The organism is Cognatiyoonia sp. IB215446, assembly GCF_033963825.1.
In the GTDB taxonomy this organism is placed as follows: domain Bacteria; phylum Pseudomonadota; class Alphaproteobacteria; order Rhodobacterales; family Rhodobacteraceae; genus Yoonia.
In genome coordinates this window covers 226,011-283,681 of record NZ_JAXBMD010000003.1, presented here as the reverse complement: position 1 = coordinate 283,681, position 57,671 = coordinate 226,011, and the positions used below count along the sequence as shown (strand labels likewise).

At 58.0% G+C, this 57,671-nt stretch carries 48 protein-coding genes, 1 tRNA gene and 1 pseudogene (1 of these 50 only partly in view); 26 read left to right on the top strand and 24 right to left on the bottom strand.

The window, feature by feature from the left end:
* The 3 genes in view from SLH49_RS15520 to mdoH are tightly spaced (each overlapping or abutting the next) and all read left to right on the top strand, a layout consistent with a single transcriptional unit that may run on beyond the window.
* Positions 1-228, top strand: partial view of an OpgC domain-containing protein gene (locus SLH49_RS15520; protein ID WP_320270072.1) — the final stretch only. The gene continues 993 nt to the left of window position 1, outside the view; only the last 228 of its 1,221 coding nucleotides appear in the window; its start codon lies beyond the left edge, outside the window; it ends in the stop codon at positions 226-228.
* Positions 215-1,747 (top strand): glucan biosynthesis protein G, encoded by a 1,533-nt coding sequence (locus SLH49_RS15515; protein ID WP_320270071.1) that lies wholly within the window; start codon positions 215-217, stop codon positions 1,745-1,747. The genes SLH49_RS15520 and SLH49_RS15515 overlap by 14 nt, the downstream gene beginning before the upstream one ends.
* On the top strand, positions 1,744-3,624 hold the full coding sequence (mdoH, locus tag SLH49_RS15510) for a glucans biosynthesis glucosyltransferase MdoH (protein WP_320270070.1): 1,881 nt from the start codon (positions 1,744-1,746) through the stop codon (positions 3,622-3,624). The genes SLH49_RS15515 and mdoH overlap by 4 nt, the downstream gene beginning before the upstream one ends.
* Here mdoH and SLH49_RS15505 read toward each other — a convergent pair.
* The 9 genes from SLH49_RS15505 to iolD form a co-directional block, all read right to left on the bottom strand.
* Positions 3,586-3,900 carry a hypothetical protein gene (locus SLH49_RS15505; RefSeq protein WP_320270069.1) on the bottom strand — a complete coding sequence of 105 codons (315 nt, stop codon included), beginning with the start codon at positions 3,898-3,900 and terminating at the stop codon, positions 3,586-3,588. The genes mdoH and SLH49_RS15505 overlap by 39 nt on opposite strands.
* A 15-nt stretch (positions 3,901-3,915) precedes the next feature.
* Positions 3,916-4,761: an alpha/beta hydrolase family esterase gene (locus SLH49_RS15500; RefSeq protein ID WP_320270068.1), complete on the bottom strand. Its 846-nt coding sequence runs from the start codon at positions 4,759-4,761 to the stop codon at positions 3,916-3,918.
* A 19-nt stretch (positions 4,762-4,780) separates the two neighbouring features.
* Positions 4,781-5,233: a rhodanese-like domain-containing protein gene (locus SLH49_RS15495; RefSeq protein WP_320270067.1), complete on the bottom strand. Its 453-nt coding sequence runs from the start codon at positions 5,231-5,233 to the stop codon at positions 4,781-4,783.
* A gap of 23 nt (positions 5,234-5,256) precedes the next feature.
* Positions 5,257-5,769: a YHS domain-containing (seleno)protein gene (locus SLH49_RS15490; RefSeq protein ID WP_320270066.1), complete on the bottom strand. Its 513-nt coding sequence runs from the start codon at positions 5,767-5,769 to the stop codon at positions 5,257-5,259.
* A gap of 253 nt (positions 5,770-6,022) precedes the next feature.
* Positions 6,023-7,009, bottom strand: a complete 987-nt coding sequence (iolG, locus tag SLH49_RS15485) for an inositol 2-dehydrogenase (RefSeq protein ID WP_320270065.1) — start codon at positions 7,007-7,009, stop codon at positions 6,023-6,025.
* Position 7,010: 1 nt separating this feature from the next.
* Complete coding sequence (locus SLH49_RS15480; RefSeq protein WP_320270064.1) at positions 7,011-7,841, bottom strand: class II fructose-bisphosphate aldolase; 831 nt, start codon at positions 7,839-7,841, stop codon at positions 7,011-7,013.
* A 43-nt stretch (positions 7,842-7,884) separates the two neighbouring features.
* Entirely contained in the window at positions 7,885-8,727 is an 843-nt protein-coding gene (locus tag SLH49_RS15475; RefSeq protein WP_320270063.1) for a 5-deoxy-glucuronate isomerase, read from the bottom strand.
* Positions 8,708-9,724, bottom strand: a complete 1,017-nt coding sequence (gene iolC / locus SLH49_RS15470) for a 5-dehydro-2-deoxygluconokinase (protein WP_320270062.1) — start codon at positions 9,722-9,724, stop codon at positions 8,708-8,710. The genes SLH49_RS15475 and iolC overlap by 20 nt, the downstream gene beginning before the upstream one ends.
* Positions 9,724-11,583 (bottom strand): 3D-(3,5/4)-trihydroxycyclohexane-1,2-dione acylhydrolase (decyclizing), encoded by a 1,860-nt coding sequence (iolD, locus tag SLH49_RS15465; RefSeq protein ID WP_320270061.1) that lies wholly within the window; start codon positions 11,581-11,583, stop codon positions 9,724-9,726. The genes iolC and iolD overlap by 1 nt, the downstream gene beginning before the upstream one ends.
* A gap of 112 nt (positions 11,584-11,695) precedes the next feature.
* Between iolD and SLH49_RS15460 the strand changes: the two genes are divergently transcribed.
* Genes SLH49_RS15460 through SLH49_RS15450 form a run of 3 tightly spaced genes read left to right on the top strand, consistent with a single transcriptional unit; the run spans position 11,696 to position 14,866 of the window.
* Positions 11,696-12,793 (top strand): Gfo/Idh/MocA family oxidoreductase, encoded by a 1,098-nt coding sequence (locus SLH49_RS15460; RefSeq protein WP_320270060.1) that lies wholly within the window; start codon positions 11,696-11,698, stop codon positions 12,791-12,793.
* 9 nt (positions 12,794-12,802) lie between these two features.
* Positions 12,803-13,693 carry a sugar phosphate isomerase/epimerase family protein gene (locus SLH49_RS15455; RefSeq protein WP_320270059.1) on the top strand — a complete coding sequence of 297 codons (891 nt, stop codon included), beginning with the start codon at positions 12,803-12,805 and terminating at the stop codon, positions 13,691-13,693.
* Positions 13,694-13,711: 18 nt separating this feature from the next.
* On the top strand, positions 13,712-14,866 hold the full coding sequence (locus SLH49_RS15450) for a Gfo/Idh/MocA family oxidoreductase (RefSeq protein ID WP_320270058.1): 1,155 nt from the start codon (positions 13,712-13,714) through the stop codon (positions 14,864-14,866).
* Here SLH49_RS15450 and SLH49_RS15445 read toward each other — a convergent pair.
* A complete protein-coding gene (locus SLH49_RS15445) occupies positions 14,859-15,863 on the bottom strand; it encodes a LacI family DNA-binding transcriptional regulator (protein WP_320270057.1) in 1,005 nt (334 codons plus the stop codon). The genes SLH49_RS15450 and SLH49_RS15445 overlap by 8 nt on opposite strands.
* Positions 15,864-16,048: 185 nt before the next feature.
* Between SLH49_RS15445 and SLH49_RS15440 the strand changes: the two genes are divergently transcribed.
* From SLH49_RS15440 to SLH49_RS15430, 3 genes are all read left to right on the top strand, one after another.
* Entirely contained in the window at positions 16,049-16,999 is a 951-nt protein-coding gene (locus SLH49_RS15440; protein WP_320239139.1) for a sugar ABC transporter substrate-binding protein, read from the top strand.
* Between the two features lie 70 nt (positions 17,000-17,069).
* On the top strand, positions 17,070-18,182 hold the full coding sequence (locus SLH49_RS15435; protein WP_320270056.1) for an ABC transporter permease: 1,113 nt from the start codon (positions 17,070-17,072) through the stop codon (positions 18,180-18,182).
* 1 nt (position 18,183) lies between these two features.
* Positions 18,184-18,963: an ATP-binding cassette domain-containing protein gene (locus SLH49_RS15430; protein ID WP_320270055.1), complete on the top strand. Its 780-nt coding sequence runs from the start codon at positions 18,184-18,186 to the stop codon at positions 18,961-18,963.
* Between the two features lie 3 nt (positions 18,964-18,966).
* Here SLH49_RS15430 and SLH49_RS15425 read toward each other — a convergent pair whose 3' ends face one another.
* From SLH49_RS15425 to SLH49_RS15390, 8 genes are all read right to left on the bottom strand, one after another.
* Positions 18,967-20,133 carry a PQQ-dependent sugar dehydrogenase gene (locus tag SLH49_RS15425; RefSeq protein WP_320270054.1) on the bottom strand — a complete coding sequence of 389 codons (1,167 nt, stop codon included), beginning with the start codon at positions 20,131-20,133 and terminating at the stop codon, positions 18,967-18,969.
* The gene (gene queG / locus SLH49_RS15420) at positions 20,130-21,179 is read right to left on the bottom strand and encodes a tRNA epoxyqueuosine(34) reductase QueG (RefSeq protein ID WP_320270053.1); all 1,050 of its coding nucleotides are present in this window, start codon (positions 21,177-21,179) and stop codon (positions 20,130-20,132) included. Before queG ends, SLH49_RS15425 begins: the two co-directional genes overlap by 4 nt.
* A gap of 48 nt (positions 21,180-21,227) precedes the next feature.
* On the bottom strand, positions 21,228-21,893 hold the full coding sequence (locus SLH49_RS15415; RefSeq protein ID WP_320270052.1) for a glutathione S-transferase family protein: 666 nt from the start codon (positions 21,891-21,893) through the stop codon (positions 21,228-21,230).
* Positions 21,894-22,023: 130 nt separating this feature from the next.
* Entirely contained in the window at positions 22,024-22,785 is a 762-nt protein-coding gene (mtgA, locus tag SLH49_RS15410; RefSeq protein WP_320270051.1) for a monofunctional biosynthetic peptidoglycan transglycosylase, read from the bottom strand.
* An 81-nt stretch (positions 22,786-22,866) separates the two neighbouring features.
* Positions 22,867-27,399: a glutamate synthase large subunit gene (gene gltB / locus SLH49_RS15405; protein WP_320270050.1), complete on the bottom strand. Its 4,533-nt coding sequence runs from the start codon at positions 27,397-27,399 to the stop codon at positions 22,867-22,869.
* Entirely contained in the window at positions 27,386-28,096 is a 711-nt protein-coding gene (locus tag SLH49_RS15400; RefSeq protein ID WP_320270049.1) for a hypothetical protein, read from the bottom strand. Before SLH49_RS15400 ends, gltB begins: the two co-directional genes overlap by 14 nt.
* Positions 28,093-28,764: a hypothetical protein gene (locus tag SLH49_RS15395; RefSeq protein ID WP_320270048.1), complete on the bottom strand. Its 672-nt coding sequence runs from the start codon at positions 28,762-28,764 to the stop codon at positions 28,093-28,095. Before SLH49_RS15395 ends, SLH49_RS15400 begins: the two co-directional genes overlap by 4 nt.
* 47 nt (positions 28,765-28,811) lie before the next feature.
* A complete protein-coding gene (locus SLH49_RS15390; protein ID WP_320270047.1) occupies positions 28,812-30,239 on the bottom strand; it encodes an NAD(P)-dependent oxidoreductase in 1,428 nt (475 codons plus the stop codon).
* Positions 30,240-30,458: 219 nt separating this feature from the next.
* On the opposite strand from SLH49_RS15390, the gene SLH49_RS15385 reads away from it, so the two are divergent.
* Complete coding sequence (locus SLH49_RS15385) at positions 30,459-31,262, top strand: undecaprenyl-diphosphate phosphatase (RefSeq protein WP_320270046.1); 804 nt, start codon at positions 30,459-30,461, stop codon at positions 31,260-31,262.
* Here the strand turns inward: SLH49_RS15385 and SLH49_RS15380 are convergent.
* Entirely contained in the window at positions 31,259-32,239 is a 981-nt protein-coding gene (locus SLH49_RS15380; protein WP_320270045.1) for a complex I NDUFA9 subunit family protein, read from the bottom strand. The two genes, SLH49_RS15385 and SLH49_RS15380, sit on opposite strands and share 4 nt — an antisense overlap.
* A 153-nt stretch (positions 32,240-32,392) precedes the next feature.
* Here SLH49_RS15380 and SLH49_RS15375 point away from each other — a divergent pair.
* The 3 genes and pseudogenes from SLH49_RS15375 (at position 32,393) to SLH49_RS15365 (ending at position 33,690) form a co-directional block, all read left to right on the top strand.
* Positions 32,393-32,479, top strand: a tRNA-Leu gene (locus SLH49_RS15375).
* 228 nt (positions 32,480-32,707) lie between these two features.
* A pseudogene (locus SLH49_RS15370) lies at positions 32,708-33,073 on the top strand (Arm DNA-binding domain-containing protein); the annotation flags it as partial.
* A 110-nt stretch (positions 33,074-33,183) separates the two neighbouring features.
* Positions 33,184-33,690, top strand: a complete 507-nt coding sequence (locus SLH49_RS15365) for a hypothetical protein (protein WP_320270043.1) — start codon at positions 33,184-33,186, stop codon at positions 33,688-33,690.
* 252 nt (positions 33,691-33,942) lie between these two features.
* On the opposite strand, the gene SLH49_RS15360 is transcribed toward SLH49_RS15365, so the two are convergent.
* Positions 33,943-35,049, bottom strand: a complete 1,107-nt coding sequence (locus tag SLH49_RS15360; RefSeq protein WP_320270042.1) for a helix-turn-helix transcriptional regulator — start codon at positions 35,047-35,049, stop codon at positions 33,943-33,945.
* 81 nt (positions 35,050-35,130) lie between these two features.
* Between SLH49_RS15360 and SLH49_RS15355 the strand changes: the two genes are divergently transcribed.
* Complete coding sequence (locus SLH49_RS15355) at positions 35,131-36,453, top strand: hypothetical protein (RefSeq protein WP_320270041.1); 1,323 nt, start codon at positions 35,131-35,133, stop codon at positions 36,451-36,453.
* Between the two features lie 637 nt (positions 36,454-37,090).
* On the opposite strand, the gene ubiG is transcribed toward SLH49_RS15355, so the two are convergent.
* Entirely contained in the window at positions 37,091-37,831 is a 741-nt protein-coding gene (gene ubiG / locus SLH49_RS15350; protein WP_320270040.1) for a bifunctional 2-polyprenyl-6-hydroxyphenol methylase/3-demethylubiquinol 3-O-methyltransferase UbiG, read from the bottom strand.
* Positions 37,832-37,894: 63 nt separating this feature from the next.
* Between ubiG and pip the strand changes: the two genes are divergently transcribed.
* The 10 genes from pip to SLH49_RS15300 all read left to right on the top strand — a co-directional run bounded on the left by pip (position 37,895) and on the right by SLH49_RS15300 (position 50,917).
* Positions 37,895-38,890 (top strand): prolyl aminopeptidase, encoded by a 996-nt coding sequence (gene pip, locus SLH49_RS15345; RefSeq protein ID WP_320270039.1) that lies wholly within the window; start codon positions 37,895-37,897, stop codon positions 38,888-38,890.
* A gap of 57 nt (positions 38,891-38,947) precedes the next feature.
* Positions 38,948-39,940 carry an ABC transporter permease gene (locus SLH49_RS15340; RefSeq protein ID WP_320270038.1) on the top strand — a complete coding sequence of 331 codons (993 nt, stop codon included), beginning with the start codon at positions 38,948-38,950 and terminating at the stop codon, positions 39,938-39,940.
* Positions 39,937-41,133: an ABC transporter permease gene (locus tag SLH49_RS15335; protein ID WP_320270037.1), complete on the top strand. Its 1,197-nt coding sequence runs from the start codon at positions 39,937-39,939 to the stop codon at positions 41,131-41,133. Before SLH49_RS15340 ends, SLH49_RS15335 begins: the two co-directional genes overlap by 4 nt.
* Positions 41,130-42,779, top strand: a complete 1,650-nt coding sequence (locus tag SLH49_RS15330; RefSeq protein WP_320270036.1) for an ABC transporter ATP-binding protein — start codon at positions 41,130-41,132, stop codon at positions 42,777-42,779. The genes SLH49_RS15335 and SLH49_RS15330 overlap by 4 nt, the downstream gene beginning before the upstream one ends.
* Before the next feature lie 73 nt (positions 42,780-42,852).
* Positions 42,853-44,403 carry an ABC transporter substrate-binding protein gene (locus SLH49_RS15325; protein ID WP_320270035.1) on the top strand — a complete coding sequence of 517 codons (1,551 nt, stop codon included), beginning with the start codon at positions 42,853-42,855 and terminating at the stop codon, positions 44,401-44,403.
* 510 nt (positions 44,404-44,913) lie between these two features.
* Positions 44,914-45,489 carry a ribosome maturation factor RimP gene (gene rimP / locus SLH49_RS15320; RefSeq protein ID WP_320270122.1) on the top strand — a complete coding sequence of 192 codons (576 nt, stop codon included), beginning with the start codon at positions 44,914-44,916 and terminating at the stop codon, positions 45,487-45,489.
* Positions 45,489-47,111 carry a transcription termination factor NusA gene (gene nusA / locus SLH49_RS15315; protein WP_320270034.1) on the top strand — a complete coding sequence of 541 codons (1,623 nt, stop codon included), beginning with the start codon at positions 45,489-45,491 and terminating at the stop codon, positions 47,109-47,111. The genes rimP and nusA overlap by 1 nt, the downstream gene beginning before the upstream one ends.
* A gap of 25 nt (positions 47,112-47,136) precedes the next feature.
* A complete protein-coding gene (locus SLH49_RS15310; protein WP_320270033.1) occupies positions 47,137-47,769 on the top strand; it encodes an RNA-binding protein in 633 nt (210 codons plus the stop codon).
* Positions 47,766-50,249, top strand: a complete 2,484-nt coding sequence (infB, locus tag SLH49_RS15305) for a translation initiation factor IF-2 (protein WP_320270032.1) — start codon at positions 47,766-47,768, stop codon at positions 50,247-50,249. The genes SLH49_RS15310 and infB overlap by 4 nt, the downstream gene beginning before the upstream one ends.
* A gap of 185 nt (positions 50,250-50,434) precedes the next feature.
* Complete coding sequence (locus tag SLH49_RS15300; protein WP_320270031.1) at positions 50,435-50,917, top strand: hypothetical protein; 483 nt, start codon at positions 50,435-50,437, stop codon at positions 50,915-50,917.
* Between the two features lie 290 nt (positions 50,918-51,207).
* Here the strand turns inward: SLH49_RS15300 and mutT are convergent, their stop codons facing one another.
* From mutT to SLH49_RS15285, 3 genes are read right to left on the bottom strand one after another with little or no spacing between them, the layout of a single operon-like run.
* Positions 51,208-51,606, bottom strand: coding sequence for an 8-oxo-dGTP diphosphatase MutT (mutT, locus tag SLH49_RS15295; protein ID WP_320270030.1), 399 nt, complete (start codon positions 51,604-51,606; stop codon positions 51,208-51,210).
* Complete coding sequence (gene argJ / locus SLH49_RS15290) at positions 51,603-52,817, bottom strand: bifunctional glutamate N-acetyltransferase/amino-acid acetyltransferase ArgJ (RefSeq protein ID WP_320270029.1); 1,215 nt, start codon at positions 52,815-52,817, stop codon at positions 51,603-51,605. Before argJ ends, mutT begins: the two co-directional genes overlap by 4 nt.
* Positions 52,818-52,823: 6 nt before the next feature.
* Positions 52,824-53,666: a peptidylprolyl isomerase gene (locus SLH49_RS15285; protein WP_320270028.1), complete on the bottom strand. Its 843-nt coding sequence runs from the start codon at positions 53,664-53,666 to the stop codon at positions 52,824-52,826.
* A gap of 196 nt (positions 53,667-53,862) precedes the next feature.
* Here SLH49_RS15285 and secA point away from each other — a divergent pair, with 196 nt between their 5' ends.
* Positions 53,863-56,571 carry a preprotein translocase subunit SecA gene (gene secA / locus SLH49_RS15280; RefSeq protein ID WP_320270027.1) on the top strand — a complete coding sequence of 903 codons (2,709 nt, stop codon included), beginning with the start codon at positions 53,863-53,865 and terminating at the stop codon, positions 56,569-56,571.
* A gap of 100 nt (positions 56,572-56,671) precedes the next feature.
* Complete coding sequence (locus SLH49_RS15275; protein ID WP_320270026.1) at positions 56,672-57,664, top strand: hypothetical protein; 993 nt, start codon at positions 56,672-56,674, stop codon at positions 57,662-57,664.
* The last annotated feature ends 7 nt before the right edge of the window (positions 57,665-57,671 follow it).

The following is a 57,671-nucleotide window of genomic DNA, read 5'->3' as shown; positions in this document are numbered from 1 at the left end:
CTGAACACCATTTTGAAGGTCGGTCAGCAGTCGCTTGTTGTGTTTGTCTCGTCGATGTTCCTAGCCCGCCTTTTGGGCGCGCTCTTCGATCAGGTGGGGCGGAGCCATTTCTCAATGGCGTGGGTGAACACCCTTGGCGCTCTGATCATCATCGCGCTGGCCTACGGCGTAGGCTGGATCAAGTCGCAGCCCTGGAAGCAAAGGAAGTCTGCCCATGCTGCGCCGTGAATTTGTCGCAAGTCTTGCGGCACTGGTTGCGTCGGATGCCTTCGCACAAACAGCGCAGGCCCCGGCAGAGCCGGGGCTGCAGGTTGGTGCGGGTACGCCATTTACCCCGGATTTCGTGACCCAACGCGCCCGCGCCTTGAGCCAAAGCGCATATGAGGCACCGCGCCGCATTCCCGAAGCCTGGACCAATATCAGCTACGACGACTATCAGGCGATCTGGTTTGATGGCCGCAATGCGCTTTGGCAGGGCGATGCCGCAACACCGCTGCGGATGGATGTCTTCGCGCCGGGGCTTTACTTCCCGACGCCCATTGCGATTTCTGTCGTCGATGACGGCATGGCAATGCCCCTGCGCTTTGACATGGGCGTGTTCGACAAGACCGATAAATTCCCCGATCTGCCGATTGATGATAGCCTTGGATATTCCGGCCTGCGGCTGCGTGCTGAGTTGGAAAGGGCTGGCATCTATCAGGAATTCACCGTTTTCCAGGGCGCCAGCTATTTCCGCGCCATTGGCACCGGCGATATCTATGGCGCGTCTGCGCGCGGTCTGGCGGTGGATACGGCCTCACCCGCAGGCGAGGAGTTTCCGGAATTTCGCGAATTTTGGCTGGAGAAGCCCGCGCCCGGTGAGGACACATTCGTGCTGCATGCGTTGCTGGACAGCCCCAGCTGCACGGGTGCTTACCGTTTCGCGATCACTCCTGGCGCGCCGCTGATTATGGATGTCGATGCCCATGTCTTCGCCCGGCGGGACATCGACAATATCGGGATCGCGCCGCTGACCTCGATGTTTCAATATGATCAGACCAACCGCCATCGGTTCACCGATTTCCGCCCTGCGGTCCACGATTCCGATGGTCTGCAGATCATCAATGGCGCGGGTGAGACGATCTGGCGTCCGCTGGCCAACCCCAAAGAGCTTCAGATCAGCGCCTTTCTAGACAACAATCCCAAAGGTTTCGGCCTCATGCAGCGGGCGCGGAATTACAGCGATTTTGCCGATCTTGAGGCGCTTTATCACCGCCGCCCCGGTGTGTGGATTGAGCCAAAAGAGGGTTGGGGGCGCGGCTCTGTTGCGCTGATCGAGATACCAACGCCGTCCGAGATATTTGATAATATCGTCTGTTACTGGCGACCGTCGGGCGGCGTCGCGCGCGGGAGTGAGAACCGGTTCTCCTACCGGCTGACCTGGGGGGAGGCGCCCGGCTATGGGCGAGGGTTGACCGTTCTGAACACCATGATCGGAAGCGCCTTTGACAACAACGGCATGATCGTTCTGATCGACTTTGAGGCTGGACCTGACGTGCCCGACGATCTGAACGAGATTGACATCATCACGCAATCGAGCGCTGGCGAAGTGTCTGGCGGCGTGTTGCAACGCAACCCTGAAACGGGCGGGCCGCGACTGGCCTTCAAGTTCTATCCGGGCGACGCAACACTGATCGAGTTTCGGGCGCAATTGCAGTTGGCGGACGCGCCACTCAGCGAAGTCTGGCTCTACCGGTGGACCGCATGACCCGCTACGCCGCTTCCTTCATGCCGGACCGCGCGCCGCTCCACATGCCCGCGCAGACCTTCGCGCAGGTCGTGGGACAGCGCGCGTTGCAAAAATCCACCGGCGTGGTCGGGCTGATCTGGCGGCTTGCGGCCTTTATTCCAACAATCGTACTGACCGTGTTGGTGTGCGTCTCGATCAACAATTACCTGGGCCGCGATGGCGTGATGATGCTGGAAGGTGTCGTGCTCGCCCTCGTGGCGCTGACCTTTGTCTGGCTGACATTTTCGGTCAACACGGCCTGTCTTGGCATCATCCGTGTCGCGCTCAACCGCAGCGGTTACGATATGGCTTCCGCAGACCTACCACCCGCAAATATCGCCCTTTTGGTGCCGATCTATCATGAAGAGCCGTGGGCCGTTTTCGGCAACGCCTCCGCAATGCTCAAGGAACTCACCGAAAACGCGGATGACAATCGCTACACCTTGTACATCCTAAGCGACACCCGCGATCCCCGCATCGCGGCGCTGGAAGAGCGCGCATTTGCCGTGCTGCAGCTTGAAAGGCACCCCCGCGTCGCCGTGCATTATCGTCGCCGTCTTGAGAACACGGACAAGAAGATCGGCAACCTCTACGACTGGATCGAAAACTGGGGAGCCGCGCATGAGGCGATGATCGTGCTGGACGCCGACAGCCTCATGAGCGGTCCGGCTATCCAGCAATTGGCGCGTGCGCTCGCCGGCGATCCCGATGCAGGGCTGATCCAAAGCCGCCCGATGCTGATCGGTGCGCAGACGCTTTTTGGTCGCGTCCAACAATTCTCAAACTCGGTCTATGGATGGCTTCTGGCCGAGGGGCTGGCAAGCTGGTCCCAGCATGAGGGCAATTATTGGGGCCATAACGCGATTATCCGCACGAAAGCCTTTGCCGAAAGTGCGCGGTTGCCAAACCTCAAAGGGTGGCGCGGGCGCGAACAGCTGATCCTCAGCCACGACTTTGTCGAGGCGGGCATGTTGCGGCGGGCAGGCTGGACGGTGCGGCTTTTACCGCAGGTCGACGGCAGTTTTGAAGAAACACCGCAAACCCTGATTGATTACATCCTGCGCGATCAACGTTGGTGTCACGGCAACATGCAGCACCTGCGTCTTCTGGCGACGCGCGGCTTCCACATGATCTCGCGCATTCATCTTCTGCAAGGCGCGATGGCCTTTCTGATGTCACCGGTCTGGCTGGCGGTGGTGATCCTCTGGTCTTTCCTGAGCGTGGGCCGCGAGGCGCCCGCCAGCTATTTCTCGATGGCCAATCCACTTTTGCCGGTCTGGCCAGAACAAGAGCTCAACATCGCTTGGGTCTATCTGTTCTTTGTGTACGGAATGCTCTTGTTTCCAAAGCTTTTCGGCGCGCTGCTTTTCGGGTTCAAACGTGCGACGCGCGCAGCCTATAGCTCAACAGCAATGTATGTCGGGTCCATCCTTGTCGAGCTGGTCCTGTCAGTCCTCTACGCGCCGATCATGATGGTGCAGCACACGATTGCGACATTATCGGCGCTTCTGGGGCGTAACATGTCCTGGTTGCCGCAAAACCGGGGGCAAGGCAGCTATGGCTGGTTAGCGACACTCAAGTTTCATTGGGTTGAAACGGTGCTGGGGCTGACATTGATGGGCGGGATTATCTTTGCAGATGTCTCGGTCCTGATCCTGCCGATTGCGGTCAGCCTCGCATTTGCGGTGCCTTTATCACGGCTGAGCGCGTGGCCTGTGGCAAATGTCGGGCCTCGCGTCCTGCGCCTTGACACACCGCATAGTCTCGACGAGCCCTTGATCGTCCGTTCCGCCCGCAACGAACGGGCATGGATGAAATCAGTCCTGAGTGCCGGTGACGCGATCGCGGCGGAATAGCCGGATGATCACGACAAGCGCCAGGGCAAAGACCGGCACTGCAAAGGCGCGATAGGTGATCTGCATGTTGAAACCGACATAGGCGATGTAGGATCCGTTAAAGAGCAAGAGGCTCTCCTCAATACTCGCCCCGGCAAACCCGCCTGCTGTATTGACCGCGAGCTGAGCCAAGAAAAGAACTGTGGTCGCGGCAACAAAGCCAACAGCGCCAAAGCGCAATGGCAAAATTGCACCAAGGACAAGCGCGGCAATTGTCATTGCGATCACGAGGGTCATGTCAGCGCTCCGCCACTACTCAGGTTGCAGACCGTCAAACCAGTCGACGACCAGTTCCGGCCAGGCGCCCGGGATCGAATGGCCACCGGGATAGAGCGCGAATTCCAGCGCGGAGCCCTCGCTGCAGCGATCCCAGATACGCCGCCAGAACGGGCCATCGGTGACAAAACGGTCTGCCTTGAGATATTGGCACCCATTCGCGGCGCGCCAGATGCTGAGCGCATAAAAGATATCGCCTTGCACGAAGGCTTCCGGGTCGTCAGCGGGCAGCCCATTCACCGCCCGCCCTTCAAGCGGGACCGTGCCATCATTCCAGCCATGGGTGTGCAACATGCGCACGGGACCCGCACATTCAGCCGGATGCGGGCGCCAGAAATTGCCGCCAAGCGGTGCATATGCGGCAAAACTGTCAGGCGACAGACACGCGGTATAGGCCGTCATTGACCCGCCAATGGAAAACCCGGCGAGCATGACACGTTCCGGGTCAAGGTCAAACCGACCCAGTGCATCATCGCGGACAGCCTCAAGAAATGCGACCTCTGACATCTGGCGGCCCGACAATGGGTGAAAGCCCCATGTCCGCCCATTCGCGCCCTGTCGCGGCACGCCGTCTGGCGCGATCACGGCGTAGCCGCGCTCAAGAAATGACGAAACCATGCCGGTATTGCGCAACGCGCCGCTGCCGCTGCCGCCCCAGCCATGGATGTAGACGACGCTGGGCATTGCCTCAGAACGGGTTTCAGGCAGAGCGATGTAATAATCACGCTCTCCAACGGTACATGGGGTGCTTTGCGAACAGGCATGGGCCGCGCCCGATACAAGCATGCCGCAAAGTGAGACGAGCGAAAGCCATAACCGCATGATCTACCTACCTTATGCCTTATGAATACTCTCTAACCGGTAGGTCGCGTTTCAGCCAGCCCGGACCGGCAAATGACCCCAGCATGCCTTCGGGCACGTCGAGAATGGGTCCAAGTTGCGCCTCTTCCAAACGGCGGGAAAGCCGGGCGGACCGGACCCCGCGCGCACAGATGACAGCCACCGGTTGGCTACGCGATTGCCGCAATTGCTGCAACTGCGCGGTAAAATCCGGAGCGCGCATATCGATGGTAACGGCAGGTTCGGCCACGCCGGTCAGCCGCCATTCGTCTGGGCGTCTGATGTCCACCAAAAGGATTTCGCCGGATCGAGCTGCGACCAGCGCCTCGGGCGGTGTCAGGGTCATCGCGGTCTGCGCCCGCAAGGCAGGTCGCGTGACTGTGAAAGCGCCCACGCCGATCACGATGGCCCCTGTTCCCAGTGCCAAAAAGGATCGGCGTGAACGCAATTTCATGTCTTAGTTCTTGCCGGGCCGGATCAGTTGACTGGCGCCGGTGATGAGAAGTTGGGGATCGTATTGGTAGACGCTGGCGACGCTTCAATGCCGCCCCAGTTTCCTTCGGCCAACGTGATGTTGCCGGGGATATCCTCTTCCCAGAAGCCAACGACGTTTTCCGTGATGTTCAGATAAAGGCGGTCATCGACGATGCGCCACAGGTTGGGGTTGCCTGGCACCTTGCCACCACGCGATACACCATAGGCGCAATGACCGTCATATTGCGGCACATAACGCTCCGGATCGCTCAGAAACGTCTCAAGGTTGGCTTCGGTCGCAAAGGCAAAGGTCGCGCCGTTATACTCGGTCGTGATGCTCCGGTCGCCGGGGACGGCAGCAGGTTGCGCGCTGCCAACTGGGGATTGTTCGAGGTCAAAATAGGCGACAACGTCATAGCCCGAAACGGCAAAGCCGGTCTCGTCGAGATATTGGTCGCCCGCAAAAGCTGTCGTTGCGGCAGCTGACAAAAGTGCGGAGGTGATGAGCCATTTCATGAGGAGAATCCTTTGTTGTGGTGAGCGCACCCTAAACCTTTCTTTTTTGCCGCGTCTCGCACCGAAACCTCGCCTCGCGCGGGAGTGAAGCGAGTTGATATTTGTTTCTGGTTGGTCGCTTTCTTAGCATAGGCAAAGACCGATGCAGTTCAATTTGGGAGGTTGCCGCTGAACGTGCATTGAATGCGCGATAAGGCAAGCCATCCTGTCATCAAGGCTTCGGAATACTGCATTGCTTGCCATCTTTTGACATTCAAAGCCGGACAGGCAGTCCAGTTTGATGCGACGCCGAAGCTGCATCGGCCAGAAGTTGAGCGCGTAGGCCATCCTCAATCCCTGGCGACGGCGGCGCTTGCTCAAGAAGTGCGGTGACGAAATGTGCGATCTCTTGCAGATACGCCGCCTCATAGCGTTCGAGAAAGAAATGCTTGGCCGGTGCACGGTTGAAACCTGCCGCATTGGCCACCTCAACGCTGTTATCCAAGACATTCTCTGCCCGCAGGAGGCCCTTTGAGCCGTGGACCTCAATGCGCTGGTCATACCCGTATGTCGCTCGGCGGGAGTTTGAGATCTGGCAGATTTTCCCGCTTTGGGTTGTCAGTGTAACAGCAGCGGTGTCCACATCCCCTGCCGCCCCGATTGCCTGATCAACGAGTGCCGCGCCAACTGCGTAAACCTGTACAGGTTCTTCGCCCAAGAGATACCGTGCCATATCGAAATCATGGATCATCATGTCGCGAAAAATCCCGCCAGAGCCCTTGATGTAGCTAATCGGCGGCGGCGCAGGATCGCGCGACAGGATCGTCACAATTTCCACATTGCCAATCTCGCCGGCCCGGATATGTGCCTCGAGAGTGGCAAAGTTCGGGTCAAAGCGCCGGTTGAAGGCGGTCAAGAAAGGGACGCCTGCCGTCTCGACCGCTTTCATGCAATCACGGATGCGATCCGCTGACATATCCACGGGCTTTTCGCAGAAAATCGCCTTGCCGGCCTTTGCCGCCGTGTGGATCAGATCAGAGTGGGTCTCGGTCGGGGTGGCGATGATGACAGCATCGATATCGTCGCTTGCGATAATGGCATCGCTCTCCCGCATTTCTGCGCCAGTGGCGCTTGCCAGAGCCTCGGCGGCTTCGGCAAAGGCATCCGCCACGGCAACCAGGCTCGCGTTGTCCAGGCGCAGGATTGAACGGGCATGGACCTGCCCGATCCGTCCACATCCCAACAGACCAAAACGGATCATGTCATTCCCCCTTGAACGCGCGCAGCACCTTCCGCGTTGCTGCAACAAGCGGATCATGCGTGTCTTTTAGGATTTGGACCCTGTCAAACCGATCGGGATCTGCATTGACCGCTGTACGGAGCGCGGCACCGAATGCCATCCGCAGCTCCGTCCCGATGTTGAACTTGCAAATGGCAGATCCACGGGCAAGCGCCGTCCGCTGCGTGACCGGCACGCCCGAGCCGCCGTGAATGACGAGCGGGATGTCTGTCACCGCTTCGATAGCGCGAATGCGCGGCTCGTCCAACCCACCCTCTTTATCCTGTTGCAGATGCACATTCCCGACCGAGATCGCCATGGCATCTACCCGCGTCTCGCGGGCGAATTTCGCGACCTCCTCGGGGTCTGTTCCCGCGGATTTTTCGCCATCAGCGTAACCGACGAATCCAATCTCGCCCTCGCAGGATATGCCCGCATCATGCGCCATTTCGGCGATGGCGGCGGTTTCATCGATGTTCTGCGACAGTGGTTTGCGTGAGCCATCGAACATCAACGAGGTGAATCCGCTCTCCAGCGCCTCTCTGCATTCGTCCAATGTGTAACCGTGGTCCAGATGGGCGACAACAGGCACGGATGCGTTGTCCGCCAGATTCCGGAACATCTTGCCAAGGATCGGCAGCGGTGTATGCGCCCGGCAGGAGGGCCCAGCCTGCAGAATGACAGGGCTGTCTTCTGCCTCAGCCGCTGCCACATAGGCGCGCATATCTTCCCAACCGAGCGTGACAAGTCCCGCAACAGCATAGCCGTTTTTCAGCGCGGGCTGCAGAACATCAGCGAGCGAGACAAGCGGCATGATCAGAACCGCCGATCAAAGCGTGTTGGACCTACAGGACGCGTCATTTGAATTTCGCAATCATGTCCTTGATGCCCGGGATCGTCTCAAGCTGATCGGCATGGCTGGGCTGGAAATACTGGATCAGCGACCGCTGTGACAGCCCGCCAAGGATCGTGAAGTAATACATCTGATAACCCGGCAGCACCGCGCAGGGGTGATAGCCGCGATCCAGGCAAATCGTAGAGCCATCGACGATATGATAGGCGTCCCCCGGTTTACCATCCTCACGTTGGAGCATCTGCACGCCCGAACCATGGTTGGGCTTGAACCGGAAATTGTAGGTCTCATCATGCCGGGTCTCATCCGGCAGCCGGTCGGTGTCGTGCTTGTGACTGGGAAAGCCCGACCAGCCGCCTTCACCGACGGTAAAGAGTTCCGAGACCAGCAGGCGGCCCACCTTGTCGTGATACTTCGTGCCCAGGATATGCTTGATCTTACGGTGCGTCTTGGTGTCGTCCGACCCGTATTGGACCAGATCCAGTTCATCCGACCGCACAGCGAATGCCTCCAGCACCTTGTCATAGCGCGCACCACAGACGAATACCTCGGCCTCGTCCGACTGGCACACCATCTCGGCCTTGGCTGCTGTTGGTACATAGGCGCCTTCCGGTTCCCCGTCCCAAACATCTTCGACCCGGTCGCCCAGTGCGTCTGCCTTGAACCCTTCAACATCGACATCCACTGTGCCGGTCGCGGGCACGATGCAGGTCTCATAGCCAGGCACGCTGTATGAGAACGCCTCGCCCTTTTTCAGCTTCACGATGTTGAAGTAGTTCAGCGGCACTGTGGGATCGTCCACATCCACGATGGGTTTGTTCTGGTTGTCAAAAGGGGGGATATGCATCGGAAAGCTCCTTTATGACGGGGGTGGTCGGGCCGGGGTGGCGGGCCAGAAAATCGGCGAGGTCGTTTGGGTAAGGCATCGCTGGCGCACAGCCCGGTTTGCCCACGACAATCGCCGCACAGGCCGACCCGCGCATCACTGCGTCTGGCACACTCAACCCATCGGCGATGCCGGTCAGAAGACCGGCCATAAAGCTGTCACCCGCCCCGGTGGGTTTCAGCGCATCGACTTGATAAACCCCGGTGCGCGTCTCGCCCGTTGGGGCGATGGTGATCGCACCTTCGGGACCCATCTTGTAGATCACCAAGCTTGCGGTTGTGGCAGCCAGTTCGCGCGCCTTCTCAAGCCCCTTGTCGATCCCGCCAGCCATAAAGCCGAACTCTTCATCATTGCCCACAATGACATCCGACAGCACACCCGCGCGCGACAGGACGTCCGCGGCGACCTCTACGGAGGGCCAGGAATAGGGGCGGTAATCAATGTCGAAGATCACGGGCAGACCAGCGGCGCGCGCCAATGCAAAGGCCCTGAAGGCGGCACTACGCGAGGGTTCAGCGGCAAAAACCGTACCGGCCGTCACAAGGGCGCCGAATTGACTGTAATCAACTGCCGCCACATCATCCTCTGCCATCTCGAAATCCGCCGCGCCGTTGCGGTAGATGACAGATTGATGGTCCACGACACGGCTTTCATATATCGCAAGCGAGGTCCGCGCCTCGCCGCCCACAACCCGCACATGGGTCCCATTCACGCCATAACGTTCAAGCATTTTCTGACAGGCGCGCCCGACCGCATCATCCGAGACGCAGGTGACTAGGGCCGCCTGACCGCCGAGTTTGACGATCCCCGCAGCAATATTGGCAGAGGATCCACCCATATCCGCATGCATCACCGACATCTCCTCAATCCCCGTGCCGGGCGGGTCAGGAAACAAGTCAAGGCCGACGCGCCCGACCACCAGAAAACTGTTCTTTTTGATGCCTGTGGAGATGTCCATCAGACACCTTTGCGCTGTTTGTCGCGGGTGGCTTCCCAGTCCTTGTGGGCGGCAGTCACCTTGGCATTCTCGGACACATGTGGCGTACCGACTTCCCACCAAGTGTGACCTTGGTCCGTCCATCCCTCGTAAGGATCAACCTGCATGACAATCACATAAGTCTTGTCGTTGGCCTTCGCGCGCTTGAACGCATCGCCAAGCTCGGCTGGATTGGCCACCGTCTCTGCAGTAGCCCCCATCGCCGCTGCATGGGCTTCGAAATCTACCGCGAATTGCGAGGTTGCGGTCGGCGTATCAGCGATCAGGTTGTTGTAGCTTTCGTTGCCCGTGTTGTTCTGCAGCTTGTTGATGACTGCAAAACCGCCATTGTCGAGCACCAGAATGATCAGCTTTTTGCCCGTCAGCACGGACGAATAGATGTCCGAATTCATCAGAAGGTAGGAGCCATCCCCTGTGAACACGATCGTGTCCTTATCCGCCTCCTGCTCAGCCTGCGCGATCCGCGCACCCCATCCGCCCGCGATCTCATAGCCCATGCAGGAGAAGCCGAACTCCACGTCCACAGTCCCGATATCGAGCGTCCGCCAGTTCGCCGTCACTTCCGCCGGTAGTCCGCCCGCCGCGGCGACGATCCGGTCGCGCGGGTCACAGAGGTCATTCACCACCCCAATCGCCTGCGCGTAGGAGTTCGGACGATTGCCATGCGCCACATTCTGAGCGACATAAGCGTCCCACTTGGCCCGTTCCGCCTTGGCGAAATCGACCCAATCCTGTGGCGCGCTGAAGCTGTCTCTTTGCAGCAACTCCAATCCCCGCTTGGCGTCGCCGACGACGGGCAGAGACATATGCTTGATTGCATCGTGCCGTGCAGCATTCAGCCCGATGAATTGCGCGTCCTTGGCAAAGGCGGTCCAAGAGCCGGTTGTGAAATCCTGCAGTCGTGTGCCAACCGCCAAGACAACATCCGCCCGTTCCGCCAGTGCGTTGGCGCTGTCTGATCCCGTGACGCCAATCGGGCCGATATTCAGCGGATGATCCACCGTCATGTTTGCCCGCCCGGCAATGGTTTCGACGACAGGGATCTGGTGATCTTCGGCAAAAGCAGTCAACTCGGCGACTGCGCGGCTATATTGGACGCCGCCACCGGCGATGATCAGCGGGCGTTGGGCGCCATGCAATGCGTCCAAAGCGGCAGCGACCTCGTTCTGATCAGGCGTTATCCGGCGGATGTGGTGAACTTTCTTAGCAAAGAACGCCTCCGGATAATCATAAGCCCAACCCTGCACGTCCTGCGGCAACCCGATAAAGGCCGGGCCGCAATCGGCGGGGTCGAGCATCGTTGACAGCGCCGCAGGCAGCGACTGAATGATCTGAGCGGGATGCGTGATCCGATCCCAATAGCGGCTGACGGCCTTGAATGCATCGTTCAGCCCATACGTGGGGCTCCCGAAATGCTCCAATTGCTGCAGCACCGGGTCGGGCAGCCGGGTCAGGAACGTATCCCCACATAGCATCAAAACCGGAAGGCGATTGGCATGGGCGAGCGCGGCGCTCGTCAGCAGGTTCGCCGTGCCCGGCCCCGCGCTCGCGGTGCAGAACATGAACCGCTGTCGCAGCCACGCCTTGGCGTAGCCCGCCGCCGCAAACCCCATGCCCTGTTCGTTCTGTCCACGATAGAGCGGCAGCGTGTTACGATGGGCATAAAGCGCCTCACCTAGGCAGGTCACATTGCCATGGCCGAAGATGCCGAAACCGCCGCCGCAAACACGCATTTCCTGTCCATCAATGCTGATAAACTGGTTGTCCAGATAGCGGATGATCGCCTGCGCCGTAGTCAGGCGAATGGTCGTATCGCTCATCTGATGGCTCCCCCCAAAGCGCCGGTCAGCGCTTTTGCCGCTTGCGTGTTTTCGAATCCAAGGATACAAATTTTGCAACCGGTTGCAAACGGTTTTCGGGGGAGGAGTTTGAATGGCCGAGATCGGCATCGGAATCGTGGGCGGCGGCTACATGGGCAAGGCCCATGCTGTCGCCATGTCCGCTGTCGGTGCCGTCTTCAATACCACACTGCGCCCTCGGTTGGAGATGGTCTGCGCGACCAGCGCCGCCTCCGCAGAGAAGTACCGCGCCGCCTATGGTTTCGCCCGCGCCACTGATGACTGGCAGGCGCTGGTGAATGATCCGCATGTCGAGGCCATCGTGATCGCCAGTCCCCAGCACACGCACCGCCGCGTGGCCGAAGAAGCCTTCGCCCTGGGTAAACCGGTCTTCTGTGAAAAGCCTCTCGGCCAGGATGTGGCCGACGGCCGCGCCATGGTTGCCGCCGCCGAGGGCCATATCAACATGGTCGGCTTCAACTATATACGCACGCCCGCCAGCCAATACGCCTATCAGCTGATACAGTCCGGTGAGATCGGCGAGATCACCGGCTTTCGCGGCGAACATACCGAGGATTTCCTTGCCGATCCGCAGACCCCGACAAGCTGGCGTACTGCGGGTGCGGCGAACGGCACGATGGGCGATCTTGCCCCGCATCCCATCAACTGCGCCTTGCGCCTGATGGGCCCAATCCACTGCCTTCTGGCCGAAATCGAAACTGTCCATCCAGAGCGACCCGGCGGCCAGGTCACCAATGACGATCACGCGCATATGCTCGTCCGGTTTGAAAGCGGCGTGCTGGGGTCGATCTATGCCAGTCGCGTCGCGACCGGGCGCAAGATGGGCTATGCCTATGAAATCACAGGCACGAAGGGTGCGATCCGCTTTGACGGGGAAGACCAGAATGCACTGCATCTTTACAAAGCTACGGGGCCAGAGGCGCAGCGCGGCTTTACCAAGGTCCTGACCGGTCCTGCCCATCCCGACTATCAGCCCTTCTGTCAGGGCCCCGGTCACGGCACCGGCTATCAAGACCAGATCATCATCGAAGCGCGGGATTTCCTGCGCGCGATTGAGACCGGAGAGAACGTCTGGCCCACCTTCCGTGACGGGCTGGTAGTCAATCAGATCATCGCCGCCGCGGATGCCTCATCCGCCGCAAAAGCCTGGCGCAATGTCAGCGATTTCTAAAGGACACATATGACCATCCAAATCGGTAACGCGCCCTGTTCCTGGGGTATCGAATTCGCCTCTGACCCGGCTTATCCCGCCTGGCAATCGGTGCTGCAGCAATGTGCTGAGGCGGGCTATAAGGGCATCGAACTGGGCCCCATCGGCTATATGCCCGAGGACCCCGCCGTGCTGCGTGCCGAACTGGACAAACATGACCTGTCCATCATCGGCGGTGTCATTTTCCGCGCCCTCCACGATCCAGCCATGTGGGACGATGTCATGGATGCCTCAGTGCGGACTTGTAAGGCACTGGTGGCCCATGGCGCGAAGCATCTGGTGCTGATCGACAGTATTTCACCCCGCCGGGCACCTACCGCCGGTCGCGCTGATGAGGCCGAGCAGATGGACGCGGCTGAATGGTCCGCTTTCCGCGATCGGATCGCGACAATTGCGAAAATGGGGGCGGAAGAATACGGGCTGACCGTCGGCGTGCATGCCCATGCGGCGGGCTTCCTCGATTTCGAGCCGGAACTCGAACGGCTGCTGGATGAAGTGGATGAAAGCATCCTGAAAATCTGCTTTGACACCGGCCATCATTCCTATGCGGGCTATGATCCGGTTGCTTTCATGAAGCGGCATGTCGACCGGATCAGCTACATGCATTTCAAGGATATCGACCCAATCATTAAGGCCGACGCCGTCGCTAGCCGCACGGATTTCTACACCGCCTGCGGACAGGGGATTTTCTGCAATCTGGGGCAAGGGGATGTGGATTTCCCCGCTGTGAGGCAGGTGCTGCTGGATGCGGGTTTTGAAGGCTGGTGCACGGTCGAACAGGATTGTGACCCATCCCTGCCCGGCACCCCGCTGGAAGACGCGCGGGCGAACCGGCAGTATCTGGAAAGCATCGGGTTCTAAGGCACAAGGGAGGATGCGATGATACAGCTCAAATGGGGCATGATTGGCGGTGGTGAAGGCAGCCAGATAGGACCGGCGCATCGCTTGGGTGCGCGGCTTGATGGGCTCTTTGAATTTAGCGCCGGGGCGCTCGACCACCGCCCTGAATACGGCATCGATTATGGGCAAAGGCTTGGCCTTGGCGACCGCGCCTATGGCGGCTGGGAAGAGATGCTGGAGGCCGAGAAAAAGCGCGATAACAGGGTCGATCTGGTCACGGTAGCCACCCCTAATGCGACCCACTTCGAGATCACCAAGGCCTTTCTGGAAAACGGGTTTCACGTGCTTTGTGAAAAGCCGATGACCATGACCGTTGAGGAAGGTGAAGAGATCGTCGAAATCGCCAAGAAGACCGGCAATATCTGTGCGGTGAACTATGGCTACACGGGCTATTCGCTGGTGCGCCACATGAAGGCGATGATCGCGCGCGGCGATATCGGCAGGGTCCGTCTGGTGAAGGCGGAGTTTGCCCATGGGCATCACGCTGACGCAACAGATGCCGACAACCCGCGCGTCCGTTGGCGCTACGACCCCGCGCAGGCCGGGATCTCGGCTCAGTTCGCCGATTGCGGCATCCATGCGCTGCATATGGCGAGCTTTGTCACCGGGCAGGAGGTTGAGAAATTATCAGCAGATACAGTATCTTGCATCGATGTGCGGACGCTTGAAGACGACGCGATGGTCAACTTCCGCATGGATGGCGGCGCGGTCGGACGGCTCTGGACCTCTTCCATCGCCATCGGGCGGCAGCACGGGCTGACGATCCAGGTTTTTGGCGAAACCGGCGGGTTGCGCTGGAGCCAGGAACACCCCAATCAGCTTTACTATATGCCGCTGAACGCGCGGTTGCAGATCATCGAACGGGGTGAGGCGAACCTCTCACCAGAGGCGGATCGGACCACCCGCGTAACCATCGGCCATGCCGAGGGCATGCCGCTGGCCTTTGCCAATATCTACACCGACCTGGCCGAGGCCATCAGCGCCCGGAAAGAGGGTCGGGTGATGGATCCGGCCGCCAACCTTTACCCGCGCGCCGAGGATGGGTTGCGGTCGATGGCTGCGGTTTATGCAGTCGCGGAATCGGGCAAGGCGGATGGCGCATGGTTTGATGCCCGCCCGCCGATGTTCAGATAGGCAAAGGGCGCAACGTCCCGCGCTCAACCACCTCGCAGGGAAACAACCGCGCTTCGGGATAGCGATCAGGCTCGTCCAGCATGGCGACCATTAACTCGACAGAGGAGTTGATGATCTGAGCAATGGGCTGGCGGATGGTCGTCAGGTTGATGTTCTGCCACCCGGCCATTTCCATATCGTTCAGGCCGATCAGCCCCACATCATCGGGTACATGTAGTCCTGCATCCTGAACCGCGCTCAGCACGCCGATGGACAAGACGTCATCACCACAAAAATACGCCTCGGTCCGCGGGTCGCTTGCCAAAAGACGCTGCATCTCGGCCCGGCCCGCGTCAAAGGAATAGGCCGTGGCAAAAGAGTGTGAGACGACAATATCGGGACGTTTTGCCAATTCATCCTGAAACCCGGCAAACCGGTCCTGCGTGGACGTGGCCGATTCGGGGCCGCCCAGAAACGCCACGTTCTTATAGCCGCGCTCAACCAGCGCGCGGGCGGCCATGCGGCCACATTCGCGGTTGTCGATGCCAACGACATGGACTTGCGGCGCGGATGAGTACCGGCCAAAACTGTTCACGACCGGCATACCCGCATCCCGAAAAGCCTTTGAGAAGCCCGGCGGCAGGGTTGAAGAGGCGACGACCACACCATCAACCGAATATTGCCTGAGCATCCGCACGGAGTTTTCGGGATCCGTTTCATCAGAAAGGTTGACTAGCAGCGGACGTAAGCCGCTTTCCTGTAGCTTTCGGGTAAAGAGATCGAACACTTCCAGAAAGATCGGGTTATGAAAGTTGTTTGAAATCAGGCCGATCAGCTTGGTGCGCCGCGTTGTCAGGCTCCGGGCAAGGACGTTTGGACTGTACCCAAGCTCTGCCGCCGCCTTTTCCACCTTGCGCCGCATCTTGCCCGAAACGGACGCGCCGTCGGTAAATGTCCGCGAGACGGCAGACCGTGAAACGCCTGCGCGTGCGGCAACATCTTTAAGCGTAGCGGCCATGGGTTTGGGGCAGTTCCTATTCTGAACCTTATCTAGATATCGCACCTTGCGGTTCTTTGCAGTATCCGATTGATCAGATTCTTTTGCAACCGGTTGCAAAATGATGAGGTTCATGCTTTGCTGCTCAACGGAAGGCGCAACGACCGCCTTTGCCAATACGAACGGAATTCTTTGGGAGGAAGACCATGTCATCATTGATGAAAAGCCTGATGGTTGCGGCAACAGTTGTTGCGGCACCTGCGCTGACCGCAACAAGCGCCGCTGCCGAGGGTGAAACCTATATTCTTGTCAGCCATGCGCCGGACAGCGATAGCTGGTGGAACACGATCAAGAACGGGATCGCTCTGGCGGGTGAGCAAGTGGGGGCAGAGGTGGAGTATCGCAATCCACCAACTGGTGACATTGCCGATATGGCCCGCATTATCGAACAGGCGACCGCATCAAATCCTGACGGGATCATCACGACCCTCGCCGACTTTGACGTGCTCAAAGGGCCAATCACCGCAGCCGTGGACCAGGGCATTGATGTGATCATCATGAACACCGGCACACCAGAGCAGGCCCGCGAAGTGGGTGCCCTGATGTATGTGGGTCAACCTGAATATGATGCCGGCTATGCCGCCGGTTTGCGCGCAAAGTCTGAAGGTGTGACGAGCTTCCTTTGCGTGAACCACGCTATTCAACAGCCAACCGTGGGTGAACGCTGCCGTGGATACGCCGATGCGCTTGGTGTCGAGTTGGGCAATGCCATGATGGATAGCGGCACCGACCCGGCAGAAATCAAGAACAAGGTGCTGGCCTACCTGTCAGCGAACCCCGAAACCGACGGTATCCTGACGCTCGGCCCCGTCTCGGCAGACCCGACGATTGCCGCGCTTGAAGAAAACGGGATGGCCGGTGACATTCATTTTGGTACCTTTGACCTTGGCGAAGAAATCGTGCGCGGCATCAAAGCTGACATCATCAACTGGGGCATCGACCAGCAGCCATTCCTGCAGGCTTACATGCCCGTTGTGATCCTTGCCAATTGGGACCGCTACGGTGTGCTGCCCGGCAACAACATCAACTCTGGCCCCGGCTTTGTCACCAAGGACGCCTTGGCCAAGGTTGAGGAATTCGCCGGCGAGTACCGCTAAGCGCTTGAAAGCAAAGGGCGGCCCTTGAACTTCAGGGGCCGGCTTGCGCGACTAAATCAGGAGTCCCAAGATGGCTGAGACCTCGCAAATTGACGAGCGGATCAAGGACATCTCGCCCCTGCGCCGCGCCCTGATCAGGCCCGAACTGGGCGGTATTGTCGGGACCGTTGCAGTCTTTACGCTTTTCCTGCTCTTTGCGCTCGACAGCGGGATGTTCAATGCGCAGGGCATCATGAACTGGTCGACCGTGTCGGCGCAATTCATGATCATCGCCGTGGGCGCCTGCCTTTTGATGATCGCGGGCGAGTTTGACCTGTCGGTCGGTTCGATGATCGGCTTTGCGGGCATGATGATTGCTGTTTTCGGTGTGGTTCTGGCCTGGCCGATGTGGATGGCGATCATAGTCACTTTTGCGATCTGCGTGACCCTTGGCGCGCTGAACGGCTGGATCGTCGTGCGCACGGGCTTGCCCAGCTTTATCGTCACGCTGGCATTTCTGTTCATCCTACGTGGCTTCACCATCTACATCCCGCAAACGGTCGAGAACAAAACCATCATAGGCGGCATTCGCGACGCGGCTGAGGGCGATTGGCTCGCCTGGATCTTTGGAGGCAAGATCGGTCAGCCCATCTTCCAGTGGTTGGGCGATGCCGGTGTGATCGCGGTTTTTGAACGCGGCTCCCGCGCGGGCCAGCCGGTGGTGGATGGCGTGCCAATGCTGATCGTCTGGGCCATCGTCCTGATCATCTTTGGCCATGTGCTGCTCACGCGCACACGCTTTGGCAACTGGATCTTTGCCGCTGGCGGCGACGCGGATGCCGCGCGCAACTCCGGTGTTCCGGTCAATCGCGTCAAGATCCTGATGTTCATGTTCACCGCGTTCTGCGCGACCGTTCTCGCGGTCTGTCAGGTGATGGAGTTCGGCTCTGCCGGGGCGGATCGCGGTCTTTTGAAGGAATTCGAGGCGATCATTGCCGTTGTCATCGGCGGTGCGCTTCTAACTGGAGGTTATGGCTCCGTCATCGGGGCCGCACTTGGCGCGTTGATCTTTGGCGTGGTGCAGCAGGGCCTGTTCTTTGCCGGCGTGGAAAGCTCACTGTTTCGGGTGTTTCTGGGGGTCATCCTGCTCTTCGCGGTAATTCTGAACACTTATATCCGCCGCATCATCACGGGGGAGCGCTGAGATGGCCGACCCTATTATCCAGATGAAGAACATCGAAAAGCATTTCGGCTCCGTTATTGCTCTGGCCGGCGTGTCGGTCGACATCTTCCCCGGCGAATGCCATTGCCTGCTTGGGGATAACGGTGCTGGAAAGTCGACCTTCATCAAAACAATGTCCGGGGTGCACAAACCCACGAGGGGCGAGATCATTTTTGAAGGCGCGCCACTGGATTTTGCCGATCCGCGCGATGCAATCTCAGCCGGGATTGCCACTGTGCACCAGCACCTAGCTATGATCCCGCTGATGTCGGTCAGCCGGAACTTCTTTATGGGCAATGAGCCGGTCAGGAAACGCTTTGGCATCCCGTTCTTCGACCACGACTATGCCAATGAGATCACGATGGCCGAGATGCGGCAGATGGGTATCAACCTGCGCGGCCCCGATCAGGCGGTCGGCACGCTCTCTGGCGGAGAGCGTCAGACGGTCGCCATTGCCCGTGCCGTGCATTTTGGAGCAAAGGTGCTGATCCTCGATGAGCCAACTTCGGCGCTGGGTGTTCGCCAGACCGCGAATGTTTTGGCGACTGTGGACAAGGTGCGCAAGCAGGGTATCGCCGTGGTCTTTATAACCCATAATGTGCGGCACGCGATGGCCGTAGGTGACCGGTTCACGGTGCTCAATCGCGGCAAAACGTTTGGCACCGCCCAAAAAGGTGAGATTGCCCCGGAAGAGCTGCAGGACATGATGGCCGGCGGGCAGGAGCTTGCAGACCTCGAAGGCTCGCTCGGCGGTACCGTCTAACCTTTATCCGGGCGTGACTCGCAAGACCTGCCCACGCCCGGAATCCGTCAGGATCAGAACGCTACCGTCCTCCAGAACCTCAACATCCCGCACGCGGCCTACATCCGTCAGCAAACGCTCTTCCCCGACCACGCTGCCGTTTTGCATCTTCAGCCGGACAAGCGCGCCTGGGTTCAGCGATGCAATCAACAGATCACCCTGCCAATCGGCGTAAGGGCCGTCGTAGAACATCATCCCACCGGGCGCGATCACGGGGTCCCAATAATAGACAGGTTCTTCAAAGCCTTCCGCCCGTGCGATCCCCTGACCGATATCACTTCCCCGGTAATTGATCCCGTAGCTGACAATCGGCCAGCCATAGTTCAGCCCCGCCTGCGGCTGGTTCAACTCATCCCCGCCGCGTGGCCCATGCTCAATTGTCCATAATCCACCGGGCCCGATAGCAGCCCCCTGAATGTTGCGATGCCCGGATGACCAGACCAGATCATTGCCCGCGCGTCCGACAAAGGGGTTGTCTGACGGCACCGACCCATCGGCATTGACGCGGATCACCTTGCCATGTGTCGTCTCCGGGTCCTGCACCAGCGTGCCACTATCGCCGGCACCGCGGTCACCCGTGGTAATCCATAATGTTCCGTCATCCATTGGAATGATCCGGCTGCCAAAATGCCGCCCATTCCGCGCCGGATTGTCCTGCACAAAGATATCTGTGACATCTGTGATCTGACCGTTCTGGCTCAATGTGCCCCGCGCCGCTGCTGTCACCAGCCCGCCGCGCACGGACTTTGAATAAGTCCAGTAGATCGTCCGATTCTGTGCAAAGCCCGGGGATACCGCGACATCCAAAAGGCCGCCCTGACCCTGCGCCGCGATCTCAGGCAAGCCGGGCAAAGCTGCGCTCAGCGTGCCATCAGCGTTGATCACCCGCATACGGCCCGGTCGCTCAGTGACAAGAAACTGACCGCCGCCCAGCGGGGCGATGCCCCACGGATTTTCCAGATCATCCGCGAAGACGCTGACCGAGACCGGTGTCGCAGGTAAAGCGGGCGCCCGTGTCTGCGCTGCAAAGGCGGGCGAAAACCCGGCATTCGGGCGGCCCTGCTGCACCTGACCATAGGCGAACACGGCCAAAGACACGATGATTGCACCGGCAGTTAGGATTCGGATCATGACGACACCTCCTTGATGCGCAAGATAGCCCAGCGGGCCGCATCGGCCACTGCCGCGTCCGGGTCATCAAGCAATGGTGACAAAGTGGCGAGAGACGACGCATCACCGCTATTCCCCAGCGCGTAGCAGACATTCCTGACGAAGCGGTCCCGACCGATCCGCTTGATCGGTGATCCCGCGAATTTCGCCCGAAAGCCGGTATCATCGAGCGTGGCCAGTTCTACTAAAGGCGGGGCGCGCAGGTCGTCGCGGGCTGAATAACGCAAGTCACGCGCCTGCACGGCAAACTTGTTCCAGGGGCAAACCGCTAGACAATCATCGCAGCCATAAATCCGGTTGCCCATCCTAGCGCGCAAACATTCGTCCACGGGGCCTTTATGCTCAATCGTCAGGTACGAAATGCAACGGCGCGCATCCAACCTGTAAGGCGCGGGAAAGGCATCCGTGGGACAGATATCCAGACAGGCGGTGCAGGTGCCGCAATGCTCCTCTTCAGGCGTATCCGGCGGCAATTCCACCGTCGTAAAAATCGCCCCCAGAAAGAACCAATTGCCCAGATCGCGGCCCAGCAAGTTGGTGTGCTTGCCCTGCCAGCCGAGTCCTGCGGCCTGGGCCAGCGGTTTTTCCATGACCGGGGCGGTGTCGACAAAAACCTTGATCTCCGCCCCCGGCACCTGATCGATCAACCGCCGCCCGACGCGTTTGAGGCGCTTCTTGACGATGTCATGATAGTCCCGGTTCTGCGCATAAACGCTGATCGCGGCACGATCCCCGTGTTCCAAGACCTCCAGCGGATCATGATCGGGGGTATACGGCTCCGCCAGCATGATCACCGACCGCGCTTCGGGCCAAAGTGCCGCCGGATCACCGCGCCATGCCATGCGCTCCGCCATCCAGCCCATCTGCCCGTGAAACCCCGCATCCACAAAAGCCGCAAGGCGCGCCGCAATCTCCGGCACCGCATCGGGTCGGCAGACACCCACTTTGGCAAATCCCGCCTCATGCGCGAACGAGATCAGCTCTGCCTTCACACCCTCACTTCTCATGTTCCCAAATACCTTGGGGGAGTCCCGCAGGGACGGGGGTGAAACCCCCTAAAAATCCAGATCGGCATAATGCGCCGCTGGTTGGAACCCCGGCACCTCATCAGCCAGGATTGACCGGAACGCCGGGCGCGATTTGATCTTCGCATACCAGTCCTTGACCGCCTCATGCCGGTTCCAGTCCACATCGCTGGTGTAATCAAGGCAGGACAATTGAGCAGCGGCAGAAAAGTCCGCGAATGTCATATCATTCCCGGCCAACCAACGGCGCCCCTCCAAAAGATAGGCCATATAATCAAGGTGGTACTTGATCGCCTTTGCCCCCGCCTTGACATTCGTGCTGTCAGGATAGCCCGTGCCCATCACCTTGCGAAACACCCGCTCGCCCGTGAGCTTGGTGGTGACTTCGTGATAAAACTTGTCATCAAACCACCCCACCAGACGCCGCGCTTCGCAGCGGCTTTCGGCATTCTTAGGCAATAGCGGCGGGTTGGGATGCGTCTCTTCAAGGTACTCACAGATCGCCGTGCTATCCGACATCGTGCGGCTGCCCATTTTCAGCACAGGCACTTTCCCCGCCGGGTTCCGCCGCAGAAAATCCGGATCCTGTTCCCAATACCGCTCTTCGACCAGACCAACCTCGATCTTCTTTTCAGCCATGCAGAGGCGCACTTTGCGCGAAAATGGCGAGAGGGGGTAATGGTACAAAGTGTTCATCGACGGCTCACAGCTTTTACTCTCTCATGCCGTATCGGGGCAGGCGGATCAATGGGGCAAGGCCGGATGCGCAATGGCATGCCGTCGCAGAGCCGCCAAATTTTTTCAAAAAATTTGCCGCACCGCAGGCTCAGACCTCAAAACAATCCGCCCGCCCGTCTGCCGCAATGGTCGCAGCCCCGCTCATGATCGCAGCCGCCCGATTGCGGGTGAAATTGCTGGGGTTCGCGGCAGACCGGTTCTTCGGCGACGGCAGGATCGCCGCCAGCCGGGCCGCCTGCGTCGGCGTCAAATCCGCCGCATCTACCCCGAAGTAATGCCGTGAGGCTGCCTGCACGCCAAAAACTCCCTCATCAAACTCCGCGATGTTCAGATACAGCTCCAATATCCGCCGTTTGCTCCACGCCGCCTCGGTCAGCGGTGTCCAGAGCGCCTCAATCGCCTTACGAGTCCAGGACCGGCCATGCCACAGATACACGTTCTTGACGACCTGCTGGGAGATTGTGGAAGCCCCGCCGCGCCCGCGATCCACCGCCTCACGGATCGCTTTCACATCCAGCCCCCAATGCAGGCAAAAGTTCGCGTCCTCCGCAGCCACGGCAGAGCGCGCCATGACCGGTGCGATCTCATCCATCGGCACCCAATCATAGGTCACACCGCCCAGACGGCGGCTTTCGGACACCATATAGGGCGTCGTCGGTGGTGCTATCAGCGCGTAGATCAGCGTGACAAGTAAAACAAACCCCGCCACCGCAAAAATCGCACCCCAAAACAGACGCTTCAGCGAAAGCCACATCCGCGTAATCAATCCGGGACGTTGCTTTTTGCTGCTGCGCTTCTTGGCGGCCGGCTTTCGGGCCGGTTTCTTCTTCGCTGTGCTACGCTCTGCCATCGGCCCCATAAGCCACGGGCAGTGTTAACGGGTCAAGAACGCGCAACGCCCTCGCGCAATTTTTACGCGAGGGCGTTGCCTTTACTCAGCCGGGATCGCCGTATCCTCAACGCTCAACGGATGCGGCAGATGCACCAGCATCTCTTTCGGGCAAATCTGCAGGAAGTTGCCTTTCTCAAGGTCCCAATGCTGCAGAATGTCAGCGGCCTTCCGGCTGCCCGTTTCCTCCAGATGCCGCTCGATCAGGCTTTTGAGCTGATCATGCCAATGATCGACAGTGACCGGGTTAGTCACAAGCGTTTCCATGTTGATCAGCGGGGCGGATGTCCCCTCCGGATCATAAAGATACGCCATACCACCGGTCATGCCCGCGCCAAAGTTGGCACCAACTGAGCCGAGGATCACCGCAACACCGCCGGTCATGTATTCACACCCATTGGTCCCGCAGCCTTCGATCACGACATGCGCGCCAGAGTTGCGCACCGCAAACCGCTCACCCGCGCGACCCGACGCGAAGAGGTACCCGGACGTCGCGCCATATAGGACCGTATTCCCGATGATCGTATTCTCAGCCGCCACCAGCGGGCTGACCATTGGTGGCCGGACGACAATCGTGCCACCTGACAGGCCCTTGCCAACATAGTCATTGGCATCGCCAGAGACTTCCAGCTTCAGCCCCGGCGCGGCAAAGGCACCCAGCGACTGCCCTGCAGAGCCGCGCAGCTTCACCGTCAGATGATCGGGCTGCAACGCGTTGCGCATCCCGAAATTCTTCACGATATAGCTCGACGTCCGCGTCCCGATGGTCCGCAGCGTGTTCTGCACCGCATAATCAAGTTGCATCTTCTCGCCATCGTTGAGGAAGCGCGCGGCATCCTTCACGATCTGCGCATCGAGCGTATCGTCCACCGGATTGCGCGGCTTGTTGCGGTCATAAGTGATGCTTGAGGCACCATCGACCGTGATCAGAAGCGGGTTCAGGTCCAAATCGTCTAGATGAGCCGAGCCACGCGACACCTGCGTTAGCAGATCGGCACGCCCAATCACATCATCCAACGACCGCGCGCCAATCGAGGCGAGGATTTCACGCACCTCAGTTGCATAGAACGTGATCAGGTTCACCACCTTATCGGCATTCCCGGTGAACTTCTCACGCAGCTTTTCATCCTGCGTACAGACACCGACCGGGCAGGTATTCGATTGGCACTGACGCACCATGATACAGCCCATCGCGATCAGCGCGGCGGTGCCGATGCCGTATTCCTCGGCCCCCATCATCGCGGCCATGACGATGTCACGACCGGTACGTAGGCCGCCATCGGTCCGCAAAGTGATGCGTTCGCGCAGATTGTTCATCGCCAGAACCTGATGCGCCTCGGTCAGGCCCATCTCCCACGGCAGGCCCGCATATTTGATCGAGGTCGCGGGCGATGCACCTGTCCCGCCATTATGGCCAGAGATCAAAATAACATCTGCTTTGGCCTTCGCGACCCCCGCTGCGATCGTTCCAACACCTGAACTGGACACCAGCTTCACCGTCACCTTACAGCGCGGGTTGATCTGTTTCAGGTCATAGATCAGCTGCGCCAGATCCTCGATGGAGTAGATATCGTGATGCGGTGGTGGCGAGATCAGCGTCACGCCCTTGGTCGAATGCCGCAGCCGCGCGATGAGGTCGGTGACCTTCATCCCCGGCAGCTGACCACCTTCGCCGGGCTTCGCACCCTGTGCAACCTTGATCTCCAACTCCTCGCAAGCGTTGAGGTATTCCGCCGTCACCCCAAAGCGGCCAGAGGCGACCTGCTTGATCTTCGCCGATGGATTGTCACCGTTCGGTTCAGGGTTGAAATGCGCCGGGTCTTCGCCGCCTTCGCCACTGTCTGACTTTGCACCAATCCGGTTCATCGCAACGTTCAGCGTCTTATGCGCCTCGGGCGACAGCGCCCCAAGCGACATGCCCGGTGTCACGAACCGCTTGCGGATCGCGGTGATGCTCTCCACCTCTTCAATCGGCACCGGCTTGCCCAACGGCTTGATCGCCAAGAGATCGCGCAAATGGATCGGCGGGTTCGATTGCATCGACTTGGAATACTGCTGCCACAAAGCATACGACGCATTGTTGCAGGCCGCCTGCATCATATGCATGGTCTGCGCTTCCCAGGCGTGCTTTTCGCCAGACCGGCGGGCTTTGTAGAAACCGCCGATGGGCAGAATATCCGACCCACCTTTCCAGCCCTTCGCGTGCACTTCTTCCAGCTTCGCCTGAATGCCGCTGACGCCGATGCCGGAAATGCGGGAATGCATGCCGGGGAAGTATTCCGCGACCATGGCGCGGGACAGCCCCACAGCCTCAAAATTCAGACCACCGCGATAGGATGACAGGACGGAAATCCCCATCTTCGACATGATCTTGAGCAGCCCCGCATCAATCGCAGCACGGTAACGGCGCATCGCATCGGTCAGGGAGCCGTCGATCAGGCCACGCCGCACACGATCCGCAATCGAGTCCTGCGCGAGATACGCGTTCACCGTCGTCGCACCACAGCCGATCAGCACGGCAAAGTAATGCGGGTCGATGCATTCTGCGGACCGCACAGCCATCGAACAGAAAGTCCGCAAGCCCTGCTTGGTTAGCCCGGAATGCACCGCAGATGTGGCGAGGATCATTGGCATCCCGATCTTCGTGGCCGACTGGTTCTCATCCGTCAGGACCAGATGGCCAGCACCTGACCGGACGGCATCCTCCGCCTCTTCCCGAATGCGGGCCAAACCAGCGCTCAGCGCGCCCGGTCCGGGGGCAAAGGTACAGTCGATGATCGCAACGCGGTCGCCGAAATGGCGAACCATCTCGTCAAACTCAGCATTGCCGACAAACGGGCTGTCGAGCACGAGGATTTCGGTCTGCGAGGAATCCTCATCAAGCACATTCTTGAGGTTCCCGAACCGCGTTTTCAGCGACATCACCCGGCTTTCCCGCAAGCTATCAATCGGCGGGTTAGTCACCTGGCTGAAGTTCTGACGGAAGAAATGCGACAGCGGGCGATAGGTCTTGGACAGCACCGCGGACGGCGTGTCATCCCCCATCGACGCGATCATCTCTTTGCCATCCTCGGCCATCGGCGCAAGGACCTGTTCCAGCTCTTCAATGCTGTAACCCGCAGCCACCTGTCGCTTGCGCAGCTCTTCGCCCTCATGCATCGCCACTTCGGGAATGTCGCGCAACTGGTCGTTCAGCGCCACGACCTTGCCGACCCATTCGCCGAAGGGCAGCGCCGCTGCCAGCTTGTCCTTGATTTCGGTGTCGTGGAACAGCTTGCCCTTTTTCATATCCACCGCGATCATCTGGCCGGGGCCAAGCGCGCCCTTCTCCACGACAGTTGCTTCATCCACCTGGACCATGCCCACTTCAGACCCTGCGACCAGTAGACCATCCCCGGTCACCACATAGCGCAACGGGCGCAACCCGTTCCGGTCGAGACCGCCGCACACCCAGCGGCCATCGGTCATGGCGAGCGCGGCTGGACCGTCCCACGGCTCCATCACCGCGTTGCAATAGGAGTACATGTCCTGCCAGGCTTGCGGCATCTCCACCGCCTGCTTTGACCACGCCTCTGGCACCATCATCGTTTTGGCCATGGGCGCACTGCGGCCCGCGCGCACCAGTACCTCAAAGACCGAGTCCAAGGCCGACGAATCCGACGCGCCTGACGGAATGATCGGCTTGATATCCTCGGCCTTATCGCCAAAGGCGCTGGAGGCCATGCGGATCTCATGGCTCCGCATCCAGTTCACATTGCCCTTCAGCGTGTTGATCTCACCATTATGGGCCAGCATGCGGAACGGCTGCGCCAGCGACCATTGCGGGAAGGTGTTGGTGGAGTAGCGCTGGTGGTAGATCGCAAAGGCGCTCTCAAACCGCAAGTCCGTCAGGTCGGGATAGAACTCCGCCACCTGTTCGGCCAGCATCATCCCTTTGTAGATGATCGACCGGCAGGACAGTGAGCAGACATACATCCCTCCGATCCCTGCCGCACCCGCTGCTTTCTCAATCCGGCGGCGGATGATGTAAAGCTCACGCTCAAACGCTTCCTCATCCATCTCCTTTTCACAGCGGATCAGGATTTGTTCGATCTCCGGACGGGTCGCGTTGGCCTTTTCACCTAGACAATCGTTGTTCACGGGCACATGCCGCCAGCCATAGATGTAATGACCCATGCGCAGCACTTCGGCCTCAACAATCGTGCGGCAATGCTCTTGCGCGCCGAAATCTGTGCGCGGCAGGAACACCTGACCAACAGCGATCAGCTTGCCCTCATCCGGCTCATGCCCGGTCCGCAGGATTTGGTCGTAAAAGAACGGCACGGGGATTTGCACGTGAATACCGGCACCATCCCCCGTCTTACCATCCGCATCCACTGCACCCCGGTGCCAGACGGCCTTGAGCGCGTCGATGCCTTTTTCCACGACATCCCTCGACGGCGTCCCATCAATCGCCACGACAAGACCAACCCCGCAAGAGGCGTGTTCATCCTCATCGCGGTAAAGACCGTTTTCCGCCATCCACTGACGCTTTGCTTCCTCTGCTGCGACCCAGGATTGATCATAGATGGTCATGATGGTTCTCCTTCAAAAAATCAGCGGACGAAATTGCCACGCCGCAGCCATGTTTGGGGTTCGCGCTCAGAAAGCCGGGTTCGCCGGGGAAGATAAATTCGACTGGGCGGTCTGTGCGGTCAAAGCTGCCCTCGGGGGTTGTGATTGTGCCCGTGCCAGACAGGAACATCCGCCAATCGCGACTGATGAATTCGTTGCCTTGGGCCGACCAGACCTCATTCCCGGCCTCGTCATAGGCGGTGATGTCATAAGTCGTCTCGTCCAGCGTCACACCGTCAATGGTGATCTGCCGACCTGTGAGGGTGTCTTGCCCGACGTATCGTGTTTCTCCGATCTCGGCAGACAGGGTGCGGAAATCGTAGTCATCCACCCCGTATTCAATCAGGTCCGATAGCGAGGCAGGCTCCACCGGGCTGCTTTCCAGCCGTTCGCGGTGCCCGCTGAGCACCTGGAAACTGTTGATCCACTGGGTTTCGGCATCGATCTCGCCTACGTAGGTCAGCCCACGTTCATCCATACTGACGCGGCGCTGATGACCTGCAGGGTCTCCTTCGCAGGTAAAGTGGTGATCAACGCTGCAGCTTTCGCTTTGCACGGTCAGGTAAGCGTTGCAGCCGGTCGGCAGTTCAACCGTACTGCCGCCCGATTGGGCCACGGCGGGACCCGCCAGACAGATGAGGATCGCGGCATATCTCATGGGCGATACCCCGCGTCCAACAGGTTGCATTCATATTTCGGCTGGTCGGAGAAGAAGCCGGTTTCGTCTGGATAAATGAACTCGACCGGCGACATGTCGATCACGTCATTGGGGCTATCTGCGCTCCAGCTTTCGCCGAAAAAGAACAGGCGATGGCGTTCACTGACGAATTGCCGCCCGCTGCCGTCGTCGAGCACATTGCCGTCACCATCAAGGGTCTGGCCGGTATACTCGGTACGCAAGAGCGTCTCGCCATCGATCTCGATCGTTTCACCGGTCAGCATATCGAAGCCGACATTGCGCTCGATCCCTTCTTCCGTCTCAAGCGTGAAATCCCAGGTATCGACCTGTGCCGCGAATAATTCAGTCAGTGATGCCGGATCGTCGGCAGGCATCTGCAGCCGTTCATTACCGCTGATCTTGTAGGCCTCGACCCACTGGAACTCGCGATCCACTTTCTGAACGCTGAACAGGCCACCCTGTCCAAAAACGGCCAGCCATTGATCGCCGGGATCGTCAGCCTCACAGGTCCAGACATTGACCAGAACGCAGCCCTTGTGCTGCACGGTCAGCTTGGCCTCACAGCCCTCGGGTGCGGAAAAACTCTGCTGTGCCGCAACCGGCGTGGCGAGGATAAGCGCGCCGAGGATCGTCAGAGGTTTGATCATATCTTCACCTGTAGGTCAGTTTTATTGACGTAGCTTGAGAGGTCGGTTTACTCGGCGGCGACCGTCACCGCTTGTCCGAGATATTCCAACATTGCCGTCGCGGCATCGCGCCCGTCCCGGATCGCCCAGACGACCAAAGATGCGCCACGTACGATGTCACCGGCAGCATAGACGCCTTCCAGACTTGTGGCACCCGTGTTGAAATCCGCCTTGATCGTGCCCCAACGGGTCACGTCCAGCCCGTCCACGCCCCACAGCTTCGGCAGCTCCTCCGGCTCAAAACCAAGCGCTTTGATCACCAGATCAGCGCCTTCGACATAGTCGGAGCCCTCGATGACCTCTGGCGCTTGCCGGCCCGTGGCGTCAGGCGCACCGAGGCGCATCTTTTGCACTTTCACGCCAGTAACGGCATCACCTTCAAAACCAAGAGGTGCAGAAAGCCAGACGAATTCAACGCCCTCCTCCTCGGCATTCTGCACCTCGCGCTGCGATCCGGGCATGTTGGCCCGGTCGCGGCGGTATAAGCACTTTACGCTGGTCGCACCCTGACGCACGGCGGTACGGACGCAATCCATCGCCGTGTCGCCGCCACCAATGACAACCACGCGCTTGCCCTCGGCGTTCAACTCACCGCTATCAAATTCCGGCACATCGTCGCCAAAGCTCTTGCGATTGCTGGCGGTCAGATAATCAATCGCATTCACAATCCCATCCGCATTCGCGCCGGGCAAATCACGGGTCTTGTAGACCCCCGTGGCTATCAGCACCGCATCATGCTTGCCGCGAATGGCGTCGAACGACAGGTCCTCACCCACATTGCAGTTCAGCACGAACTGCACGCCGCCATCCTCAAGCTGCGCCATGCGCTGCATGACCACATCCTTTTCCAACTTGAAACCGGGGATGCCATAGGTCAGCAGCCCGCCCCCGCGATCATAGCGGTCATAAACGGTCACCTGCACGCCCTGACGGCGCAGCATATCCGCAGCAGCGAGGCCCCCCGGACCAGCGCCGATGATGCCGACGCTTTCGCCGCGTTCCGCATGCGGGCGGATGGGTTTGACCCAGCCTTTCTCAAACGCGGTGTCGGTAATGTACTTCTCGACCGAACCAATCGTGACCGTGCCATGCCCCGATTGCTCGATCACGCAATTGCCTTCGCAGAGGCGATCCTGCGGGCAGATGCGTCCGCAGATTTCGGGGAAGGTGTTCGTCGCCTGACTGACCTCATAAGCCTCTTCCAACCGCCCTTCGGCGGTCAGGCGCAGCCAGTCCGGAATATTATTGTGCAGCGGGCAATGGGTCTGGCAATAGGGCACGCCACATTGACTGCAACGGCTTGCCTGCTCGGCAGCCTTCTCGCGGGCGTACTCTGCGTAAATCTCACCAAAGTCTTCTTTGCGCAAGTTTGGAGGGCGCTTCTCGGGCATTTCCCGTTCCACAGCCGTAAACTTGAGCATCTTCTGGCCAGCCATGTGGACTCCTCCCGAAATTCAAAGCGAGCCGCCTTTTAAAACGCACATCGGCAAATGAAAAGGCAGTATTACTGACCTATATAGCAAAAACTGAAATCGACAACCCGTCTGACTGTCATAAATCCTTAATAATTAGGACCGGTTCGTGACCTATATCCCCTCTTCCCCCTGAATCTCAACGGTTTAGGTTGCGGGAAGCGAATCAACCAAGCGGCCAGCATGTCCACTTTCAATCTTCTTCTGATCGCATTGATCCAGGGCCTGACCGAGTTTTTGCCGGTTTCCTCCTCCGGCCACCTGATCCTATTGCCGAATCTATCTGGGTTCGAAGATCAGGGCCAGATCATCGATGTGGCGGCCCATGTGGGCACCTTGATCGCCGTGATCGCCTATTTCTGGTCGGACGTAAAACGCGCCGTCGCAGGTTTCCTGCGCCTCATCCGCGGCAAGGTCGATAACCAGGATGCATTCCTCGCACTCTGCCTCATCATCGCGACCGTGCCCGTGATCCTTTTCGGTTTGTTTCTCCAGCTCACCGGCCTCGCCGACCAGATGCGTGGCATCGCCCTGATCGGCTGGACTATGATCATCTTCGGCATCATCCTTTACTGGGCCGACCAGACCGGACCGACCATGAAAACGGCGGAAAAATGGACCCTGAAAGACGCGCTGCAGATGGGCGTCTGGCAGGCCATCGCCCTGATCCCCGGCACCTCGCGGTCCGGCATCACGATCACAGCAGGCCGCATGCTGGGCTATACACGCAGCGATGCCGCGCGTCTGGCAATGCTGATGTCGATCCCAACGATCATCGCCTCCGGAACCCTGATCGGCATCGACGTCGCGGGCACCGCCGATGCAAGCGCCATACGCGATATCGCCCTTGTGATCGTTATGTCCTGCGCGGCTGCCTTGCTGGCCCTGACACTGATGATGCGGCTGCTCAAAACGGTCAGCTTCACGCCTTATGTGATCTACCGTGTCGCGCTGGGCATCGTGCTTTTGTGGATCGCCTACACCTAGGCCTTGAGGTTCTTGGCCGATTCCTTGATCGCGTCATATTGGCCCGAAGGCCGGAATCGCCACAGATAATCCGGCAGCACCGCCTCCATCGCAGTGGTGCAAATGCCCAGGTCTTCAAGTCCCTTCGCCTCGGCGGACACGACATTATCCACCGCAAGATTGCGCACCTGGTCAGCGGTCACCGGCCCGCGGATCAGTCCAAGCGACAGCGCGCGCGCTAAAGTAAAACCTGCCGCCATCATCCGCGCCGCCCAGAACGGGATATTCATGATCAGACGCCGCCTGCGAATGATCACCAGCATTTGCTGCATCAATTCCCGGAAACTGTTCACATCTGGCCCGCCGAGTTCGTAAATACCGCCCTCAACCTTACCCAGAACGCCTTTGACCGCAGCTGCTGCCACATCATCGACAAAGACGGGCTGAAAACGCGTATTCGCCCCAACAACGGGTAGGATGGGGCCAAGGCGGCTCATCGCAGCAAAACGGTTAAAAAACTGATCTTCCGGGCCAAAAATGATGGAGGGGCGCAGAATAACAGCACTCGGCATATGCTGCACCACCCCTGCCTCGCCTGCCGCCTTGGTGCGGGAATATTGGCTCGCCGCCTGCGCATCTGCACCGATAGCCGAGACATGCACCATCCGCCCCACGCCCAAGGACGCCGCAACCCGCGCGATCCGCTCGGCCCCTTCAGCTTGTACGGCGGAGAAGGTGTTCTTGCCCACCTCGTCCAGCACGCCAACACAATTGACCACTGCATCCGCCCCATCGGTCACGGCAGCAACACTCGCATCGTCGCGAATGTTGCAAAAAACAGGCTCCACCTGCCCAACAACGCCGTAGGGCCGCACGAACATCGCCTCATTCACATTGCGCACTGCGACCCTGACGCGCCAGCCTTCCTTCGCCATGCGGCGGGCAATATAGCGCCCGACAAAACCGGAACCGCCAAAAATGGTGACAAGCTGGGACATGAGAAGCCTCGTTCGATACTGCGCTTGGTTTATCGCTGCACCTTGGGTCAGACAAGGCGCAAAGCCCGGCTTTTGCACTAGCGCTCGGATTTGACGCGGGAATCGCATTGACAGCGAGATGAACCGCCCTTAAAGCCAGCCTTCACGTGACCTGCCCAGGTGGCGGAATTGGTAGACGCGCCAGCTTCAGGTGCTGGTGTCCGTATGGACGTGGAGGTTCGAGTCCTCTCCTGGGCACCATTTCTCCCGAACATAGATGCTCAAAGGCATTGAAAATAAGGGGTTTTTTGCGTTATCAGTTGAACATAGCTGACCGTCCGTACCCGGGCAATCTCCCCCAATCTTGGGTACACAGCTGGGTACAGAACGGCAAATTTCGCTTTTTTGGATCCCGTACCCAGTATGCCCCTTAGTGACCTTAAGATTCGCAAAGCAAAACAATGAGATAAGCCATACAGACTAAGTGATGGTTTGTGGCTGTTTCCGTTGGTGAGGTCTAGCGGCACCAAGTCGTGGCAGTTTCGCTATCGGTTCATGGCCAAAGAGAAGATTCTTAGCGTGGGACAGTATCCCATCGTTTCTCTCGCCGAAGCGCGAACAAAGCGTGACGATGCGAAGCGGCTGCTGGCAGACGGCCAGGACCCCTCCGTTCAGAAGAAGCTTGATGCTATCGACACCCATGTGAAGGCACGTATGACCTTCAAGGAAGTCGCGAATGAGTACTATGACAACTTGGTTGATTGCGGGCTAGCTGACGCCACCTTGCGCAAGAAGCGCTGGCACATTGATGATCTCGCAAACGCCCAAACCGCGCTACTCAGGGTCGATTTATAACTCACCGCTGAGCGCGTGATACCGATCTCGAAGCCCAGTAGATCAAGCCAAAGTGGTTTTCCCTGCAGGATAAATGCGATCTTGCGATCGTCCCCCTCACCAAACCAGGTTTGAAGGAATTGACTTATCACTTGCACCGACAGGCCGGGCACCACGTTTTCGACGTAGGCGAGCGGTTCGCCATCCTGGCCTGCGATGTTGACGGCGAATTCCAGAAGGAACGGATCTACGCCGTCAGCCTTTTCGCAGGCTATGACCTTCTTGATAGGTGTGCATGCTGGCAAACCCGTGGGAAGAAGTATCTGATCGGCGAAAAGAAACTTGGATTGATCTTAGATTTTGGCTGCGCTGTCAGAAACAACAGAGGGCTGGCTGTCCTGATCTACGCCTTGTGCAGTCTCGTCATCCGCGTCTGGGGCAGAGAACCAATTCAACCCAATCGCAATATCCCCGCCTTCATTCTCGTCTATCCCAGAAACACTGCTCAAAAGTGTCCAATAGAAACAGGGCTGGACACAAACAGGGCGCGTTCAGGGAAATACTCAGCAATATGTCCGTTGCAGCGGATGAAAAATAGAAAGAGTGGACATGCCTGTCTCCTTTCGAAAAGTGGTTGAAGTGGAAATGAAAAAACCGTCTCGTGGGACGGCTTTAGGTTTGTATGCGGCATCCCGGCAAACTGATCCTCGCGAGATCGAATCAAAATACACCGATCCAATTAGGGATATTTGTTCTTAGCACGAAAATTCATAGCTGAGATTGAGACTATTTATAGCCAAAACTCATTTGAGTACACAGTTGCATTATCTGACATGACAGTTATATATCTAGTCGAATTTGAGATGTTATATCTCAATCATCCTTTGAAGTTAATTGAACAGCAAAGTCCCAAGACCCGAGCGACTGGTCAATCCAGTTTTACGTAACAGTGCTTCACTATGCCTCCGAACTGTATTGGGGCTGATGCATAGATGACGTGCGATTTCTTTGTCACGCAACCCCTCGACAATTAGGGCAGCAACTTCCAGTTCGCGAGACGTAAGTCCAAATGCACTAGACAAATAAGGATCTACTTTTGACTTGGCACCGCACCTGAGCCACACATGAACCTGAGGCTGGAGGTGATCAGTAGATTCAACAAGCCGTCCATGAAGACGATAACGCACGTGATCAACTGTCAAGCTCTGCACAGGGAGTGTAGAATGATCGACATCTTTCACCGCCAACGCCGCCAATTGTGCGGCAAAGCGTTTAACAGCGGCCATTAGATCAAAACGACGCTGCTGTGCCGCAAGGTGCTCTCTAAAGCAGTTATTCAAGAATAGTATTTCACCATCTAGCGAAATCGACGCAAAAGCCTGATGTTGAGTGCAAGCGTCTATTGCTTCGATCTCTACCTGTTTTAGTGCCCGACGAAATCCAACTGCAGCCTCAAAGGCGGGTAGTAGATAAATTAGAGCCTTATTCCTGGTATCGTTAGGATCCGGCGCTTCTCTATGATCGTAGCCCGCTATCAGCATGCTTTCGCCCCGTCGTTCTGGTACCGAGAGCGCAAGCTGCCGCTCAATCCGCAGTGGTCGAAACACTTCCTGTTGGATCTCCATCGCCCCGCGCAATGACGGGCAATAAAGATGCGTATCATTGAAAGCCCCAGTCCCTGCTAGTCGTATTGCTCGGTGCAAGTAAGTCGCGTAATCATCTTTGAATCTACTGTATCCGCCCGAGTCGTAGCCACAGAAATGAGAGCTAATGCCACGTTCGAAAGTGACGCCCAATGAACGGCTCTTAACAGAAATTCGTTCATCTGGGCTGCCATCATCTTTTATGGATCTGCAAGGTTCTAAGAAGTAAAGCCTTTCGGTCCCTAGTATTGGCTCCAACGCATCGATAACCTGCGAAATCCAATCATCATCGTTCATTGCGTCATGCACCGTCAAAAGTGCTTTCTGCGCTTCAAAAACCTTAGAGTTCATCATATATCCAGTTGATTTTCCGTCAAATATAGCATTCCACCAAATAGGGCATTTGCACTATTGAGTGAAAAGCAGACCTCAACAATGCTGACCTTGTTCGATTTGGAGCGATTTGAAGGGAAAGCAATGACTAATTTTACTGGTATTTTTCAAACACGATTTGGCACAGTGTCTATGATTCAGCGAGGTCGAAATGTCGTTGGCGACTACAGCGACCGAGGCAGAATCGAAGGAAAAATTGCGCCTGGAACAGCGCGGCTTGAAGGCACGTTTACTAACGGTACGCGGACGGGTCGCTTTTCGTTTACTCGTACCGCAGATGGATTTGACGGTGTTTGGGGTTGGAACAACGCAACACCACGCTCGGAGTGGGATGGCACTCTCGTAAAAGATGAGCGACCGCATTTGTCTAATGCATATTACGAAGGAACCTATGAAACCGACTTTGGTCCAGTTCGCCTTAAGCAAGACAGGCAGGCTGTTTGGGGCGATTACGGGGATAAGGGTACAATCGACGCGCAGTTCGACGAGAGTAGTGGTATTCTCCGGGGTACGTTCACCAATGGTGAGACTAAAGGGCGCCTTGAATGGGACTTGACGCCCGGCGGCTTTGAAGGACTTTGGGCCTGGCGCGATGAACGTCCCGAGCACAGATGGAACGGCACCAAAGTCGCATGGAACACACCGGTGTTATCGACTTACCCAAACCAAGATATAGTAAATGATCGTCATGATCGAGCTTTGCTAGTTTTCTCGTCATTGGCCATAAGCCCAAATGATTGGAACTGGCTGTATGAGTTCTTAGATGACCAAGGTATCACGCAAGCCATGGAGAAATTACGGCGATCATATGCGACGATCATCGCTCTAAAAGATCGGCAGGCGAGCCTGCGTAATATCATTAGCAATCTTCGCAAACTGGCTACCGATACCCAGATCCGTGAGATTGATATGATTGTGCACTGCCACGGGTTCAAGTCCGGCGCACTTAGACTGGCCAGTGACAACGGCACGGGATTTTCGGACGTGTCGGGTGAAAAGCTAGAGGGGGAACTCAAGAATCTTGGCATTGGGGATCGTCTGCGCATGGTCTATAGTACTGCGTGCTGGGGAGCAAAAACGGCACCCTTCTTTATTCAGGGTGGCTTCACCTGCGCTTCAGGAGCGGTAGGTGTAAACACTAATGCCGGGACGGAATATCCCGATTTCTTGAATCGTTGGCGGCGCGGCGAGGGCTTCCGCTGGAGCGTAGAACAAGCATATGAACCGATTACGTCTGCCGCGTCAGATGCGTTCGCCTCAACAATAATGGGGTTTTCCGACGTAAACTCGAAAAAGAAGGTCTTTGGCAACTCAACGATCAACATTAACAGCGAAGAAGAAACACGTCATGCCCGAGCAAGTTGATCAGCACTTGAACTAGGATTTCACCTGTTGAGTATATGTTTGGGTTGCTTTGGAGGCTTCACGCATAGAAATGGTGAATCTCAGTGGGCGCATGTCTAACAGTTTAGCTGGGTCAATTGGTGACAAACTAAGGATTGTCATTCTATTTCTCTAATAGAATGGCAACCTCAGTCTCAAAAGGAACGAAATAATTTTCGCCGAACCGCTTACGCCAAGACTCTAAGCTTTGGATGGTTTCACTATGCGCTTCCAACTGGTTTCCTCAGTCCTCCAAAACTGCGATAAACTCGTTCGAGGTAGTTCCGTTTTGGGGAACAATTGTTTCCGAACATTGATGACTAGTAGTATTAATAATAAGGACATTTTTGGCTTTCGACTGAACATAGCTGACTCTTGTTACCTAACGAATCACATGCTTTTCTATGCACTGGATTGGGTAATCCGGCCTTGGAGAACTGCACATAGGGTTTCGCTCAAAATCCACTTAAACAGTTTCAACCTTTTTCTTTACGCGCAGTTGTTTTTTAAGTCCCTAGTTGGATTGAGTAAGATAGATTTATTTACTGGCTCTGGCGCAGCATTGCATCGCCTGGCCGGTGTCAGGTTTTCCTAGGGTTAGCGATATCAGCACGACCGCTCAAGCCGGTTTTGTCGCCGCTGTCACGTAGTTGACCGACAGGTCGCTGCCAGAGATCGACCAGGAAAAGCCGGGCAGGTTGAACACAAATCCCTGCCGATCAACCATGGCCAGGCCAGCGTTTCCCAGCATCGCTTCAAGTTCATCCGGGGTGATAAACTTACGCCAGTCATGCGTGCCCTTTGGCAACCAGCGCATCACGTACTCGGCGCCGACGATTGCCGCCGCAAAGCTCTTGGCGGTGCGGTTGATGGTCGAACAGATGTGGATACCGCCCGGCTTGAGTAGGGTCTGGCACGCCGTCAGAAAGGCCTGCGGGTCGGCCACATGTTCGATCACCTCCATATTCAGGACTGCGTCGAAGACTTCGCCTGCTTCAGCCAAAGCCTCAGCCGTTGTGTGTCTGTAATCGATATCCAGCCCAGATTGTGCAGCATGAATTTTCGCGACTTCGATATTTCCTTCGGCGGCGTCGGCACCGACAATCGTCGCACCAAGCCGGGCCATCGGCTCACACAAAAGCCCGCCGCCGCATCCGATATCGAGGATGCGCAGCCCCTGAAGAGGTTTGGGCCGGGTCAGATCACGTCCGTACTCTGCCGCGATCTGGTTCGTGATATAATCCAGCCGCACCGGATTCATCATATGCAACGGTTTGAACTTGCCGTTCAGGTCCCACCATTCGGCGGCCATCGCCTCAAATTTGGCAATCTCGGAAGTATCAACGGTTATGGATGACATTTAGTCGCCTCGAACTGCGCAGCAGTCATGGTTTCTGCTTTCAAGACAGGATATAACGCGTGCATGGACAAAGTCGTAGGACAAAAGCGCATCAATGCGCATCTTTACCAACCCATTGATCCGTTTGATCAGCGGATGCTGGATGTAGGTGATGGCCACCGCATCTATGTCGAACAATGCGGCAACCCTGATGGTGTGCCTGTTGTGGTGCTGCATGGCGGACCGGGTGGTGGCTGCAGCCCCGCGATGCGCCGCTATTTTGACCCTGATATGTTTCGCATCGTGCTCTTTGACCAGCGCGGATGTGGTCGGTCGCGGCCCCATGCAATTGTAGAGGCGAATACAACCTGGCATCTGGTCTCGGACATCGAACTGATCCGGGAAACACTGGGTATCGACCGATGGATTATTTTTGGTGGCTCCTGGGGAGCAACGCTTGCGCTGATCTATGCACAGACGCATCCTGAACGCGCGGCCGCGCTCACGCTGCGCGGTGTCTTCCTGATGACCCAGCCAGAGCTTGACTGGTTCTATGGCGGCGGCGCGGGCAAGTTCTGGCCCGAGCTTTGGGCGCGCTTTGTCGATCTGATCCCTGAGGATGAGCGAGACGATCTGATCGCCGCCTATCACAGACGTCTTTTTTCGGGGGATATCCCGCTTGAGACGCGGTATGCACGTGCATGGGCGTCCTGGGAGAACGCGCTTGCCTCCATCGACAGTGACGGCGTGACGGGCGAAAGCCCGGCCGACTATGCCCGCGCCTTTGCCCGGCTTGAGAACCATTATTTCTATCATCAGGGCTTTTTGAAAGATGGTCAGGAGATTCTGCATCCCGACCAAATGGCGCGGATCGCAGACGTGCCCGGCGTCATTGTGCAGGGCCGTTATGACATGATTTGTCCGCCGATCTCGGCACATACACTATCGAAGAAATGGCCGAAGTCCCGACTAACCTTGATCGGACGAGCGGGTCATGCATTGTCAGAACCGGGAATTAGTGCTGAACTGGTACGCACAATGGACATGATGGGCGCGCAACGTGCAAAGCTCTTTCTTTAGGGTTTACACGTGAAAAAATGCCATTAAAGTTCACGGTACTAACGGGGAAACGTCACTTTGGGCAATGTCCTAACGATCATTTTCCAGCGTGTCGCGCTGGGTGCACTGACATTGTTGATTGTGTCGATCGTCATCTTCGTGGCCGTAAACCTGCTTCCCGGCAATTTTGCACAGGCGATTTTGGGTCAAGGTGCCACGCCCGAGGCTGTCGCGGCGATTGAGCGTGATCTTGGTCTCGATCAGCCCATGGTTGTGCGGTACTTTGATTGGCTGGGCGGCGTTTTGCGCGGCGATTTCGGGTCAAGCTTTGCGCAAGCCAATTTCGCAAGTTTCAGCGGGACCAACTCAGGTGCAACCACAGTGGCCGAGCAGATCGCACCGCGTTTTGCCAACACGATGTTTCTGGCCCTTGTCACCGCTGCAATTGCGGTGCCGTTCTCGATCTTTCTTGGCATTCTTGCCGCACTTTACCGCAACACGGTCTTTGATCGGGCGACGAACATCTTTACGCTCTCTTCGATCTCAAGCCCGGAATTCTTTCTGGCCTATATCCTGATCCTGTTTCTGGCAGTGTTGAACCCGCTCCTGCCGTCGTTGTCGAACATCTTCGAAGGCATGCCGTTTAGTGACCGGCTGATCGCTTCGATGTTGCCCGCGCTAACCCTGACGCTGGTCGTGACGGCACATATGATGCGCATGACGCGGGCGGCGATCATAAACCTGTTGGCTTCGCCTTATATTGAGATGGCGCGGCTGAAAGGCCTGTCGCCCATGCGGGTGATCGTCAAACATGCCTTTCCCAACGCCTTGGCGCCAATCATCAATGTGATCGCCCTGAACCTCGCCTACCTGATCACCGGTGTGGTCGTCGTTGAGGTTGTATTTGTCTATCCAGGCATCGGTCAGCTTTTCGTGGATAGCGTAAAGATCCGTGACATACCCGTCGTGCAAGCCTGTTGCCTGATCTTTGCGACCGCATTTATCCTCTTGAACCTGACGGCTGACATTATGTCGATCCTGTCAAACCCACGATTGAGGCATCCGAAATGATCTGGTTTGTCGCAGCCCTTGTCGCTATGGCCATATTGGCTTGGGGATTTCGGTTTGCGGGGCAGAGCGTGACGGGCAATGCGCCAGCGTTCCGAGACATGTCCTTTGGTGTCGCCTATGGTTATATCCTGGGTGTTGTCGTGCTTGCCTGGCTGATCTGGGCCTATATCCAGGGCCGCAGCCCAGATCCGCAAATAGCCAACAAATTCTTCTTTCTACGCATTGCCATTGAAGGGTTCATCCTTTTCGCAATTGCCGCATGGATTTTCCGCCTGCTGGGTCGCAGCGTCGGCACGACGGGCAGCAAGCGAATGTTCCGTTCCATGCCACTGACGGCGGCGTTTGGCATGCTGGTCATCATCATATATGCCGTAATGGCGATCTTTGCCGGTGCCATTGCTCCGTACGGGCAAGAGCAGATTATTCCAGGCGTGGCAGCGAATATCATACCCGGCGGAGACCCGGCGATGGGCGGCAATCCCGACTTCCCGCTTGGCACTGATCAGATCGGGCGCGATATTCTGAGCCGCCTGATCTATGGCGCGCAAAACACGGTTGGTATCGCCTTTGCGACAACGGTTCTAGCATTTTTTCTGGGTGGGACGTTTGGTTTTCTGGCGGCCACGCTCGGAGGCTGGCTAGATCAGGTCCTGTCGCGGATGGTCGATGTGCTGATGGCGATCCCGTCGCTGATCTTCGCGCTGCTTTTGATGACCATTGCGAGCGTCTGGGCGCCCGAACTGGGCATCCCACTCACCGTCTTTATGGTCGTCATTATCGCGGTGATCGACAGCACCCGCGTCTACCGCCTGGCACGCGCCGTTGGGCAGAATATCGTTGTGATGGATTACATCGAGGCGGCGAAGCTGCGTGGTGAAGGTTTAGGATACCTAATGTTCAAGGAAATCCTGCCGAATGCGACTGCGCCGCTTCTGGCCGAATTTGGCCTGCGTTTCTGTTTTGTGTTCCTGACGATTGCCGCCTTGTCATTCCTCGGCGTGGGCATTCAGCCGCCCTTAGCCGATTGGGGCACGATGGTGCGTGATCTGGGTGGTTTCGTGAATTTTGCGGCCTTTGCACCATTGGCAGCAACCGCCCCCTTGCTGGCGGCAGGAGCCATCGCTTTGCTGACCGTGGCAGTGAATTTCGTGGTGGACTGGATGCTCTACCGCTCATCGGGGTTGAAGGAATGAGCGACGCACCTCTTGTCAAAATCCGGGACATCAAGCTGGAAGGGCGCAGCGATGAGACCTGGACGCCTATCATTAACGGGGTCGATCTGACGCTTGCGCGGGGCGAGGTGCTGGGTCTGATCGGCGAATCCGGTGCCGGCAAGTCGACATTGGGCCTCGCCGCCATGGGCTATACCCGCGATGGTGTGCGGATCAGTGGCGGTAGCGTGGAGTTTGATGGCATTGACCTGCTGACGGCCTCTGCCGCAACCAAGCGCGCCTTGCTGGGCAAACGCATCGCGTATGTGGCGCAATCTGCGGCGGCGAGCTTCAATCCCGCCCACAAGCTGATCGACCAGCATGTTGAAGGCCCGGTGCAGCATGGCGTGATGCAGCGAAGCGAGAGCGCTGACGACGGGATGGAGCTTTATCGCAAACTCCGCCTGCCCAATCCCGACGAAATCGGTTTCCGTTATCCGCACCAGGTCTCGGGCGGACAGTTGCAGCGCTGCATGACCGCGATGGCGATGTCCTGCCGCCCGGACCTGATCATCTTTGACGAGCCAACAACGGCTTTGGACGTGACCACGCAAATTGAGGTCCTGGCCTCGATCCGCGACATTGTGGAACAGTTTGATACCGCTGCCATTTACATCACCCACGATCTGGCGGTCGTGGCGCAAATGGCGGACAGGATCAAGGTGCTGCTCAAGGGTGATGAGGTCGAAACCGCCGATACCCGCACCATGCTTGCGGCGCCCACACAAGAATACACCAAGTCGCTTTGGGCGGTGCGCAGTTTTGAACGTCCACGCAAACCGGCGGTTCAAACCGGTGCTGTGCCAGTTGTGAGCGTGCAAAACGTCGATGCGGCCTATGGCAAAGTACCGGTGCTGCATGATGTCAGTTTTGACCTGCATGCGGGCCGCACCGTTGCCGTTGTGGGCGAAAGCGGATCGGGTAAATCGACCACGGCGCGTTGTATTACGGGGCTTCTGCCGCCCAAATCCGGGCATATCCTGCTGGATGGCGATGTGCTGCCGCCCGATTACCGCAAACGGACCAAGGATCAGCTGCGCCAGGTGCAGATGATCTACCAGATGGCCGATACCGCGCTGAACCCCCGCATGTCGATTGGTCAGATCATTGCGCGGCCCGTTCAGTTTTATCTGGGCCTGACTGGGGCAGAACGCCGCAAAAAGGTTGATGCGCTTCTCGATCAGATCGAGCTGGAGCCGTCAAAATACTACCACCGGCTGCCATCAGAACTTTCAGGTGGTCAAAAGCAGCGCATTGGGATCGCGCGTGCCCTTGCGGCTGAGCCGAAATTCATCATTTGTGATGAGGTCACCTCGGCCCTTGATCAGCTTGTCGCCGAAGGCATCCTGCGTCTTCTGGCCCGTTTGCAGGATGAGCTGTCGCTGACCTATATGTTCATCACGCACGATCTTGCGACGGTCAAAGCCATCGCTGATGAGGTCGTGGTGATGAAGGATGGCCGCGTTGTGGAACAGGGCGAGAAGGCCGAGATGTTCAAGCCGCCCCATCACGCCTACACCGATTTGCTTTTGTCATCTGTGCCGGAAATGGACCCGGATTGGCTGACCAATCTGCTGGCGGAACGTGGAGTTGATAACATTGGCGATGCTGCTGCTGATAAGATGTAACCAGAATCACCAGACTTGGTGAAAGATATGCGGGTGTTGGGACACCCCGCAAACCAACAGGGAGAACGACAAGATGAATGGAATTAGTAGACGCGGTCTATTGAAAACAGGTGCCGCCGCTGGCGTGCTCAGCCTTTCTGGCATGAAGCTGCGCGCCCAGACACGCGGGGGCAAACTGACGGCCGGTCTGGGCGGCGCGAACACGTCTGATAGCTGGGATGGCCGTACCCATTCCGATATTTTCATGATCGCCTCGGCCCACGGGACGGTTTTTGACTGTCTGACCGAGGTCGCAGCAGATGGATCGCTCGTCGGCGAATTGGCCGAAAGCTGGGAAGCCTCCGCTGACGCTAAAACCTGGACATTCAACCTGCGCCAGGGCGTGACGTTCCACAACGGCAAGCCTTTCGGCGCTGATGACGTGATTGAATCGCTGCAGATGCATGTAGCTGAAGGCGCAAAATCGGCGGCACAGCCGATTGTTGCATCAATCAGCGAAATGAAGAAAGTGACCGATTTCCAGGTGCAGTTCACACTGGCCTCGGGCAACGCAGACTTCCCATACCTGATGTCCGACTATCACCTGTTGATCTTCCCTGCAGGCCAGATCGACGAGGCGATCGCGAACGGTATCGGCACCGGCCTTTATCAGGTCCAATCCTTCGATCCCGGCGTGCGCATGGTCGCGACCCGCTACCCCGACCACTACAAAGGTGACGAAGCAGGCTTCTTTGATGAGGTTGAATATATCGCTATCAATGACAACACCGCTCGGATGAACGCGCTGATGACCGGTCAGGTTGATACGATCAACCGGATCGACTTTAAGACCGAAGCCTTACTGAAAGCCAATCCGCAGCTGCGTATTCAGGAAGTCACCGGTAACCAGCATTACACGTTCGCAATGCTGACCGATACGGCGCCGTTCAACGATGTGAATGTCCGCCGTGCGCTGAAATACGGTATCAACCGGCAGGAAATGGTGGATAAGATCCTGCTCGGTCACGGGATGGTCGGGAACGATACGCCTATCGGACCCGCCAACCAGTTCTTCCATGCGGAAATGGAGCAGTTGGAATATGACCCAGATCAGGCCAAGTTCTATCTGCAGCAGGCGGGCCTTGATAGCCTGAACATCGATATCAGCGCGTCCAGCGCCGCATTTGAGGGTGCGGTGGATGCCGCACAGCTCTTCCAGGCGTCGGCTGCTGGTGGTGGCATCAATCTGAACGTGGTGCAGGAGCCTGCGGACGGTTACTGGTCGAATGTCTGGCTGAACAAGCCATTCTCCGCCGTTTACTGGTCAGGCCGCGCGACCGAGGATTGGATGTTCTCAACCGCTTATGAGGCTGGTGTTCCATGGAATGACAGCCAATGGGACAGCAATGATAGCGCCCGATTCCAGGAACTGCTGCTGATGGCGCGCGCTGAGCTTGATACCGACAAGCGGCGCGAGCAGTATTTCGAGATGCAGCAGATCCTGCGTGATGATGGTGGCGTCCTGGTGCCGATGTTTGCGAACTACGTGCAGGCCGTGAACAACCGGATCGCATCGCCCGAGGTTGTGGGTAACCTCTGGCAGATGGACAATGCCCGGATGGCAGAACGCTGGTCTGTCGCATAAACTGCTCTCACCCAGACAACATCAAAACCCCGCCTAGTAGGCGGGGTTTTTTGTGAAAAATGATGATCTTAACCACTTCTTAACCAACTGTTCAACGCAGGTTCACGTGGTGTCAATTAAGCTCAAATTGTTAGCGAGTGTTGTTGTAGACGTAGTTTCGAATACGAACTGGATTACAACGCTTTGACGCTTCGAAAGAGGGTTGTTGATCCGGGCTATTTTGTTTGGCTCTCGACGATCATCCTTTCGCGGTGATGTGACTTCGTATCGTCGGGCGCCACTGGCCGGACGACGAGCTCTGGCTGGGCCGAACCTTGTTCCCACGTGCCTCGACGATACGAGTTCGCATACGCTTCCTCTCAAATACGATTGCGCATTGTCTTGCCTCTTGCAGACTCGCAGACGGTTCCGTATATGAGCGATGAAAGCGGCGCCTCGGCTTCCACCCCCAAGGCTCCACCGGGAAAGATCAACGGGCCGCGCGCCCGTTTTTTTGTGCTTATGAAAGATATGAACGATCTGATCGCCAAAGCGGCTATCGACCGCCGCATCGCCGAGATTGTGACCCCTGTTGTTGAGGACATGGGGTTCGAAGTTGTGCGTGTGCGGATGATGAGCGGGAAGGACACCGTGGTGCAGATCATGGTGCAGCGCCCTGATGGCCAGATTGAAGTGGATGAATGCGGGCAAATCTCGACAGCGCTCAGCGCTGTTCTGGATGTCGAAGACCCCATTCTGGATGAGTACAATCTGGAAGTTTCAAGCCCCGGGATCGACCGCCCGCTGACCCGGCTGAAAGACTTCGATCTTTGGGAAGGGTTTGAGGCCAAGGTCGAGACCGAACAGCTGATCGACGGGCGCCGCCGGTTCAAAGGGCAGCTTGCCGGGACGGAAGGCGACGAGATCCTGATCACCATTTCCGAAGGCACAATTGGCCTGAAGTTTGACTGGCTGTCGGATGCGAAACTTGTCCTGACGGATGAGCTGATCCGCGATGTGCTGCGCGGTCGCAAGGATGCAGGTCAGATCGACGAAACCCAGTTTGATGAGATAGAAACAATTATAGAAGGTGAGGAGAACACCTAATGGCGTATACGTCAGCCAACCAGTTGGAGCTATTGCAAACGGCCGAGGCAGTGGCCCGAGAAAAGAATATCGAACCGGGCCTCGTGGTGGAGGCGATGGAGGAGTCGCTCGCCCGTGCTGCCAAGTCGCGTTACGGCGCAGAGATGGACATCCGCGTGTCCATCGACCGCAAGACCGGCCGCGCGACCTTTACCCGTGTGCGCACTGTCGTCGAAGATGAAGAGCTTGAGAATTATCAGGCTGAATTCACGGTCGAGCAGGCCAAGCAGTATATGGAAAATCCCGAAGTCGGTCAGCAATTCATCGAGGAAGTGCCGCCCGTTGAGCTGGGCCGGATCGCCGCGCAATCGGCCAAGCAGGTCATCCTGCAAAAGGTCCGCGAGGCGGAGCGCGACAAGCAGTATGAAGAATTCAAGGACAAGGCAGGCACGATCATCAACGCCCTCGTCAAGCGCGAGGAATACGGCAACGTCATCGTCGATGTGGGCGCGGGCGAAGCCGTGCTGCGCCGCAACGAAAAGATCGGGCGCGAGGCGTATCGCCCCAATGATCGCATCCGCTGCTACATCAAGGATGTGCGTCGCGAACAGCGCGGGCCGCAGATTTTCCTGAGCCGTACCGCACCGGAATTCATGGCGGAATTGTTCAAGATGGAAGTGCCTGAGATCTACGAAGGCATCATTGAGATCAAGGCCGTGGCCCGTGACCCCGGCAGCCGCGCGAAGATTGCCGTGATTTCCTATGACGGCTCGATCGACCCTGTCGGCGCCTGTGTGGGTATGCGCGGCAGCCGTGTGCAGGCCGTGGTGAACGAGCTGCAGGGCGAAAAGATCGACATCATTCCCTGGAACGAAGATATGCCGACCTTCCTTGTGAACGCGTTGCAGCCTGCAGAGGTCAGCAAGGTCGTTCTGGACGAAGAGGCCGGTAAGATCGAAGTGGTCGTTCCGGAAGAGCAATTGTCGCTCGCCATCGGTCGTCGCGGCCAGAACGTGCGTCTGGCCAGCCAGCTGACCGGGCTTGATATCGATATCATGACCGAGGAAGAGGAATCCAAGCGTCGTCAGGCCGAGTTTGAGCTGCGCACAAAACTCTTCATGGAGACCCTTGATCTGGACGAGTTCTTTGCCCAATTACTGGTATCTGAAGGGTTCACGAACCTTGAAGAAGTGGCTTATGTCGAAATCGACGAACTTCTGGTGATTGAAGGTGTTGATGAGGATACGGCGGCTGAATTGCAGGCCCGTGCCCGCGACTATCTTGAAGAGCAGGCGAAAAAGGCGATGGAGGCGGCCCGTGCGTTGGGCGTTGAAGACAGCCTGGCCAATTTCGAAGGGCTGACGCCGCAGATGCTTGAGGCGCTGGGCAAGGATGGTGTGAAGACGCTTGAAGACTTTGCGACTTGCGCTGACTGGGAACTGGCCGGTGGCTGGACAACTGTCGATGGCGAACGTGTGAAAGACGATGGTGTGCTGGAGCCGTTCGATGTGTCGCTGGAAGAGGCGCAAGACCTGATTATGACGGCGCGCGTGATGCTGGGCTGGGTTGATCCGGCAGATCTGGAGGCTGCAGCGGCAGAGGCCGAAGCTGCCGAAGCCGAGACCGAGGAGGCGGAGGCCTGATTTCAGGCCTCTGACAGGGCGACAGATGGCACGGGGCGGCCATAACAAGGAACGCGGCGAGCCTGCGCGCAAGTGCATCGTCACGGGTGAGGTGCAGCCAAAGGCCGGGCTGATCCGGTTTGTCGTGGGCCCAGACAATCAGGTCGTGCCTGATGTGCTGAACAAATTGCCGGGCCGCGGCATGTATGTGACGGCAGACCGGGCGGTGCTGGATCAGGCCAAAAAAGGCCAGTTCGCGCGGTCAGCCAAACAGGCCGTGACCGTGCCGGATAATCTGGCCGAGCTGGTCGAAGAGCAGTTGGCGCGCCGCGTCGTGGACCTGATCGCGCTTGCCCGAAAGGCCGGTTTGGCCGTCTGCGGGTTCGAGAAGGTCAAGGGCTGGCTCGCTGGCGGCGAGCAAGTCCGCGTTCTGGTGCAGGCCTCTGACGGGTCAGAGCGCGGGAAGACAAAGCTTTGGACGCCAGAAGGGGCGCGATATTTCGGCTGCCTGACGTCAACCGAATTGGGTTTGGCATTTGGGCGGCAAACTGTGATACATGGCGCGCTTGCCACTGGTGGACTCAGCAATCGTGTTGTAGAGGAAGCCACAAAGCTGCGCGGTTTACGCGAAAGTGACGGGGGCGATGGGGCCTCCGGGAAGGATAAAGAAGCTAGATGAGCGATAACGACGGCAAAAAAACTCTGGGTCTGGGTGGTTCACGTCCAAGTAACGTGAAGCAAAGCTTTAGCCACGGGCGGACCAAGAACGTCGTGGTAGAAACCAAGCGCAAGCGCGTTGTGGTGCCTAAGCCGGGTGCGGCGAAACCCGCGGCCGGCGGGCGTGCGGCGCCTGTAGGCGGGGACCCTTCAAAGCGGCCCGCTGGTATCTCTGATGCCGAGCTGGAACGCCGGATGAAGGCGCTGGCCATGGCGAAGGCGCGCGAGGCCGAAGAGGCCGCCAAACGCGCGGCCGAGGAAAAGGCGCGTGAAGAAGAGCGTGCCGCGCGCCGGGCCGAAATCGAGGCGAAAGAAGCTGAGGATCGCGCCCGCGAGGAACGCGCCAAGGCTAAGGCCGAGGAAGAAGAGCGCAAAAAGGCGGAAGCCGCCCGCAAAAAGGCCGCCGCTGATGCGCCCCCCGCCGCTGCAGCAGTGCCAGGTGAAACGGCTGTTGATCGCCCGACCCGCGCCAAGGTCGAGCGCGAGCGCGAGACCAAGACGGATCGCGGCAACAAGGCCAAACCGGGTCGTTCTGACGATGGCCGTCGCTCTGGCAAGCTGACGCTGAATGACGCGCTCTCTGGTCGTGATGGCGGCCGCCAACGCTCTATGGCGGCGATGAAGCGCAAGCAGGACAAGGCCCGCGCGAAGGCGATGGGTGTCTCCGCTGAGCGTGAAAAGGTGTATCGCGAGGTGGCCCTGCCAGAGGCGATCACCGTATCTGAACTCGCTAACCGCATGACCGAGCGTGTGGCCGATGTTGTAAAGGCTCTGATGACCAACGGCATCATGGCGACGCAAAACCAGACGATTGATGCTGACACGGCGGAACTGATCATTGAAGAGTTCGGGCACACGGTCGTCCGCGTTTCCGATGCCGATGTTGAGGACGTCATTCAGGCGGTCGAAGACAAGCCAGAAGACCTCAAAGGGCGTCCGCCGATCATCACGATCATGGGGCACGTTGACCACGGGAAAACCTCGCTCTTGGATGCGATCCGCAATGCGAAAGTTGTGGCGAGTGAGGCGGGTGGGATCACCCAGCATATCGGCGCCTATCAGGTGAAAACAGATAGCGGGGCGGTATTGTCTTTCCTTGATACGCCGGGCCACGCCGCGTTTACCTCTATGCGCTCTCGCGGGGCGCAGGTGACGGATATCGTCGTGCTTGTCGTAGCCGCTGACGACGCGGTCATGCCGCAGACGATTGAGGCGATCAATCACGCCAAGGCGGCGGAAGTGCCGATGATCGTGGCAATCAACAAGATCGATAAACCCGAAGCGAACCCCGACAAGGTCCGCACAGACCTCTTGCAGCACGAAGTCATCGTCGAAAAGATGTCCGGCGATGTGCAGGATGTTGAAGTCTCGGCCATCACCGGTCAGGGCCTTGACGATCTGCTTGAGGCGATTGCGCTGCAGGCGGAAATCCTAGAACTGAAAGCCAACCCTGATCGCGCCGCCGAAGGTGCCGTGATCGAGGCGCAGTTGGACGTTGGCCGTGGGCCTGTTGCCACCGTGCTTGTTCAGACAGGTACTTTGCGTCAGGGCGATATCTTTGTGGTGGGTGAGCAGCACGGGAAAGTCCGTGCGCTGATCAATGACAAGGGCGAGCGCGTGAAAGAGGCTGGTCCGTCCGTGCCGGTTGAGGTGCTGGGCCTGAACGGCACGCCCGAAGCGGGCGACGTCCTTAACGTGGTCGAGACCGATGCGCAGGCGCGTGAAATCGCTGAATACCGTGAAAAGGCGGCGAAGGAAAAACGCGCCGCTGCCGGTGCTGCGACCACGCTGGAGCAGCTGATGGCGAATGCCAAGGCGGATGAGAATGTCAGCGAGTTGCCCATCCTCGTGAAAGCCGACGTGCAGGGTTCTGCCGAAGCGATCGTGCAGGCGATGGAAAAAATCGGCAACGAAGAGGTGCGCGTGCGCGTGCTGCATTCCGGTGTCGGTGCGATTACCGAGACGGATATCGGCCTTGCCGAAGCCTCAAGCGCCCCGGTCTTTGGCTTTAACGTGCGTGCGAATGCGTCGGCCCGGAATACGGCGAACCAGAAGGGTGTCGAAATCCGCTATTATTCGGTGATCTACGACCTTGTGGACGATGTGAAGAAAGCAGCCTCTGGCCTGCTGTCTGCCGAGATCAAGGAAAACTTCATCGGTTATGCCGAGATCAAAGAGGTCTTCAAGGTCTCCAATGTCGGCAAAGTCGCGGGTTGTATCGTCACCGAAGGTGTCGCCCGCCGCTCCGCCGGTGTGCGTCTGTTGCGCGACAACGTGGTGATCCATGAAGGCACGCTGAAAACGCTCAAGCGTTTCAAGGACGAGGTACCAGAGGTGCAGTCCGGTCAGGAATGCGGTATGGCGTTTGAAAACTACGATGACATTCGCCCCGAAGACGTCATCGAAATATTCGAGCGTGAAGAGGTCGAGCGCGAGCTTTAGTCGCGCGGGTTTCACCGAGCTTTTATCTGGAAGGCGGTCCATTGGGCCGCCTTTTTACCTCTGAAATCGCAGGGTGTTAACGCAAAGTGGCCCAAGGCAGCCAAAAAGGGGAAGTTGGCACAATCATTCCCCTGCCAATAGGACTCTTGCGGAATAGCCTACCTGTCAAGAAGGAGGGATCTCGGATGGGTTTGCTTGGTAGACTGTTTTGCGTATTGATCATCGTGGTCGGTCTTGGGATCGCCGTCGCGAACGTAAAGACGGTTTACGATGGAGGGCGCATCTGGCTCTCTGGCACGCAGGTAGAGGCTACAATCATTGACAAACATATCGATCGTCCGACTAACAGTGGACGCCCTGTGCGCGTGGAAAGTATATCCGTCAATGGCTACAAGGTGCGCAGTCCGCGAACTTACTTTTATGACTACTTCCTTACGGTCAGATACACTGTCGATGGTAATGTCATCGAGGCGCTGGCACCCGTTGGTTATCATGATTGGCACGAAGAAAGGGTCGGAAATGCGCTGACGGTGTTATCGCTGGCATCGGTCCCTGCTTATGTGGATGCGCAACCCAGAGATACGCTCATCTACGGTTTGCGCCGTATCGGGCTGGGTTTCTTGATCATGATCGTTGGCGCCGTGGCCCTGCGATTGCAGGACGCCTAGCGGCCAAATCCAATCATTAGATTTCAAAACATAGGAAACAGACATGCGCGGCTTATCGACCTTTCTGTCACTCGCGGGATTGGCCTCGGTCATCTTTGCCCTTTCGTCCATTTTCAGGTGTCGATAAGCATTGGCATGCCCACCCAAAAACACGGGCAATGGCTCATTCTATGATCGGGTCTACGACGGCTGGGACAGCGATTGCTATGCTGATTTGTTTTTGCACGGCGTCGCGAGCGACCCAGGTGAGACATTCAGGTCGGCAGATGATTGCCCGATCTAGGCTTCCGTTAGAGCCAGTCTCGCAAGATGGGGATGAGCGGAATGTCGGCCGCGGGCATCGGATAATCGCGCAGCGAGTTGGGTTTGACCCATTTCAGGGTCTGCCCTTCGCGCGACGTCGGCGTGCCCTCCCATTTGCGGCAGGCGAAGAGCGGCATCAGCAGGTGGAAGTCGGTGTAGGAGTGGCTGGCGAAAGTGAGCGGGGCCAGGCACGAGGCCCAGGTATCAATGCCCAATTCCTCTTGCAATTCGCGGATCAGAGCGGCTTCGGGCGTTTCACCCAGTTCGACCTTGCCGCCGGGGAATTCCCACAGACCGGCCATGGATTTGCCTTCCGGGCGTTGCGCGAGCAAGACTCGCCCGTCGGGGTCGATCAGCGCCACGGCAGAGACCAGCACCGTCTTCATGACCGGTAATCCGCGTTGATGCTGATGTAGCCGTGGGTCAGATCGCAGGTCCAAACGGTGCTTGTCCCGGTGCCCAGCCCCAGGTCCACACCGATTTCGAGTTCGGCGTTCTTCATGTAAGCGCTCGCGGCCTCTTCCGAATAATCCGGCGCGCGCCAGCCGTTTTCGGCAACCGTGATGTCCCCAATCCGGATGGTCAGCCTGTCGCGGTCCGCCGCTGCCCCCGATTTCCCGACCGCCATGACAATGCGGCCCCAATTGGCATCCTCACCCGCAATGGCCGTTTTGACGAGCGGGGAGTTGGCGATGGCCATGGCCACCTGATGTGCGTCTGTGTCATGCTCGGCGCCCGTGACCTCGACCGTGACAAACTTCGTGGCCCCCTCGCCGTCGCGGACGACCTGATGTGCGAGGTCCAGCATAACCCGATGCAGGGCGGCGCTGAACGCCGCGTTGCCGGTGACATCCACGCCTGACCGGCCCGTTGCTGCGACAAGCAACGTGTCTGAGGTGGACGTATCGCTATCAACTGTGATGCAGTTGAATGTCTTCGCGTTATGCGAGGCCACCATGCCCTGCAGTTCAGCCTGGCCGATCTGCGCATCGGTGAAGATGTAGACCAGCATCGTCGCCATATCCGGCGCGATCATGCCAGAGCCCTTGGCGATGCCTGCGATGGTCACGGTCTCGCCGTCGATCTCGACCGTCGCGCTCGCACCCTTGGGGAACGTGTCAGTGGTCATGATCGCACGGGCGGCGTCTGCAATGGCGCCTGCGGATTGACGATCAGAGAGGTCCTGCAGATTTGCGGTGATCCGATCATGGGGCAGGGGTTCGCCAATCACACCGGTGGATGCCGTGAAAACGCGCGCGGTGGGCACGCCCGTGACAGTCGTAACGGCGTCAACAACCGCAGAGGTGGCGTTGGTGCCGTTCTTGCCTGTAAAGGCGTTGGCATTGCCGGAATTCACCAAGATGGCAGCAGCTGCGGATGGGTCACCGCCCAGCTTGGCCTGACAATCCAGCACGGGTGCGGACCGCGTGGCCGAACGTGTGAATACGCCCGCCACAGCAGTGCCCGGGGCCAACATGGCCAGCATCACGTCATCGCGGCCCGCGTATTTGACTCCTGCCGCAACTGTTGCAAACGTCACGCCCGCGATCTCTGGAAGGTCCGGAAACCGATCCGGCGCCAGTGGTGACATGGCCATGCTGGCTCAGTCCAGAAGGTCGATACTGTCGATGAGGTTGGGATCAAACGCGCCAGCCTCGGGCTTGACCACGTCCTGCGCTGCCGCGAGCTCTTCCAGACGTGCTGTCACCGCGACCTCTTGCAACTCAGCGGTTAACTGGCGACGGGTCTGATCGAGAGTGGGCTGCGGTTGCACGCGCTTCTCTACGAGCGTTGCCACATGCCATCCGAACTGCGTTTCAAACGGCTCGGAGACACCGCCAACTTCAAGCGACGTGATGGCCTCTTCGAACTCCGGCACCATCGCACCTTCGCCAAACCAACCGAGATCACCCCCATTCGGGCCCGTTGGGCCGGTCGAGACATCGCGGGCGACATCGGCGAATGCCTGCCCTTCATCAATGCGCGCTTTGGCGGCGGCCGCCTCTTCTTCTGTATCCACCAAAAGATGCGAGGCACGGAATTCCGGCACTTCCTCGGCATCGGCAAAGCGTTCATCGTAGAGCGCTTGAATGTCTTCTTCGGTCACGGAAGTCTCAGCGATTTCGGTAATCACGCTATTGGCCACCAGGGCGCGCCGTTCATTCAGCAGTGTATAGTCGATCCGGGGCGAGACGCTTGATGCGGAATCAGCAAGAAGCTGTTGCTGGATCAACTGATCAACAAGCCCATCGAACAGAACCTCATTCGGGAATTGCGCATATTGCGGTGGCAGGTTGGTGCGCGCGATGATGACTTCACCCAACGTAATCTCGGTTTCACCCACTGTGGCCACAACCGTATCGGCGGTCACATCCTGCGCAAAAGTGCTTGTCGCGGCCAGCAAAATGGCCGTTGCAGCACCCAGACCTGTAACTTGTTTCAGCATTAAACGATCCCTTGATTGGCCACGCTTGTGCGCGGCGTTGACACGGTAGAAACGGCCCCTTACATCCCATGAATGCCTTGAGGAGGTCGAAGCGCTATGTATTTCTGGCCCTTTCTATGTGGCCTGTCACAGGCCTACAAGCGACCTCCTCTCAAATAGATGTCAGACAGGTGTGTGACGCACCGCCGGAGAGAATATGCTGGGTATCGGAACGATCGCCAAAAAGGTTTTTGGCAGCGCGAATGACCGTAAGGTCAAAGCCGTCCGTCCACTGGTTGCACAGATCAATGCGCTGGAGCCCGAGTTTGAGGCGCTGTCTGACGAGGATATCAAACAAAAGACCGAAGACCTGGCAACGCGGGCAATGAAAGGTGAGAGCCTCGATGCGCTTTTGCCCGAAGCCTTCGCCAATTGCCGCGAGGCTGCCAAACGCGCGCTGGGCCTGCGTGCCTTTGATACGCAGCTGATGGGCGGGATTTTCCTGCATCAGGGCAATATCTCTGAAATGAAAACGGGTGAAGGCAAGACGCTTGTCGCGACCTTCCCGGCCTACCTGAACGCGCTGACCGGCAAGGGCGTGCATATCGTGACGGTGAACGACTATCTTGCCCGTCGGGACGCGGAATGGATGGGCAATGTCTACAGCGCGCTTGGTATGACCACCGGTGTTGTGGTTCCACAACAGCCTGATGCCGAAAAGATGGAAGCTTATGCTTGCGACGTGACCTATGCCACGAATAACGAGCTTGGCTTTGACTATCTACGCGACAACATGAAGTCCGAGTTGAGCCAGATGTATCAGCGCGACCACAACTTCGCGATTGTCGATGAGGTGGATTCGATCTTGATTGACGAAGCACGCACGCCGCTCATCATCTCTGGCCCCGCGCAGGACCGCAGCGAGATGTACGCCAAAATCGACAAGATCGTTCCCGATATCTCTGAAGAGCATTTTGAACTCGACGAAAAGACGCGGCAGGTCACCTTCACTGATGACGGGAACGACTATCTGGAATTGAAGCTGACCGAGGCCGAACTGCTGCCTGAAGGTCAGACGCTTTACGACCCTGAAAGCACAACGCTGGTTCATCACGTCAATCAGGCGCTGCGTGCGCACAAGCTTTATACGCGCGACAAGGACTACATTGTGCGTGACGATGAAATTGTGCTGATCGATGAATTTACCGGACGCATGATGATTGGGCGCCGCTTGTCAGACGGCTTGCACCAGGCCGTTGAGGCGAAAGAGGGCGTGTCGATCAAGCCTGAGAATGTGACGCTCGCCTCTGTGACGTTTCAGAACTACTTCCGACTTTATGACAAACTGGGCGGGATGACCGGGACAGCCGTGACTGAGGCTGACGAATTTCAAGAGATTTACGGCCTCGGCGTAGTTGAGGTGCCAACGAACCGCCCCATTGCCCGGATCGATGAGGATGATCAGGTTTACCGCACCGCCAAGGAAAAGTTCGAAGGAATTGTCGAAGAGATCAAAGAGGCGCATGCGACTGGCCAACCAATCCTTGTCGGCACAACATCGATCGAGAAGTCTGAATATCTCGCTGATTTGCTGAAATCGGAGGGAATCACCTTTAACGTGCTGAACGCTCGGCAGCACGAACAAGAGGCGCAGATCATTGCGGATGCAGGTAAGCTGAACGCCGTAACTATTGCCACAAACATGGCTGGCCGCGGCACCGACATCAAGCTGGGCGGCAACGTGGAGTTCAAGGTACTTGAGGCCATTGCCAGCGATCCCGATGGCGATCATGCGGCGATCCGCGCGCGCATCGAAGCAGAGCATGAGAGCGATGAGCAGGCGGTCAAGGATGCCGGGGGGCTTTTCGTGCTGGCCACGGAACGTCATGAAAGCCGCCGGATCGACAACCAGTTGCGTGGCCGTTCGGGCCGTCAGGGTGACCCCGGACGGTCGTCGTTCTTCCTTTCCTTAGAGGATGATCTGATGCGCATCTTCGGGTCCGAACGGCTCGACAAGGTGCTGTCGGGTCTGGGCATGCAAGAGGGTGAAGCGATTGTACACCCATGGGTGAACAAGTCGCTCGAACGCGCGCAGGCTAAGGTTGAAGGCCGCAACTTCGACATCCGCAAACAGCTTCTAAAATTCGACGATGTGATGAACGATCAGCGGAAAGTCATCTTTTCCCAGCGCCGCGATATCATGGAGGCACAGGACCTGTCTGATATCGTCAAGGACATGCGCGACCAGGTCATTGATGATTTGGTCGATCAATACATGCCGCCGAAAAGCTATGCGGATCAATGGGATACCGAAACACTTCAGCAGGATGTGCAGGACGTTCTGGGCCTCGACGCCCCCGTTGTGGGCTGGGCTGCCGAAGAAGGCGTTGATGATGACGACATCCGGGAGCGTCTGGAAGAGGCGGCCGACAAGTTCATGGCGGAAAAAGCCGAGGCCTTTGGTGATCAGACCATGCGCAGCGTCGAAAAGCAGCTTCTGTTGCAAACGATTGATGCCAAATGGCGCGAACACCTTTTGACGCTCGAACATTTGCGTTCAGTTGTCGGCTTCCGCGGATATGCGCAGCGCGATCCTCTGAACGAATACAAGACCGAGGGGTTCCTGTTGTTCGAGCGGTTGCTTGATGGATTGCGGTCGGATGTGACCAAGAAGCTGTCGCAGATCCGGCCCATGTCAAAAGAAGAGCAGGAACAGATGATCGCCCAGATCCGCCAGCAGCAAGCGGCGGCTGCGGCGGCGGCCGCTGCCGCAGCAGCGCCCGGTTCTTCGACTGTCAAAGCTGGCCCGGCCATTGAAGGGTTTGATGAAAATAACCCTGATACCTGGGGCAAGCCGGGGCGTAACGATCCGTGCCCTTGCGGGTCCGGCAAGAAGTTCAAGCATTGCCACGGGCGTCTTGCCTGATTGATGACATCATTCAAACACGCTAAGGTCATCGGGTTGTCCTTCTGGCGTCACCGTTTTTTTCCAGTCTTCGGTGATGGGGCGGACAACGGAGCTGGGGATGTCGCGTTTGAGTACCATCAAGACGGCTGCAATGACACTATCTATCGCCTTTGGGGTCGGCTTTGTGATGCAAGCCGGTCAAGAGCAGACCGCGACTGCTGCCGAGCCGGTTGAACGACAAGACCTCAAATCGGTCCGTGTAATGACGCTGCCGAAAAACAGCGCCGGCGATGCTGTTTTTGGGGTGCCCGATGTTGTGACAACACCGCTTGACCATCGGGCGAGCCAACAAACCGTGCTGCCAGTTGATGCCGTCTATGCCGAGTTTGCGGTGCCTGAAATGGGGACCATTTTGGCAACGCCCATCCAAGGGTGCACCGCGACGCTCCGGGCAGCCCCGGAAGAGGCGGCGATGGTATCGCTCTACCTTATGTCGCCGTGTCATGAGGACACCGATTTCATGCTGCGGCACGAAGCCTTGGCCTTTACAGCGCGCACCGATGATGAAGGTGTGGCTTCTTTAGTGGTCCCAGCGCTTGCGGTTGAAGCAACTTTTGCAGCGCTTTTTGAGAACGTAGAGCATGCCCGCGTTTCAGTCGAAGTGCCTGATGTGCGCATCTACGACCGGGCTATTCTGCAATGGGATGGGCAATACAACTTGCAGCTTCACGCCTTAGAGGATGGCGCATCCATTGGCGATGCAGGGCATGTCTGGTCAGCCTCTGTCCATGATGCAGAGGATGCTGTTGCGGGCGAGCAGGGTTTTGTCTTGCGCCTTGGCACAATGGAAGCCGACACGCCGCGGCTGGCAGAGGTTTACACCTATCCAGCGGGCCATGATCGGTCGACATCTCAGACGATCCTTCAGTTGAGCGTTGCCGTCACCGAAGATAATTGCGGCCGCGAGGTCGACACAAAGACGATCCAGACCTCCATGGGCGGCCCGCTACAGACGCGCCAGATCAGTGCGGGGCTGCCAAGTTGCGATGCGGTTGATCAGGTGGTGGTGCTTGAGGATCAGTTCAAGGACTTCGCGCTCGCCTGGCGTTAGCAGCCTC

Bases quoted from the DNA above. Each gene is read 5' to 3' on its own strand.
- infB (WP_320270032.1), top strand. From the start codon at position 47,766: ATGAGCGATAACGACGGCAAAAAAACTCTGGGTCTGGGTGGTTCACGT.
- gltB (WP_320270050.1), bottom strand. From the start codon at position 27,399: ATGACCATCTATGATCAATCCTGGGTCGCAGCAGAGGAAGCAAAGCGT.
- argJ (WP_320270029.1), bottom strand. From the start codon at position 52,817: ATGGCCATGTCACCACTGGCGCCGGATCGGTTTCCGGACCTTCCAGAG.
- SLH49_RS15495 (WP_320270067.1), bottom strand. From the start codon at position 5,233: ATGAAATTGCGTTCACGCCGATCCTTTTTGGCACTGGGAACAGGGGCC.
- SLH49_RS15285 (WP_320270028.1), bottom strand. From the start codon at position 53,666: ATGCTGAAACAAGTTACAGGTCTGGGTGCTGCAACGGCCATTTTGCTG.
- SLH49_RS15440 (WP_320239139.1), top strand. From the start codon at position 16,049: ATGTCATCATTGATGAAAAGCCTGATGGTTGCGGCAACAGTTGTTGCG.
- pip (WP_320270039.1), top strand. From the start codon at position 37,895: ATGGACAAAGTCGTAGGACAAAAGCGCATCAATGCGCATCTTTACCAA.
- SLH49_RS15505 (WP_320270069.1), bottom strand. From the start codon at position 3,900: ATGACCCTCGTGATCGCAATGACAATTGCCGCGCTTGTCCTTGGTGCA.
- SLH49_RS15455 (WP_320270059.1), top strand. From the start codon at position 12,803: ATGACCATCCAAATCGGTAACGCGCCCTGTTCCTGGGGTATCGAATTC.
- SLH49_RS15335 (WP_320270037.1), top strand. From the start codon at position 39,937: ATGATCTGGTTTGTCGCAGCCCTTGTCGCTATGGCCATATTGGCTTGG.
- SLH49_RS15390 (WP_320270047.1), bottom strand. From the start codon at position 30,239: ATGGCTGGCCAGAAGATGCTCAAGTTTACGGCTGTGGAACGGGAAATG.
- mdoH (WP_320270070.1), top strand. From the start codon at position 1,744: ATGACCCGCTACGCCGCTTCCTTCATGCCGGACCGCGCGCCGCTCCAC.
- iolC (WP_320270062.1), bottom strand. From the start codon at position 9,724: ATGGACATCTCCACAGGCATCAAAAAGAACAGTTTTCTGGTGGTCGGG.
- secA (WP_320270027.1), top strand. From the start codon at position 53,863: ATGCTGGGTATCGGAACGATCGCCAAAAAGGTTTTTGGCAGCGCGAAT.
- SLH49_RS15445 (WP_320270057.1), bottom strand. From the start codon at position 15,863: ATGGCCGCTACGCTTAAAGATGTTGCCGCACGCGCAGGCGTTTCACGG.
- SLH49_RS15480 (WP_320270064.1), bottom strand. From the start codon at position 7,841: ATGCCGCTTGTCTCGCTCGCTGATGTTCTGCAGCCCGCGCTGAAAAAC.
- SLH49_RS15360 (WP_320270042.1), bottom strand. From the start codon at position 35,049: ATGATGAACTCTAAGGTTTTTGAAGCGCAGAAAGCACTTTTGACGGTG.
- mutT (WP_320270030.1), bottom strand. From the start codon at position 51,606: ATGAAGACGGTGCTGGTCTCTGCCGTGGCGCTGATCGACCCCGACGGG.
- SLH49_RS15380 (WP_320270045.1), bottom strand. From the start codon at position 32,239: ATGTCCCAGCTTGTCACCATTTTTGGCGGTTCCGGTTTTGTCGGGCGC.
- SLH49_RS15475 (WP_320270063.1), bottom strand. From the start codon at position 8,727: ATGCATATCCCCCCTTTTGACAACCAGAACAAACCCATCGTGGATGTG.
- SLH49_RS15450 (WP_320270058.1), top strand. From the start codon at position 13,712: ATGATACAGCTCAAATGGGGCATGATTGGCGGTGGTGAAGGCAGCCAG.
- SLH49_RS15430 (WP_320270055.1), top strand. From the start codon at position 18,184: ATGGCCGACCCTATTATCCAGATGAAGAACATCGAAAAGCATTTCGGC.
- nusA (WP_320270034.1), top strand. From the start codon at position 45,489: ATGGCGTATACGTCAGCCAACCAGTTGGAGCTATTGCAAACGGCCGAG.
- SLH49_RS15425 (WP_320270054.1), bottom strand. From the start codon at position 20,133: ATGATCCGAATCCTAACTGCCGGTGCAATCATCGTGTCTTTGGCCGTG.
- SLH49_RS15435 (WP_320270056.1), top strand. From the start codon at position 17,070: ATGGCTGAGACCTCGCAAATTGACGAGCGGATCAAGGACATCTCGCCC.
- ubiG (WP_320270040.1), bottom strand. From the start codon at position 37,831: ATGTCATCCATAACCGTTGATACTTCCGAGATTGCCAAATTTGAGGCG.
- SLH49_RS15400 (WP_320270049.1), bottom strand. From the start codon at position 28,096: ATGAGATATGCCGCGATCCTCATCTGTCTGGCGGGTCCCGCCGTGGCC.
- SLH49_RS15460 (WP_320270060.1), top strand. From the start codon at position 11,696: ATGGCCGAGATCGGCATCGGAATCGTGGGCGGCGGCTACATGGGCAAG.
- SLH49_RS15515 (WP_320270071.1), top strand. From the start codon at position 215: ATGCTGCGCCGTGAATTTGTCGCAAGTCTTGCGGCACTGGTTGCGTCG.
- SLH49_RS15385 (WP_320270046.1), top strand. From the start codon at position 30,459: ATGTCCACTTTCAATCTTCTTCTGATCGCATTGATCCAGGGCCTGACC.
- SLH49_RS15300 (WP_320270031.1), top strand. From the start codon at position 50,435: ATGGGTTTGCTTGGTAGACTGTTTTGCGTATTGATCATCGTGGTCGGT.
- iolD (WP_320270061.1), bottom strand. From the start codon at position 11,583: ATGAGCGATACGACCATTCGCCTGACTACGGCGCAGGCGATCATCCGC.
- rimP (WP_320270122.1), top strand. From the start codon at position 44,914: ATGAACGATCTGATCGCCAAAGCGGCTATCGACCGCCGCATCGCCGAG.
- SLH49_RS15325 (WP_320270035.1), top strand. From the start codon at position 42,853: ATGAATGGAATTAGTAGACGCGGTCTATTGAAAACAGGTGCCGCCGCT.
- queG (WP_320270053.1), bottom strand. From the start codon at position 21,179: ATGAGAAGTGAGGGTGTGAAGGCAGAGCTGATCTCGTTCGCGCATGAG.
- SLH49_RS15330 (WP_320270036.1), top strand. From the start codon at position 41,130: ATGAGCGACGCACCTCTTGTCAAAATCCGGGACATCAAGCTGGAAGGG.
- SLH49_RS15415 (WP_320270052.1), bottom strand. From the start codon at position 21,893: ATGAACACTTTGTACCATTACCCCCTCTCGCCATTTTCGCGCAAAGTG.
- SLH49_RS15395 (WP_320270048.1), bottom strand. From the start codon at position 28,764: ATGATCAAACCTCTGACGATCCTCGGCGCGCTTATCCTCGCCACGCCG.
- SLH49_RS15355 (WP_320270041.1), top strand. From the start codon at position 35,131: ATGCTGACCTTGTTCGATTTGGAGCGATTTGAAGGGAAAGCAATGACT.
- SLH49_RS15490 (WP_320270066.1), bottom strand. From the start codon at position 5,769: ATGAAATGGCTCATCACCTCCGCACTTTTGTCAGCTGCCGCAACGACA.
- mtgA (WP_320270051.1), bottom strand. From the start codon at position 22,785: ATGGCAGAGCGTAGCACAGCGAAGAAGAAACCGGCCCGAAAGCCGGCC.
- SLH49_RS15500 (WP_320270068.1), bottom strand. From the start codon at position 4,761: ATGCGGTTATGGCTTTCGCTCGTCTCACTTTGCGGCATGCTTGTATCG.
- iolG (WP_320270065.1), bottom strand. From the start codon at position 7,009: ATGATCCGTTTTGGTCTGTTGGGATGTGGACGGATCGGGCAGGTCCAT.
- SLH49_RS15275 (WP_320270026.1), top strand. From the start codon at position 56,672: ATGTCGCGTTTGAGTACCATCAAGACGGCTGCAATGACACTATCTATC.
- SLH49_RS15310 (WP_320270033.1), top strand. From the start codon at position 47,137: ATGGCACGGGGCGGCCATAACAAGGAACGCGGCGAGCCTGCGCGCAAG.